Here is a 57037-nt window from a genome sequence, read left to right as displayed (position 1 = left end):
CGACAACGGCAACCGCGATATTCCCTCGAACCTGCAGACCTTCTTCGACAGCGGTCAACGGATCGAGAACCTTACCCCCGCCGAGGCCGGGCCGATTGCGGGACAGCTGTTCCCGACCAACCTTGTCACCCTGCAGAAGAACGACAACCTGCCGATCAACTTCAGCGCCAACATCACCGGCGGGATGTCGTTCGAGCTTGGCGGGGACACCTATCTCGGAATCGTCGCCACTGCGGGCATCAGCAATTCCTGGCGTAACCGTTCGGTGCTCAGCGAACAGGGCAATGCCGATCTCAGCCAGTTGTTCGGCACCAGCAACACCTTCATCACCGACAACAACGTGCTGGTGAACGGTCTGATCGGCGTCGGCCTCGACATCGGCGAGCACACCATCCGCTGGACCAATCTCTACATCCGCGACACGCTCAAGACCGCACGTCTGGGCGAACGGACCGACTTCCTGCTCGGCGTCGACGGGGTCGATTACCTTTCGCAGCAGACCGCGTGGTTCGAACGCCAGCTGATCGACACGCAACTGGTGGCCGAGTTCGAATTCGGCAAGCTCGATGTCGATGTGCGCGGCGGCTTTGCCCGCACCGACCGCGAGGCGCCGTTCAACGCGACCTTCGAATATGTCCGCACCAACAACCCGTCGAATATCTTCGGCGACCAGTTCCTGGTAAACATCGGCGGCACTCTGCCGGTGCAGGCGCAGCGCCCGATCGTCGAGTTCGACGATCTTCAGGAAGACCAGTATTTCGGCGGGATCGACCTGTCCTACGAGCTGCTGGACACGCTCAGCGTGACCTTCGGCTACGCCTATTCGGACACCGCACGCCGGTCTTCCAGCCGGGGCTTCGTGCCGCTCGTCTCGTGCGGACCGATCTGCGAATTCATCCCCAGTGAGCAGCAGGTTCCGGTAGTTGAGGCGCTGGGGCTGCGCAGGCCCGGCGACATCATCAACGGGGCAACGCTGGCCGGCTTCAACGTTGCCCTGTTCGAACGTTCGCCCTTCCCGGTGTTCGACGCCGCGCTGGAAGTCCATGCCGGCTACGGCCAGCTGCGCTGGGTTCCGACCGACACGCTCACCATCGAGGCGGGCGTGCGCTACGAGGACGGCCAGCAGAACGTCGCGCTTGACCAGTCGATCTTCACCACGCCGATCCCCGGCGCGATTCCGACCGACATCGCCAACGACTACTTCCTGCCCGGCGGCACGATCACCTGGGAGGCGACCCCCGACCTGCAGCTGCGGCTGTCGGCATCCAAGACCATCGCCCGCCCGCAGTTCCGCGAGCTGGTCGAACAGCTCTACTTCGATCCGGAATCCAACCGCCGCTTCATCGGTAACCCGTTCCTGCAGGACAGCGAGCTGATCAACCTCGAAGGCCGCGCCGAGTACTATCTCGGCGGACCGAACAAGATCAGCATCGCCGGCTTCTACAAGGAAATCGACAACCCGATCGAAAACTTCCTGATCTTCATCCCGGGCGAGCTGCGCACCAGCTTTGCCAACGCTCCTTCGGCCGAGCTCTACGGGGCGGAAATCGATGCAGCCTATGCCTTCGATCTTTACGACATGGGCGGCTTCTTTGAGACCAAGCAGCTGCTGCTGCAGGCCAATTACACCTGGGCGCAGTCGAGCATCTCGGTCGCGCCGGGCGACCTTGCCCCGATCCCCGGCAGCCCGCAGCAGGACGCCAGCCAGCTGTTCGACAACGGCGCGCCGCTGGTGGGTCAGTCGGACCATGTCGCCAACGTTTCGCTCAGCCTCGAGGATACCGAGAAGGTGCAGCAGCTCACCGTGCTGCTCAACTATGCGAGCGAGCGCGTGACCCTGCGTGGCGGCCCGCTGCCCGACGTGGTCGAGGATCCGGGCCTCACGGTCGACCTCGTCGCCCGCTCCGAGGTCAATCTCGGCGGGGTGCCGCTGGAGCTGAGCTTCGAGGTGCGCAACATCTTCGGTCGCGACAATTTCGAGTTCCAGGAATTCCAGGGCAACCGGATCGAGATCAACACCTTTCAGGTCGGCACGGCCTTCAGCTTCGGGCTCAAGGCGAGCTTCTGATCGCGCGCGCCCGGGCCGGATAGACAGAAAGGCCGCTCCCTGCCGGAGCGGCCTTTCTTGCATGGCGGGCATAGCGCCGCATTCGGCACGATCGGGCGTCCGATTGTCGCACCATCATGGTGTCACCCGGACGGGCGGGATCGGGTGGATTCCCGTCACTCCCACAAGCTGCGCGCCCGTCTTCCGGCAAACCCCAAAATGGGTACTCTGCCTGCTGAAAACCGCTCTCCGCCAGCCTAGCGTCCCTTCACCGCAATTTTGGAGGGGAACGGGAAATGAAGATCAACCATCTGCTGGCGACGACAGGTTGCTGCTTCCTCTTGCTGGCCGCACCTTCGATGGCTGCACAGGAAAATACCGCGTCATCCAGTGACGCAGAGGTCGCAGCCGAGGAGCAGCTCGATGAAGCGCTCAAGCGGTTTGGTTACCTTGCCGGCCTCGCACGCGGCTGCGTCGTGGACGATCAGCAGGGCGCGCTGGAGCGTGAAGTGCTTGATCTCAATGGTTCGATCACCCGCTTGTTCGGGATCGACCGGGCATTCCTGTTCTCCTCTGCCTTCGGCTACGGCACCTCGATCGAGGTGAGCACCGATGAATGCATCGAGGTGATGAAGAACTACGAGCTACGCGTGGCGAGGCACCGCGCGGCCGCGGGAGGAGTGAAGTGATGCGCCGCGCATTGCAGCTTCTCCCGCTTTTCGCCTGTGGCCTGACTGCCATGATCGCTTTCCCGTCGGCCGCCAATGCCCAGAGCTGGGAAATCCGGCGGGAAATCCGCGAGGCCAACCGCGAAGTCGCACGCGAGCGCGCCGAGGGTGCACGCGAGATCATGCGCTGCAAAACCAGAGCCTGTGCCGAGCGCGAGTATCGCGAAGCCAACCGCGAGGTCGCCCGCGAGCGCCGCGAAGCGCGGCGCGAGGTCAGCCGCGAAATCCGCGAGGCCTATCGCGACCGCTGGTATCGCGGAAACGACCGCTGGTATCGCGATGGCCGTTACTGGGGCCGGGACGAATACCAGCGCCGCTATTATGACCGGCGCGACAAGAACGGGAATGCGCTGACGGGCCTGTTGGTCGGCGCGGCGGTGGTCGGTGTGGTCGCAGCGATCGCGGACGACGACAATTGATCGCACTTCATTTGCTGGGCGCGACGGTGATGATCACCGCCCCCCTTCCCGCAGACGATACGGAAGCCCAAGGCGCGGTTACCCCCGGCGAGATCGAGACCCGGGAGCAAGAGGCGCCGCCCGCGTCCGATGCGCAGGACAAGCACTTCACTTTCGTCGTCAGCCCCTATGTCTGGGTGCCCACTGTCACCGGGAATATCGGCACGTCAGCCCAGGGCCTCGACTTCGCGCTTGATGCTGGCGATCTGCTCGAGGTGTTCGAGTTCGGCGGGCTGATCCATGGCGAGGTGCGGCACAAATCGGGCTGGGGGGTGTCGACCGACTACATCTTCGCCAATCTTGGCACCGGCGTCGACATCCTGATCGGCGATGTCGATGCCGATATCGATGCCGAGGTGATGGAACTGACGCTCGTCAGGCGCATCGACATGGATCGCCACTCGCTCGACCTGTACGGCGGCATCCGGCGCTGGGACGCGGATGTGGAGATCGCGATCACTACGGCCTTTTTCGACAGCACCATCGTCACCGGCGACGAATGGATCGATCCGATTGTCGGCGCACGCTATCAGCACCAGCTCTCGCGTCGCTGGCGGCTGCTGTTCCAGGGCGATATCGGCGGGTTCGGCGCGGGTTCGGACTTCACCTGGAACGCGGTTGCCGGGGCAAGCTATTCGCTATCGGACAAGGCGTCGTTTCAACTGGTGTTCAAGAGCCTGAGCGTGAACCGTAAAAGCCCCGCCATCGGCAATGGCGCGCCGATCGATCTCGATATCGCGATCACCGGCCCGCTGATCGGCTTTGCCTACCGCTTCTAGGCTGGAGGCAGCGCGCCTTTGATGTGCACCTCCTGCTGCGGGTAAGGCATGGTCAGTCCGCGCGCGTCGAATGCTTCCTTCACCTGCCGGGTCAGATCCCAGTAAACGGCAAGATAATCCTCTGCCTTGACCCATGGACGACACACATAATTGACCGCGCTTGCCGCAAGTTCGTTGGCAGCGACCTGAGCTTCGGGTTCACTGAGAATCTTGGGATGGGCGGCGACCACGGCATTGATCGTGTCGAGCACTTCCTGGATCGGATCGTCGTAAGAGGCACCAAAGACCAGATCGACCCGCCGGATATCGCTCGCCGATGCGTTGACGATGACATTGCCCCAGACATTGCGGTTGGGCACAACGATCACCTTGTTGTCGGCGGTTGCAATGGTGGTGGCGACGATGCTGACCTTCTGCACCGTCCCGCTGACCCCGCCGACATCGATGTAATCGCCTTCGTCGAAGGGCTGGTTGACGAGGATCATCAAGCCGCTCGCGAGATTGCCGAGCGTGTCCTGGAAGGCGAATGCGAGAATGAAACTCGCACCGCCGATCAGCGCGAACAAGGGCGTGATGTCGATGTCGATCGCTGCCAGCACGAACAGCAGGCCGACGATGATGAACAGCCAGAAGAACATCGTGGCGATGAAGTTCTGCAGCAGCCGCGACAGGCGCGAGAAGCGGCCCAGCCAGACATGCACGAAACCGCGCGCAAAGCGTGCCGCGAGCACGATTGCGCCGAGCGCCAACAAGGCGATGCCGATCCGCTTGAGCAGCGCGACGCCCCCGTCGGACCGTCCGAGCCAGGTGACCAGCGCACCTGCCAGCGCGCCGGTGCCGGCCTGTGCGGTCTCCTCATAGAGCACCGCCTCGCGATAGGCGCGAAGGTCCGCCACCCGTGCCGGATCTCCGCCCTTGCGCTCGAAAGAATCGACCGCCATCGAAAAGCGCCGGAGCAGCCCGGCGCGCTGTTCGACCATGCGCGCCAGACGGGCAAAGCGCGGGTCGCCCTCCTTTGCCGGATTGCGGCGGATATCGGCCTGAAGATCGGCAATCTGCTGCGTCGCGGCGCGGACATTGGCGAGCCACAGGTCGGTGGCATCGGCGAGTTCCAGCTTGGTCAGCGGTATCAGCAGGTGCGCGAGCTCATCGACGGGAACGGCGGGATCGGCGACACGCGACAAGGGAGCTTCGGCCTTGGCCCGAGGCGATGCCGCGGCATTCGGGGGTGACGAAGCCTCCTGCGCTGAAACCGGCACCGCCAGGACGGCAAGCAGCACCGCCAGAAATTGCGCAAGCAGCCTCGATATCCGCGTCACGCCGCGCTCCCGTCCGTCAGTCCTTTGCCATCAGGTATTCGGCCAGCGCTTGATAGGCGGGTAGCGAGGTCGGATCGATCCGCCCGTTCTGCGCCGTGGGGAAGGAGGCGAAGCGCACCAGCACCATCTCGGCGGTCGGATCGACATAGATCGTCTGTCCGTGAACCCCCCGCGCGGCATAGGCGCCGTGCTTGTTATGGAACACCCACCACTGGCTGGTGTAGCTTCCGCCCGGAATGGTCGGGAAGCCGGAGAACTTGGCCGGATCGCCGCCCTTGGCGATCCGTTCCGAGACTGCGGCGGGGAACAGCCGTTCGCCGTTGATCTCGCCCTTGTTCAGCATCAAGAGGCCGAGCCGGCCCAAATCGCGCAGGCCAGCCGAAATGCCCCCGCCGGCAAAGGGCACGCCCTTGCCATCGACCGTCTGGTAGGCGTCCTGTTCCGCGCCCATGCGCTGCCACAGACGCTCCGAGGCGAGTTCGGTGACCGACTTGCCGGTAACGCGAGAGATGATCCAGCCGAGCATGTCGGAGTTGATCGTCTTGTAATGGAAGGCATCGCCATGCCTGCCCTCGGGCGCGACCTGCTGGAGATATTCCCAGTAACCGTCAGGGCCGGTATAATCCTCAGGCTTGGGCAGCGGGCTTGCCGCCTTGGAATAGAGCCAGATATCGGCATTGGGATCGGAATAGTTTTCCGAATATTTGACCCCGGTGGTCATGTCCATCACCTGGCGGATGGTGGCGCTGGCGAAGGCGCTGTTGCCGATTTCCGGGATGATGTCGCGCACGCGCCTGGTCTCGTCGAGCTTGCCTTCGGCAACGAGGATCTGGGCGAGCAGACCGGTGACCGACTTGGTCATCGACATGGCTGCATGCTTTCCGCCTTCGTCCAGGCAACCGAAATAGCGTTCGTAGACGACCTTGCCCTTGTGCAGCACGAGGATGCCGTCGGTATAATTGGCGTAAAGCGATTGCTCCCAGGTCATCGGCGCGGAGCCGCCAATCGGCGTGAAGGTCAACGCGTCGATGGTGGCGCGTTCATCGGCAAAGGCGCTGGGCGAGAGGTAGGGCAGCGGCACGGGCGCGCCGGTGCCGCGGCTGATTTCCTCGGTAGGCAGGAATTCGCGCAGGTGGCACACCGACCAGCGCAGGCGCGGAAAGCTGAAATAGACCGAATCCGGCTGCGTGATGATCTTGTCGGCGGGCGGCGGGAAGCCCTGCATCCAGCCCATCACGCGCGGATCGGATTCCTGTGCCGACAGCGGAGCCTGCTGTGCCACACCGGCAGTGGGTAGCAGCGCGGCGGTCAATGCCAGCGTCGAAGCAAAGGCGAGCCTAGAAATTGAAGACAACATTGACGAATCCTCCGGTCCATGCGGGCACCCCGCCCGGTACGGTGTTCTCGATCCCCTCGCCCGGCTCGGAGATGCTCAGGCCGGCAGTGAGGAACAGGTTGCGGGTGATGATCCTGCTGTATTCGAGAAACAGGTCATCCGAGACGTGGGCATCGGTGACCCCGACCACAAGGTTGGCAAGATCGCCCCCGGTGCCGATGTCGATGCGCTCGGCCTGCCCGAATTGCAGCGGGCTGCGCAGCTCGTTCGCGCGGATGTGGTTGTAGCGCAGCGTCAGCGTGTCCTTGGGCGAGGGCTGCCCCCGCAAAGCCAAGCCGTGCGAGCGGACGTTGGAGTTGATGAACACCATCGACGACTTGGAACCGGTCGACCAGGCGCTGGGCGAACCCTCGTAGAACAGCGGATCGAAGCGTTCGAGCTCGGGCGTGTCGGGATCGTCGCCCGAGAAAGTCTGGTAACTGTAGGTGATCGAGGGGCGCCATTTGGCCTCGGCGAAAGTATAGCCGACCTGCACCCGTCCCGCCCAGGCTGTCATGTCGAGCCGATCATTCCACTGGTATGCCCCGTCGATCGCGAAGCGCCAGTTTTCCAGCACACCGTCCAGCTTGCCGGTAGCGGCATAAAAATTGACCGTGTTGGTGCCGTCGCGCCCGCCCGGCAGGAAGGTCGGTGCACCGACGCCACCGGGGGCGGCCTGGATATAGGGCGTGCCGCTCTGCGTGACCGCGATGAAGCTGCCGCCGACAAACCCGCCGCCGGCAAAGTCGTGGCGCAGATCCGCCCCGAAAAGCCGGTTCTCGTTGTCGATCACCGGGCGTTCGTTGGGGTTGAGAAAGAAGCCGGTGAGGGCAGTGCCGCCCTTGGTGACCCTTCCAATTACCGACATGTCCCACGCCTTGCGCGGTCCGAACTTGAGCGCGCCAAGCTCGAACCCGCTCGATCCGCCGCTCGCAATCAGCATCCCCGTGCCGAGCTTCAACTCGCGCGCACCGGCCGAAATGTCGAAGGTGAGATCGTCGGCGGCTGCGATGGTCAGGCCGACATAGGCTTCCTCGAGCGTGACAGCGCCCTGGTTGCGAAAATCGAACCCGTCGGTTCCTTCGGTATAGGAGGCAACGCCCGAAACCTTGCCATAGGCCTTGGCCGGGCCTTCGCCATTGGTAGTGAAACTGACCCCGGGCTTGAAATAGAACTCGAGCCACTGGGTATCGGGATCGAAGCCCTCCTGCGGCGCGAAGGCATCCGACAGGTTCCAGAAAAGGTTGGTCTCCGCCACGGCGTTGACCCCGCCCTGGAGATGGGTGCGCACCGTAAGATTGTCGTTATCGACGATCACCATCGGGTCGCCGTCCTGAGCCGCGGCGGCGCCGGCAGAAAGCAAACTCGCGCCGGTGATCGCAGCTGCGCTGGATCGCATGAAGATCGACCGGACATGTGCCGAGGGCCGTATCAATTCAGCCATTCTCATCTCGTCACCTCCCCTGGATCCGCGGAAAGGATCGGCGGTGTTCGAAAGGCAGACAAGTAGGGCATTGCCCATTTTGGGTTTGGGCGTAGAATCGTCAGTCGCAGGGAGGCAGGAAATGGGAATTCCGGATGAACATTTCGGCAAGGTCTGGCCGGTGCATGTCGATGGCCTGATTGCCTTGCTCACCCGCCTGCGCGTTGCCTTCGACGGGGATCTGGATGCTGCACTGATCATGGCGGTGATAGGCTCGGCGGCCTTGCCACGCGGGCGGTTACCGGATGACCTGTCATTCGAGGCGTTTCAGAAAATGGAAAGGCGCGACGCGTTCTACACGCCGCTCAACAGCCTTTCGATCGCACAAATCACCGGCATTCCGCGTGAAACAGCAAGACGCAAGCTTGCCGCGATGGCGAAACGAGGCTGGATCATGAAAGACGAGGCAGGCTTCTGGCACATCCATCCCGACGGCGCGCAGGAACTTGAGCCCATGACGCGCTATTCGATCGAATACCTCAACCGCCTTGCCAGTGCCCTTGGCTGACGCAAGGGTGCGAACACCACGACCCCAATCTGCCCTGCAATGCTTGCCCGGAGCGAAGGCTTTGCCGCGCGGCGAAATCCATCAAGGCACGTCAAACCTCCCATAGGCCGGTGTGCCGCCGGTGAGCTGATCAACCGCGAAGTCGATCGAAACCTGAAGCGCGGCTGCGGTCTGTGCCTGATTGGACGTGTCGAAACCGTGCCCCGCACCGAGCAGCGTGTAGAAACCGTAAGGAACGCCAACCTCATCGGCCCTTGCGGCAAGGTCAACGGATTCGCGATAGGGAACGACCTGGTCGTTTTCTCCGTGCAGGATGAGGAACGGTGCCTCGCCGGTTTCCAGATCCCCATCACGCAGCAGGACACCCCACCAGGCATTGACGAACCGTGGCTCGGGCCGCTCGATATTGAACTGGTTGAGCGCATAGGCGATCTGCAGGGTCACGAAGGTGCCGGCGGAAGACCCCCAGTAACCCAGCCGGTCCATGTCGAGGCAGTAGGTTGCGGCATTGTCCTCCATCCAGTTCAGCGCGGTAACGCCGTCTTCGAAGGATGCCATGATCGCCTCGTAAAGGTCGGAGCCGGGGGTAATGATCCCATCATCGATATAGGCCTGTCCGACCGCGGCGAACACGGGCGACAGTACCGGGTTGTCGCCCGCGAGACGGTAGTTGATCGATACGAAGTTGAAGCCCTCGGCCGTAATTCGCGGGGCCAGTGCCGACACGATGCTGTCGAGCTTGTCGCCCAGAATGAACCCGCCGCCGTGCACGTAGAAGATCGTCGGGCGCGGCGCGGTGCAGGTCGCTTCGGGCTGGTAGATGTCGAGCAGCAGATCGATGCTGCCGGTCGATGTCGCGCCTTCGCCATACTTGATGTCCGAAAGCAGCCTGGCGCCGCTCGGGCTCCCGGTTGGTGTTGGGGCCGGAGTGGGAGTGGGAGTGGGAGTAGGTGTGGGTGTAGGCGTGGGAGATGGCGCCGGTGCCGTCGAAACCGGCGGGGCGGTCTCGTCTCCCCCACAGGCTGACAGGGCAAGGGCGGCAATCATGCAAGGCAGGCTCCGTCTGCGAAGGATAGGGGTCATGCAGCTTCTCCAAGTTGTCTGGTGCGAGTTGTCACGTAAGAGCGGGCGCCTGCCGGCAGGCGGCATCGGGCGGCGCCCCGCGGGCGAGGTCCGAGGGGCGACCGAACAGAGCCCGCCACGCGCTGCGAGCCGATCGCACCTGCCCGAGATCGCGCCACAGGTTCGCCCATTCGTGGAAGGCGATCACAAAGGGATTGTTGCTGGTGACCGGCGTGGTCAGGCCATAGCGCACCGGCTCGTCGTCCCGCTCCTCGACGAAGGTGCCGAACAGGCGGTCGAAGACGATCAGAACGCCGCCGAAATTGGTGTCCAGATAGGCAGGGTTCGAGCCGTGATGCACCCGGTGGTGCGAGGGCGTGTTGAACACCCATTCGAGCACACCGAGTTTGCCCACTGCCTCGGTATGCAGGAAATACTGGTAGCGCAGGTTCACCGCGATCAGCGTCGCGATGACCACAGGGTGAAATCCCATCAGCGCCATCGGCAAGAGCACCACCCAGCCGCCCGAGATCGTGCCGGTCCAGCCGAGCCGGAAGGCGGCCGGCAAGGTGAATTCATTGGGTGAATGGTGCACCGCGTGGGACGTCCACAACCAGCGGATCGTGTGGCTGAAGCGGTGCTGCCAGTAATAGAAGAACTCCAGCACGAAGAAACCGGCCACCCAGGTGCGCCAGTCGCCCATCGCCCACTCGACGGGTGCGAAAGCAAACACCGCAAACATCGCGCCGGTCACGAGGCCTCCGGTGATGAACCTCGAAACGAATTGGCCCATCATCACGCCGAGATTGGCGCCAAGCGCACCGAGGCTGTAGCCTCGCCCCGATCGCCTGCGCCAAGCGAATTCGGCGAGCGCGAAGAGCGCAACGACAAGAAGGAAGGTCACAGGGGCCTGGTCGGTCAGCATGGGGGTTTCCAGTTGACGCAGAAACGGGGAGCCGACCGGGCTCACCTTGGCGAGGTGAGCGCGGCGAGCTCGTTCCGGCTGAGAATATTGTCGCCATTGGTGTCGCCAGCAACGAAGGCAGGGGCCTTTCCATTGACAAGTTCGCTGCGCGACACGCGCCTGTCGCCATTGCTGTCGAGCGATGCGAGCGTGCCGAAAGCCTGGTCGAAGCGTTCACCGAACATGCGCGGACGGTCCCTGCTGTCGACATGGCCATCACCGTTGCGATCCATGCGTTCGAACATGTCGCTGCGGACCCGGTCAAACTCGGCCCGGGAAATCTCGCCGTCGCCATTGGCATCGGCCCGTTCGAGCAGTTGACGCATCTGATCGCGCGATTGCGCACTTGCAGGGACGGCGAAGATCAGCGCGGGGCCGATCAGAACGCCGGCAGCCAAGGCGGGGAGGCGTTTGAGGGAACGGGTCATCGGGAATCTCCATCATCGCGTTGGAGGAAGAATGACCGCGCCGCCTTGCCCCCGTTTGCCCGCTGCGACACGATTTGTGACGAATTGTTGCCAGCCCAGGCGAGCCCGCCACAAATCGTTGCAAAACGGCGCTGGAGCGAAACCCGACGCCCGCCTATCCTGTCATCATGCACGAAGGCCCGACCATCCTCGTCGTCGATGACGATCGCGAACTTCTCGCCCTTGTTGTCGGGGTTCTGGAACGCAGCGGAATGCGCGCCATCATTGCACAATCCGTGGCCGAGGCCGAAACGCCGATTGCCGAGGGACGGGCGGATCTCGTGGTGCTCGACCTGATGATGCCGGGAGAGGATGGGCTCAGCTTCTGCCGCCGTTTGAGGGCGACCTCCAATCTCCCGGTGATCATGCTGACCGCCATGGCCGAGGACATCGACCGGATTATCGGGCTGGAAATCGGCGCGGACGATTACCTCGGCAAGCCCTTCAACCCGCGCGAACTTGTGGCCCGCATAAGGGCGGTCTTGCGCCGCCGTGAAACGGATGCGCTGCCCGCCGCTGCATCAAGGCTGCGCGCGCTGCGGTTCGCCGGCTTTGTCCTTATGCCGGACCAATTGTCGCTGATCGATGCGCATGGCAGCGAGGTCGCCCTTACCTCGGGAGAGTTCGCACTGCTGCTCGCGCTGGTCGAGCGCGCGCCCCGGGTGTTATCGCGTGACATGCTGCTCGATCTGTCGCGTGGGGTGAACAGCAACCCCTTCGACCGGAGCATCGATTCCCAGATCAGCCGCATCCGCCGCAAGATCGAACCCGATCCCAGACAACCGCAATTGATCAAGACCGTGCGCAATCTCGGCTATGCCTTCTCGGCGCCGGTTACGCGCGAAGGCTGCTAGGCGGCACATGGGCGGGGTGCTCAACTCGATCCTGGCGCGTGTGCTCGCGCTGACTTTCGGCCTTCTGGTTTTGACGCTCGCCGGAATGATTGCGATCATGCAGACGCCGCTGTCGGGCCGCATCTTCGACCGTGCTCTGGCTGAAAGCGCCAACGGCATCACCGAGCTGGTCTGGCTCATCGAAACCTCGCCGCCCGAGGTCGAAGGAGCGATCCTGTCGACCTATGCCAGCCGGTCGCGGGTTGCCTGGATAGCCGACGGGTTCGGCAGCGGACTTGCCCCCTATCGCGCAAGGCAGGCACTACTGACCGCGACCGAAAATGCTGTCGCCGACAGATTGCGCGAGCGGGACATCCGCTTCGAGGAAGTCGGCGCGCTCGAGCTTGCACGCAGGCGGGGGTCCCAGCCCGATCTGTTCTATAATGCGTCGAGCACGCTACACGTCGCAATCGGGCTTCAGGACGGCAGGGTGCTCAACATCTGGCTAGCGCCTTCGATCATCTACAGCGGGCCCCCTTACGCTCCCTATTTCCTCTTCGCCCTGGTGCTGGTGGTGGCCGTGCTGCTCGGCTTTGCCCTGCGCCAGGTCATCATGCGGCCGATCCGCGCGCTGGAACATGATGCCGAACGTGTCGGGCTGGCGGAGACCGCCGTGCCCGTCTCGGAGACCGGCCCGCGCGAATTGCGCCGCCTCGCCCGGGCGCTCAACCGGATGCGGCTGCGGCTCGACGGTCTCATCCGGGAGCGCGAGCAGATCATGGTTGCCATCGCCCACGATATCCGGACCGGGATCACCAAACTGCGCCTCAGGACCCACGGTAGCGACAATGTCACAGTCGCCGAGATCGAGCCCGATCTTGTCCAGATGGAGCGCCTGCTGTCGGACATGATGGCCTATGCCCGCGCCGAAAACCCTCTCGCGGAGCACGAATTGATCGAGCTCCGCTCTTTCGCTGTGACGCTCGCAGAGGCCTCGCCGCAGAACGTCGCTATTTCTCAGGACAACCCTTCGGACCCCTTCACGATCGCCGGAAACCGGCTTGCGCTGGCCCGCATGATGGAGAACCTGCTCGAAAACGCGCGGGCCTATGGCGGGGGTTGGGTCGGTCTGTGCATCTCGCGCGACGCCGTGGGGCTGGCGATTGCGGTGGAGGATAATGGCCCCGGCCTTCTCGAGAACCAGCTCGAGAGAGTGTTCGAGCCGTTCTTTCGCGGTGAGGGTTCACGCAACAAGGAGACCGGCGGTACCGGCCTCGGCCTCGGCATAGCCCGTGCCATCGCGCATACCCACGGAGCCCGGATCCGGCTTTCCAACCGCGCACAGGGCGGGCTGCGCGCTGCGGTGGTGTTTCCGGCGGCGATGGCCCTTTAAGAACCCGCAGTCCCGAAGCACGGGCCGGTCGGCTATCCGCGCACCCAGCGCGCCTCAATTGAGATCGAAGACATAGCCCATAGAGCGCACGGTGCGTAAGGGATTGCCCCCGCCCGCCACCTTGATCGCGCGGCGCAGGCGGCCGATCCAGACATCGACGGTGCGCTCGTCGATCGGAGGTTCGCGCTTGCCCAGGCCACCGATCAGGTCTTCGCGGGTAAGCACGCGGTTGGGGTTCTCGGCAAAATATCGCAGCAGGCGAAACTCGTTGGGCCGGAGCGGTATCGGCTCGCCGTTCCAGCGCGCCTGGAGCGCCGCCATGTCGATGGTCAGCGCGCCGGCCTCGAACCGGCGGGTGGCGTGGCGCTCGACCCCGCGCGATTGCAGTGCCAGCACCCGGTCGAGCACGGCAGTACGGGTCAGCGGGCCGACGACATAATCATCCGCCCCTGCCCTGAGCGCGCGGCGGCGGTCTTCGGGGTCGTCCTCCTCCAGCACCATGGTCACATGGGCATCGGCCGTGCGGGGATCGGCGCGCAGGCGGCGACACATCTCCAGCCCCGCCAGATCATCCATCACCCAGTCGACAAAGGCCCACATCGGCCCTTCCACCAGACGCCGCGGACCGTCGGGCCCGAGCTTGTCAAAGGTGAAGCGGCGCTGGTCATGAACGAAATCCTCAAGGCTTTCGCCCAGCTCGCCGGTCAGGAAGATATTGATGACGTCCACGACTGCCCCGCATGGTTGCAGCGCAGCACTGGCCCAGCCTTGTGACGCGTTTGTGACTGGATTTCAGTTGTATGTAACAATGTCACGCATTTGTGCGATAAAGGTGCCCGCAGCAGCTCGACGCGACCGCTAAAGCACGCTCACCTTGTCCATCGCAGGTATCGGCATACCCATGCCGGTCGGCCATTTGGGACGATAGGGCGCTTCGAGCGCGGAGACTTCGTCTGCGGACAATGCAATATCGAGTGCGCGCACGGCATCCTTGATATGGTGCGGCTTGGTCGCGCCGATAATCGGGGCAACGACCTGCGACCTAGTGAAGTGCCAGGCCAGGCCGAGGCTTGCCATCGCTTCACCGCGGGCATTGGCCAATTGCTCGAGCGTCGCGATGATCGCGCGGTCGGCTGTATCTTCGTCCTTGTAGAGCGCCCTGCCGACTCCATCGGTCTCGCTGCGCACCGTGGCCTGGCCCCAGGGCCGCGCCAGCCGTCCCCGCGCGAGCGGGCTCCACGGGATTACCCCCACCCCTTCCGCGCCGCACAGGGGCAGCATCTCGCGCTCCTCCTCGCGGTAGAGCAGATTGAGCTGGTTCTGCATGGAGATGAACCGCGTCCAGCCGTTGGCGCGGGCCACTTCCTGCGCGCGGGCGAACTGCCAAGCATACATCGAGGACGCGCCGATATGGCGCGCTTTGCCAGCCTTCACGATGTCGTGGAGCGCCTCCATCGTCTCCTCGATCGGGGTATGATCGTCCCAGCGGTGGATCTGGAACAGATCGACATGATCCATGCCGAGCCGGGCAAGGCTGTCGTCGATCGCCTGGAACAGCGCCTTCCTCGACAAGCCGCCGCAATTGGGGGCATTGCGCCACACGCCGAAGGCCTTGGTAGCGACCACGATCTCGTCGCGCCGCGCCATTTGCCTTAGCAGCTTGCCGGTGATTTCCTCCGAAGTGCCGCCCGAATAGATATTGGCGGTGTCGAAGAAATTGATCCCCGCCTCCAGCGCCTGAGCGAAAAAGGGCCGCGCCGCATCCTCGTCCAGCAACCAGTCGCCGTGCCATCCCTTGGAGGTATCGCCATAGGACATACAGCCGAGGCACAGCCGCGAAACGGTGAGGCCCGAACGGCCGAGACGGGTGAATTGCATGGGCCGGCTTCCCTTTACTTCGCTTGACAAACTTGACAGGGCGTCAAGCAAATCCAGCATCGACAACAATATGAAAAAACGCGATATTCTTGAAAAAACTCTGCTTGACGGACAGGGGCAGAGGGCCTTTGCCAGCGATACCCGCTTGCCCGATCTGCAATCTGGCCGATCAGACCCGCGTAGGAAAGCCCGCCCTCAGGACAGGGTCAACCCGCCATCCACCACCAGCGTCTGGCCGGTGACGTAGGCGCTCAAGGGCGAGGCGAGGAACAACGCGGCCCCGGCCATGTCCTCAGGGCTCCCCATGCGGCGCAGGGGGATCTTTTTCAGACTCGCTTCAAGACGTTCGGGATGCTCGGTGGTGACGGCGGTCAGCTTGGTCGGCACCAGCCCCGGCGCGATGCCGTTCACCCGGATGCCGTCGCGCGCCCAGGCCTCGCCCAGCGTCTTGGTAAGGCTCGCCGCACCCGCCTTGGACGCCGCATAGGCAGGCGTGCCGATGGTCGATTTGAAGGCCGCAACGCTGGAGACGATGATGATCTTGCCCTTGGCTTCGGCCAGCTTCGGGTGGAAGGCGCGGGCGGCGTCCATCACCGAATTGAGGTTGATGTCGACCACCTGATCCCAGCCCTCGCGGGTGAACTCGGCCCGGCCATAGCGCACGGTGCCCTGACACAGCACCAGCACATCAAGCGCCTCGAAATCTGCCGCCAGCCGGTCAGCCGCCTCGCGGTCGGTCAGGTCGAGCTGGCGGTAATCGAGGCCGGTGAAATCGGCATCCTCGGCTTCGAGATAATCGCCATAATCGGGCCTTGTGCCGGTGACGGTCACTTGAGCGCCGCGCTGGCGAAAGCCATGGGCGATGCCGTTGCCAATCCCGCTCGACCCGCCGATGACGAGCACGCGCTGGCCGGTGAAATCGAGCGGTTCGGTCATGTCAGGCCCCTCCCAAGGCGGCTTAGATCGAGCGCGAGATCACTTCCTTCATGATCTCGTTCGTGCCGCCAAAGATGCGGGTCACGCGCGCGTCGCGCCACAGCCGCGCGATGGCGTATTCGTTCATGTAGCCCGCCCCGCCGTGGAGTTGCAGCGCGGTGTCGCAGCATTCCCACTGGAGGTCGGTGTGCCACAGCTTGGCCGCGCTCGCCTCGTCGGTGGTGAGTTCGCCCGCGAGGTGCTTCCTGATCGCCCAGTCGAGATGCGCCCAGCCAACCTGCAGCTTGGCCTTCAAATCGGCGAGGGTGAACTTGGTGTTCTGGAATTCGAACACGGTCTTGCCAAAGGCCTTGCGGTCCTTGGTGAAGTTCACCGCCTCGTCAAACGCCCGCTGCGCCGCCGCCTGCGCGCCGACCGCAATGCCGAGGCGTTCCTGCGGCAGCTCCTCCATCAGGTGCACGAAGCCCATGCCCTCGCCGCCGAGGATATTGGTCATCGGCACGCGGCAATCATTGAAGAACAGTTCCGAGGTGTCGGCGGCGTGCTGGCCGATCTTGTCGAGATTGCGCCCGCGCTCGAAACCGGGGGTGTCGGCGTCCACCAGAACGAGGCTGATGCCCTTTGCGCCCTTCTCCGGATCGGTCTTGGCGACCACGATCACGCAATCGGCGTTCTGGCCGTTGGTGATGTAGGTTTTCGAGCCGTTGATGACGAGGTGATTGCCGTCCTTCTTCGCGGTGGTGCGGATGCCCTGAAGATCGGAGCCTGCGCCCGGTTCGGTCATGGCGATAGCGGTGATGATGTCGCCGCTGACCATGCCGGGCAGATACTTGGCGCGCTGTTCGGGGGTGCCGAGGCGCTCGAAATAATTCGCCGTGATGTCGTTCTGGAGCGTGAAACCGGCCGAGGAGCCGAGATAGGAGAGTTCCTCGGTCAGCACGCAGTTGAAGCCGAAATCGAGGCCGAGGCCGCCGTTTTCCTCCTTCACCGTCATGCACAGCATCCCGGCATCGCCCATCTTTTTCCAGACGTCGCGGGGCACGATGCCGTTGGCTTCGTGCTCGTCCATGTGCGGGGTCAGGTGTTCGGCAAAGACCTTGCGGACGGTGTCGCGGAAGGCTTCGTGGTCTTCATTATAGGCGGTGCGATAGGAGGTCGCGAGCATGGGGGTTCTCTCCGGGCAAAAGGGTTTCGTTTTGCCACGATAGAAGCCCGCCGCCGAGCGGGGGTCAAGCGCGAAAGTGGGGGTGCAGAGCACCCGCCCGTCGATCCCCTCCCCGACGGGAAGGGAAAGCGCTCAACCGACGAACGCCCGCTCGATCACGAACTGCCCCGGCTTGTTGTTCGCGCCTTCCTCGAATCCGCGCTGCTCCAGATCGGCGGCGTGGTCCTTGATCATCGCCATCGATCCGCACAGCATCACGCGGTCTTCTTCCGGCACGAAGTGCTTGGGGCCCTTGGACTGTTCGAACAGCCGCCCGTCGTCGATCAGCTGCTGGATGCGGCCGGTAGTGCGAAAATCCTCGCGGGTCACGGTCGGCACGTAGATCATACGCGCACGGTCTTCATCCTCGAGCAGCGGGTCGCCTTCGAGCTTCGATTCGAGCAGTTCGCGATAGGCCAGCTCCGCCACATGGCGCACCGAGTGGACGACGATCACTTCCTCGAACATCCCGTAGACCTCGGGATCGCGCACGAGGCTCATGAAGGGGGCAAGGCCGGTGCCGGTCGAGAGCATGAACAGCCGCTTGCCCGGCAGCAGCGCGTCGGTGACGAGGGTGCCGGTCGGCTTCTTGCCGAGATAGATCGGATCGCCCGGCTGGATATGTTGCAGGCGCGAGGTCAGCGGGCCGTCCTGCACCTTGATCGACAGGAATTCGAGCTCTTCCGCGTAAGACGGCGAGGCGACCGAATAGGCGCGCAGCAGCGGCTTGCCGTTGTCACCCGGCAGGCCGATCATCACGAACTCGCCCGAACGGAAGCGGAAGGACGCCGGGCGCGTCATCTTGAGGCTGAACAGCCCTTCGCACCAGTGGTGCACGTCGGTGATGGTCTCGATGCTGAGCGCCGCGCTTTCGGTGAACTGGTCGCGGTCGATGATGGGCTGGTTCAAAACGGGCCTCGGAATACTGGATCAGCGCCGCCCGGACGGGCAGCCGGTATGGGGGCGCACATGGCCGACATCCGCGCCCCCTTCAAGACAGTTTAGTGATAAGGGCTGAAAGCGCGCCTTGACCTGACGCAAATCAGTTCCACCCCGCACGGTCGAAAATCCTGACCGCTTCAGCCTGCCCCTTGCCGATTTCCGCCGCGTTGAGCGTGTCCGCCCTGAACCGGCCAAGCTGCTCGACCGCCGAATTGGCCTTGAGCCCGTCTGCCGCGGGATATTCGTTGTTGCCGTCTGCAAAATAGCGCTGGGCGCTTTCGGAGGTGAGATATTCGAGGAACTTCAAGGCATTGTCGCGATTGGGCGCGGTCTTGACCAACCCTGCCCCGCTGACATTGATGTGGGTGCCGGTGCCGTCCTGATCGGGGAAGATCACGCCCACGGCATCGAAGATCGCCTTGTCCTTGGCATCACCCCCCGCATAGCGCGCAAGATAATAGGTATTGACCACGGAGATGCGGCACTCGCCCGCGGCCACGGCCTCGATCTGCGAGGTGTCATTGCCCTGCGGCGGACGCTTGAAATTGGCAACGACACCCCTCGCCCATTTTTCCGCCTCGGCCGCGCCCTTGTGGGCGATGATGCTGGAGAGGAGCGAGATGTTGTAGATGTTTGACGATGAGCGCACGCAGATGTCGCCCTTGAACCTCGGATCGGCGAGGTCGGCATAGTCCTCAAGACCTTCCGGCTTTCCGTCGGCCTTGTTGTAAATGATGATGCGCGCACGGGTCGACAGGCCGAACCACAGCCCGTCCGGGTGACGCAGGTATGCCGGGATGCGTTCCTTGAGAAGCTCCGAATCGACCGGAGCGAACACGCCTGCCTCTTCGGCGCGCCACAGCCGCCCGGCGTCGACGGTAATCAGGATATCAGCCGGGCTGAATTCGCCTTCGGACTGGATCCGCTCGATCAGCGCGTCGGCATCGGCCTCGATACGGTTGACCTTGATCCCCGTCTGCTGCGTAAAGTCTTCATAAAGCGCCAGATCGGTATCGTAGTGGCGCGAGGAATAGAGGTTGACTTCGCCGGTAATCGGCACGGCGTCATCCTGGCCTTCAGGGGTTTCGGAGCAAGCGGCAAGGCCGGCAAGGCCCGCGCAAGCGACGAGGCCGAGAAGCAGTTTGTTCATCAGAGAGGGGTTCCCGTTACAAGTTGCAAATGACTTGCAATATTATGTCTGGGTCCGCAAGCCCTAGTTGCGCACAAAGGCTCTCAGGCTGCCCGGTCGCGGGACGATACGATAACGCCCGTCAGCGCGGACCGGGTCTTCGGTTTCGGCGGTGATTTCGCTGCCGTCAGCCGCGACCAGAACCACCCGCACGCCTTTGCCCTGCACATGGCAATCGCGCACGCGCAGGCCGTCGGGGTCCTGCGCCAGATCGAGCGCATCGGCATGCACCAGCAGGTCGAAAGCCGCCGCCTCGGGCACGGCAGCAAGCGCGCAATCGACCGGCCACAGACCGAAACTGGTCGCAAACCCGCCATCGCCGCGCGTCCCCGGAACGATCTGCGCACCGCCGAACATCGCCCCGACCGCCGCGGTGGCAGGCGCATCGTGCAATTCCTGCGGACTGGCGAACTGGACGATCCGTCCGGCCTCCATCACCGCAATCCTGTCCGCAATATCAAGCGCTTCTGCCGGATCGTGGGTCACCAGCACGGTGGTCGCACCTTGCTCGCGCAGAATGATGCGGCAATCGCGCCGCAGCTTTCGCCTGAGCACGATGTCGACGCTGGCGAAGGGTTCGTCCATCAGCAGCACCCGCGGTCCCGGCGCCATCGCCCGGGCGAGCGCGGCACGCTGCTGCTGCCCGCCAGACAATTGGTGAGGGTAGCGCTCGCCGAGCCCTGCCAGCCCGACCTGCACCAGCCAGCCTTCAACCTCGCCCCGTCGCGCCTTGGGCAGGCCGAAGGCGATATTGCCGGCGATGGTCATGTGGGGAAACAGCGCGCCGTCCTGGAATACGAGGCCCACGGGCCGCGCCTCTGGCGGAGGGCTGCGCCCCTCGTCGGCCAGCACCTCGCCATCCAGGATTATGCTTCCGTGTTGCAGGCGCAGCATCCCTGCGGCAAGGGCGAGCAGAGTTGACTTACCGCAACCCGAAGCGCCAAGCAGGCAGGTAATCTCCCCCGCAGGCGCGGCAAAGCTGACATCCTCCAGCGCCCGCACCGGGCCATAAGCATGGGCAATATGACGAAATTCGAGGCTCAACGCGTTGTCCCGCCCATGATCCGTGGGAGTGTCAGGTGAGCCGCCTTAGGCAATTTGCAGGCCCGCAGGCAAGCGCACCGGCATCAACGGGGGCAGGCTGGCGCCTTGCCGCGCTTGCCATTGCCGCGCTGGCGGGACTGCCGATCGCCGCCATTCTTGTCGCGGCAACCAGCGGCGGGATCGAGGCACTGGCTCACCTCGCGCGCACCGTGCTGGGCGAATATGTCCTGAACACCGGCCTCTTGATGCTGCTGGCGGGGAGCCTCGCGGCCGTTGTCGGCACCAGCTGTGCGTGGCTGGTCGCAGCCACCGATTTTCCGGGCCGCCGGCTGCTCGGCTGGGCGCTGGTGCTGCCGCTCGCGGTGCCGGCCTATATCGCGGCCTATATCTATGCCGACATGCTCGATTTCGCCGGGCCGGTGCAGAGCGGTTTGCGCGCACTCACGGGGTGGGGACCGGGCGATTATGCCTTTCCCGAAATCCGATCGCTCGGAGGAGGTGCGCTGGTGCTGGGGCTGGTGCTCTATCCTTACGTCTACCTGCTCGCGCGCACCGCCTTCGCCACCCAGAGCCTCACGCAATTCCGCGCCGCACGGAGCCTTGGCGCTTCGCCGTCGCGCGCCTTCTGGCGGATCGTCCTGCCTGCCGCGCGGCCGGCCATCGCAGGTGGCCTTGCGCTGGTGCTGATGGAGGTGCTCGCCGATTTCGGCGTCGCCGAATATTTCGCCATTCCCACATTTTCGACCGGCATTTTCCGCAGCTGGCTGGCGATGGGCGACAAGGCAGCGGCGCTCAAGCTGGCGGCGGTAATGCTGGCCTTCGTCATCGCGCTGGTGGCGCTCGAAGCTGCGACGCGCTCAGGGCGCAGCGACAGCCATGACGGTCTGGCGCTGCGCGAGGGGGAGACGCTGGTCACGCTTTCGTCGACCGGCAAGGCGCTGGCCCTGTGCGCCTGCCTTGCCCCGGTGCTGCTCGGCTTCGTGATTCCGGCGGGCTATCTGGGCATGATGGCGCTCACCGACGCGGCACAGGGCGCAGCAGGCGATCTGGCGAGCTATGCTCTCGACAGCATGTGGCTGGGGCTGGCGGCAAGCGGCGTTTGCCTTGTCGCAGCGCTGCTCCTGGCCTTTGCCCGCGCGCGCTCGGCCTCGCGGGTGACGGCGGGCGCGATCCGGCTCGGCACCCTGGGCTATGCCCTGCCCGGCGCGCTTCTGGCGGTGGGCCTGCTGGCCCCGCTCGGCAGCCTCGACCAGAGCCTGACGCGGCTGGCCCGCGACAATCTGGGATGGGGCGGCGGACTGCTGCTGACCGGCACCAGTGCAATCCTTGTCTATGCGCTGTCGGTGCGGTTTCTGACGGTGGCCTACAACTCCGTCAGCGGCGGCCTTGCGCGCATCCCGCCCGCGCTCGATTCGGCGGCCCGATCGCTCGGTGCGGGGCCGGCGCGGGTGCTGGCGCGGATCTATGCTCCGCTGCTCGCGCCCAGCCTTGCAGGCGCGGCTGCGCTGGTCTTCATCGACACCCTGCGCGAACTGCCCGCAACGCTCATCCTGCGACCCTTCAACCTCGAAACCCTCGCCACCCGAACCTACCGCCTCGCCAGCGACGAACGGCTGGTCGAAGCCTCGATCCCCGCCCTGATTCTGCTTGCGGCGGGGCTGCTGCCGGTGCTGCTCCTGAACCGTCTCGGCAAGCGCTGAGCCTGCCGGACGATACTGTAAAGTCAGATTGACGCGAGGGTGTCCAACTTCCTCTTGTCCCGCCTGATGCGGGCGTTACAAGGTCGCCCACTATGGCACGATTTCCTTTTTCCGCGATCGTCGGTCAGGACGAGATGAAGCAGGCGCTGCTGATTGCAGCGGTCGATCCCAGTGTCGGCGGGGTGATGGTGTTCGGCGACCGTGGCACGGGCAAGTCCACCGCCGCCCGCGCGCTCGCCAGCCTCATGCCGCCGCTCATGGCAGCCGATGGTTGCCCCTATGGCGCATCGAAAGAAGATCAGGCGCGCTATCCGGATGTCTGCGGTCAGGGCAAGCTGGTCAAGCGCCCGGTGCCCTTCGTCGACATGCCGTTGGGCGCGACCGAGGACAGGGTGATCGGCAGTCTCGACCTCGAACGCGCGCTGCGCAGCGGCGAAAAGGCGTTCGAACCCGGCCTGCTGGCCAAGGCGCATCGCGGCTTTCTCTACATCGACGAGATCAACCTGCTCGAAGATCACCTTGTCGACCTGCTGCTCGATGTTGCGGCCTCGGGCGAGAATGTGGTCGAGCGCGAGGGCCTCTCGGTGCGCCACCCGGCCAAGTTCGTGCTGATCGGCAGCGGCAACCCGGAAGAGGGCGAATTGCGCCCGCAGCTGCTCGACCGCTTCGGGCTGTCGGTGGAAGTGCGTACCCCCAAGGATATCGAGGTCCGCATCGAGATCATGCGGCTGGTCGCCGCCAACGAGGCCGATCCCAAGGGCTTTGCCGAGCGCTGGGCGGGCGAGGACGAGAAGATCCTCAAGAAGATCGCCCGCGGCAAGGCGAAACTGCCCAAGCTGGAACCCGGGCCCGAAGTGCTGCGCGATGCCGCCGAGCTGTGCCTTGCCGTGGGCGCGGACGGCCTGCGCGGCGAGCTCACCCTGATGCGCGCCGCCCGCGCGCTAGCGGCGCTGGAAGGCGCCAAGGCCGTGACCCGCAAGCATTTGATCGCGATCGCGCCTTCGGCGCTGCGCCACCGGCTGCGGCGCGACGTGCTTGACGAGACGGGTTCCACGGTGCGCATCACCCGCGCGATCGAAGAGCTGTTCGGATGAATTCAGCCGACGCTGCCGACCCGCTCGACGAGGCGGTGCGCGCGGCCCGCCTGTTCGCTCTTGCCCCGAAACTGTTCGGCGGGATGGTGCTGCGCGGCTCCAGCCCCGCGCGCGATGCGCTGGTTGCCGCTCTCGGCGAGGCGGTGACGCTGCGCCGCATGCCCGGCCATATCGACGATGAACGCCTGCTGGGGGGGATCGATCTCGCCGCCAGTCTCGCGGCGGGCAAGCCGATCCGGCAGAAGGGGTTGATCGAGGAGGCCGCCGAGGGCGTGCTGATCGCCGCCATGGCCGAGCGGATGGACGGCGCCATTGCGGGGCGGCTGGCGCAGGCGCGTGACGAAAGCCAGTCCGCGCTGGTGCTGCTCGACGATGCGCGCGAGGCCGACGAGGCCCCGCCGGTCAGCCTGACCGAGCGGCTCGCTTTCCCCTGCGATCTTTCCGCCTCGCGCCGCTGGGAGGAGGTGGAACTCGCGCCCGCGCACGGGAGCCTCGCCGCGGTCGCGCCGCTCGACGACAAGGCCCTGAAGGCCATCGCCGCCACCGCCGAGATGCTGGGGGTGGATTCGATCAGGGCGATGATCTTCGCCGGTGAAGCCGCGCGCGGACTTGCGGCGCTCGACGGGCGGGACGCTGTGACCGAAGCCGATCTTGCCGGAGCGGTGCGGCTGGTGCTCGCCCCGCGCGCGACCCGCCTGCCGCCCGAGGAAGCCGACGACACCGAGGAACCCGCGCCCGACGACCAGCAGGAACCCCCGCCCCCGCCGCCAGAAGGATCGGGCGACAATGCCGAGGAGCGCGACGACGAGCAGCAGGACCAGCAGCAACAGGAACCCGATCTGTCCGAACTGCTGGTCGATGCGGCCAAGGCGGCGATCCCGGCGGATCTCCTCGCCCAGCTCGCGCAAGGCAAGGCCCCGCGCCGTTCGGGTGCCAGCGGCACCGGGCAGAAGCGCAAGGCGGCGACCCGCGGCAAGCCGCTGGGCGCGCGGCCGGGCATGCCGCGCGGAGGGGCCAAGCTGGCGCTGATCGATTCCCTGCGCGCTGCCGTGCCATGGCAACAGGTGCGCCGGCGCGAGGTCGATGCCGGTGACGATTCGCCGATCCTGATGCGCCGCGAAGACCTGCGCATCCGCCGCTTCGAGGAACGCGCCGCAAGGGTCACGATCTTTGCGGTCGATGCCAGCGGCTCGGCCGCCGCGGCGCGCCTGTCCGAGGCCAAGGGCGCGGTCGAACTGATGCTGGCGCAGGCCTATGTCACCCGCTCCGAAGTCGCGCTGGTAGCGTTTCGCGGCAGCACAGCCGAACTGCTGCTGCCCCCCACCCGCTCGCTCACCCGCGCGCGCCGCAGCCTCACCGAACTGCCCGGCGGGGGCGGCACGCCGCTCGCCATGGGCCTCAACGCCGCGCGCGAATGTGCCGAGGCGGTGATCGCGCGCGGGCGCAGCGCGGCGCTGGTGATCCTGACCGATGGGCGCGCCAATATCGCCGCCGACGGCGCGCCCGGCCGCGCCCAGGCGCGCGAGGATGCCGAGGCGGCTGCTAGGGCGATCTACGCCTGCGGGATCGATGCGCTGGTGGTCGACATCTCGGCCCGCCCCGGCCCCGAAGGCGCGGCGCTCGCCAATGCGATGGGCGGACGGTTCCTCGCCCTGCCGCGCGCCGATGCGAAGATGCTGCAGGCGGCGATCAACGCCGCCCAGCCCGCGCGCGCCGCATGAGCCGCCTCGACTGGGAGCGCGAAGGGCTGATCTGGCCGCACCGCGAGGCGAGCGACTTCGTCACCCTCGGCAAGGCGCGCTGGCATGTGCAGCGGATGGGCTCCGGTCCGCCCTTGCTGCTGCTCCACGGCACCGGCGCCTCTGTCCATTCGTGGCGCGACCTGATGCCGCTGCTGGCGCGCGATTACACCGTGATCGCCCCCGATCTGCCGCGCCACGCCTTCACCACCGGTCACGACGCCTACGCGATGAGCCTGCCCGCGATGGCAGGCGAGGTCGCCGGTTTGCTGAAGACGCTGGAACTGGAACCCGCAGCGATCATCGGCCATTCGGCAGGCTCGGCCATCGCGCTGCAACTGGCGCTGGCGCACGGGTTTGGCGGGCCGATTGTCGGCCTGTCCGCCGCGCTGCGCCCGTTCCCGGGGCCGCTGGCGCAGATCTATCCCGCGATCGCCAAGGCGATGTTCGTCAACCCGCTGGTGCCGCGCCTGTTCTCCGGCACGATCGACTGGGCCGGCGGCGCGCGGCGCTTCCTGTGGCGCTCGACGGCCTCGCGGATCGATCCGGCTGGCTTCGAATGCTACCGCACCCTGTTCAAGAATGCCGAGCATGCGGGCGGAGGCCTGGCCATGATGGCCAACTGGGACTTGCCGAGCCTTCGTGCGCGGATGGACGAGGTGGCAAACCCCGTGCTGCTGGTCCACGGAGCCAAGGATCCCGCGATCCCCCTAGGCTGGGCAAAGGACGCAGCGGGCTGGCTGCCCGACGCGCGGCTTGAAGTGCTGCCCGGTCTGGGTCATCTTGCCCACGAGGAAGCCCCCGAAAAGGCCGCCGCGCTGATCGCGGATTTCCTTGTGGCCAAGCGATAGGAGAGGCGCCATGGCAAGCGGCAATTTCGGCTGGATCGAGATCGTGTTCTTCTATGGCATCGCGATCGGCTTTGGCGTGTGGCAATGGCTCAAGATGGACCGCATGCTGAAGAAAACCCGCGCCGAGAAGGCGGCGAAGGAAGCAGCGGAGAAAGACGGCAATCCGCCGACCGGCTAGGCGCAGCCGCCGGGCCCGCCCCCGGCGACTTCTCCGTTATGACCTTCAGCCTCGCTCGTGCGCTGCACAACGGCATCGGGCATCACACTGATGGCCCCGTCCCGCCGGTAGATGTCCGGCAAGATCGCAACGCCGCCCTCGCTCTCGCCATCGCTCACGGCAGTGAAGTAGGCGACATAGATCGGTACCGGACGGGCCAGCGGGATGGTCGTCGTCTTGCCCGAGGCGACAATTGCATCGACTTCGCTGCGGGTCTTTACGCCTTCGAGCAGCGTCGCCGCATAGCCAATCGCATCGCCGGTACGGATACAGCCGTGGCTGAAGGCGCGCACCTCCTCGTCGAACAATTGCTTCGATGGCGTGTCGTGCATGTAGACCGAGAACGGATTGGGCATCGCCAGCTTCATCTGGCCCAGCGCATTGCCCGGCCCCGGCCGCTGGCGATAGCGGCCGCCCGACCAGACATAGCCCCTCTGCCGCGCCAGCGCGGGATTGCGGCGCACCAGCGCGCCCACGCTTTCACGCACGATGCTGGCCGGAATCTCCCACCATGGGTTCAGGGTGACGCCTTCGATACGCGTGCCGAATACCGGCGTCGGCGTGGATGGCTTGCCGACGATCACGCGCCATGTGCCGGCCTGCTCTCCCGCCCGCCACAGGCCTGCCTCGAAGCGGGCGGCATTGACGAGCACATACTCCTCGCCGAGCGAGCGGGGCATCCAGCGCCAGCGCTCCATGTTGCGTGCGATGGCCAGCCGCCGCGACGGATCGCTCTCGCCCGCATAGGCCTGACGCAGCGCGCCATATTCGTGGTGAGCCGGACGCTGAAGCGCAAAGAAGGTGTCGAGCGTGTCGCTCGCCAGCGCCTGATCGAGCATGGGTACGAGTGCCGCCGCATCATCGGTGTCCACAATTCTCCATCCGGTGCGCTCGGAAGGAGAGGCCCGGCCCATCAGGTGCATGCGGGCAAGGCGCAGGGCCAGCCCTGTCGCCTGCGCGTCGATGCGCTGCGGCTCGCCCGATGCAATCGCCGCATCGAGCGCTGCGACCGAAAGCCGGGGCAATGCATCATCGGGCGCTGCCTCGATCCAGCGCACGAGGCTTGCCAGCTGTGCGGGACTCCATGCCGCTGCCTGCGGGCCGGATGCCTGTGCGGCCGCCGGCGCTGCCAGCAGCAAAGCAAGGATCGCCGCAATCAGGCCACGTCTCATCGACAATATCTCCCGTCCCGCTTGTATCCCTACACCAAGGCACGATGTGGAGGCAAAACACGAACCCTTCGGACCGCACATGACCCTCCATCGCCGCCAGGTACTGGGCGCCGCGCTGATCGCCGGCGCGGGCCTGATCGCCCCGACCACGCTTGCCAGCCCGGTGCTGCGCAACTCGCCTTCGCCCCCGCCACTGCCCGCCCGACCCGCACGGCCGGACATGCCGCCCGCGCTGCAAAGCGCGCTGGCCGCGCTTGACCGTAATAGTTCGAGAATCGTCCACCGCGACCGCATCGCCTTGGCGGACTATTCGCAGCACTCGAAGGAAATGCGCTTCATGCTGGTCGATGTCGCGGGGGGCCGGATCGAGAAGTCATACCTCGTCTCGCACGGCCGCGGTTCGGATCCGGCCAATAGCGGCTTTGCCCGACAATTTTCCAACCGCCCCGGCTCGAACGCGTCCTCGCGCGGCAGCTTCCTGACGGGGGAAACCTATGTCGGAAAGCATGGGCGCTCGCGCCGTCTGCACGGTCTCGACGCGGAAAACGACAAGGCTTTCGCCCGCGCGATCGTGATCCACGGCGCGGACTATGTCGATGGCGAGATGGCACGCCGGCATGGCCGGATCGGGCGCAGTCTCGGCTGCTTTGCCTTCGAGCGCGGCGAAATCGCGGACGTGCTGGAACGGCTCGGTCCGGGGCGACTGCTGTTCGCGGCTGCCTAGCCATCGCAACCGCGCCGGGCCCCAGGCAGAGGACCTGCGGCCTGGCCGCTTGGACTCACCGGGTCTTTCTGGGCATCCGGTAGGGCAGCATGAACTGGACAATGCCCGAGGAAAAGCGCCGCATGTCGAGGCTTTCCTGCACCGTCACCACCTCTTCGCCGGCAAAGCGCGAGGCCAGTTCGGAGCGGGCGTAGAAGGGCGTATCCTCCCAGGTCCGGCGCACCTGCGCCACGCCGATGTCGGAACGGGTGCGCCGGTCAATGCGCCACTTGCTGCGCGGCAGCTGGGCGATCGGCGGCAGGTCGACCGGCTCGGGCACGCCGTGCCGGTCGAACCTGAGCGCGCTGGCGAACAGCGATCCGTCGCCGCGCTCACCCTCGTAGCACACCAGCGCACCTTCCTTCAGATGGGCGCGCGACCAGTGCCAGGTGTTGAAGCCCGTCTCCAGCGGCTCGGCCCCGCGGTTGTGATCGAGATAGCCTTTGCCGCTCCACGAAACGCCGGGCGATTCCATCTCCACCTCGATCCGCGCGCGCGGGGCAAGGCAGTGCCAGATGTGGCTTTCCTTGCCGTCGAGCGCGAAGGCAACGCGGTTCAGGGCTTCGGGAAACACGCGCACCCTGCCTCTGACAGGGCGCTGCCAGGGCACGAACAGGCGGGTGTCGCCTTCATGGATCTCGATGGTGAGCGCGCCGTTTTCCCAGCGCACAGCGCTCGGCCCGATCACGAGATTGTTCGGGTCGCGGGTCAGCGCACCGGCGCTGCGCTCGGTCATCGCCCAGCGCGCCTGCGGGCCGTAAAGCGCCACGTTGAGCGAGACGTGGTTCAGCGGATCGCCGCGTCCGCTCTTCTTGTAGTAGGGCGAGAATACGGAGCCCAGAAAGGCAATGATCGTCAGCCCATGTTGCCCGTCGTCGCTGATGGCGTCGACATACCACCAGGAATAGCCGCCTGCCGGAACGTCTTCATCGAAGCGAGGTCCTTCGCGATCACCCTTGCTGCCAGCTGCCCGGACAAGGCTGCCATGGGCACCCCAGCCGCCGGATGGGTCGCCCCGCCCGCGCAATAGAGCCCGGGTAGCCGGGTCCTCGGGCCCTGCCGCTGGAAAGAAGCCGCCCAGCCGTGCGACGCTCTGCCATAAAGCGCGCCGCCCGTGGCCGGGAACAGTCCCTCCCAGTCCTCGGGCGTCATGAGCTGGTGTTCCAGCGGATCCTCCAGCGTGAGGCCGCAGCGCTTCAGCGTGGCCGTCATGGCGTGGGTGCATCGCTCTCTCTCCTCGGGTGAATAGTGGCGCAGATCGCCATTGGCGGGCGCGTTGACGATGATCTGGAGCCGCTCGCGACCACTTGGCGGCGGCGCCTTGTCGCCCGCGCCGCGGTCGATGGCGCAGACATAGACGGTCGGCTCCGAAGGGGGACGACCCTCGCCGATCTCGCGGAACTCGCGCGGGTAATCGGTCGAGAAGAACACGTTGTGGTGCGACAGGTCGAAACCCTGTGTGCGCGAGTGGACATACCACACCAGCGCCGAGAGCGAGCGCTTGGCCGGGGGGATCGAGGGCACCGCGCGCCGCACACCCTCGCCGAAACGCCCGGTGGCCAGCGCTGAAGGATCACCGTTGCAGATCACGATATCGGCGGGGATCACCTCGCCGCTCGCCAGCCGCACCCCGCTTGCGCGGCCCCCGGCGGTGAGCACCTCGGCCACGCCCGCATTGGTGCGCACCCGCGCGCCCTGCCGCTCGGCAATCGTGGCGAGCGCCCTGGCAAGCGCATGGATGCCGCCCTCGATCAGCCACACACCGCGCGCCTCCAGATGGGCGATCAGCATCAGCGTGGCGGGCGCGGCGAAGGGGGAAGAGCCGCAATAGGTGGCATAGCGGCCGAACAATTGCTGCAGGCGCGGATCCCTGAAGTGCTCGCCCAGCGCGTCCCACATCCGGTCGAACGGACGCATGGCGAGCATGTCTGCGATCTTCCACGGACCGATCTTCCACATCATCGGCAAGGGCGTGGAGGCCTTGTCACCGCGCAGGAAGGGGTCTTCGAGCACCTCGAAGATACGCTGTGCCTCGCGCATGAAGGCGCGCAGTCCGCGCGCAGCCTCGGCCCCGGCAAAGGCGCCGACCGCATCGGCGCTGCGTTCGGGATCGTCGTAAAGGTCGAGGCTCCCGCGCGCGTCCCAGGCATGGCGGGCGATAACCTCGGCACGGGCGACCTTCACATGGTCGTCAAGCCGCGCTCCGCAGGCGGCGAAGACCTCGTCGAACACTTCGCGATAGGTAAAGACCGTGGGGCCGCCGTCCACTTCGGCACCGTCGACCAGAACACGGCGCGCCTTGCCGCCGACCCAGGCCTCTTTCTCCAGCACGGTCACATCGCAGCCGCGGGCAGCGAGCAGCGCGGCGCTCGTCAACCCGCCGATACCGGCTCCGATCACGGCGACTCGCGCGCTCACCCGTCCTCCCGTATGGTCCACGTGACAATATCATTGACCTTGTCACGGCATCTGTCCAATTGTTTAGACATATGGTCTGCGAAATCTTCCGTCCGTGATCGATTGGACTGCCATCCGGACGGGCTGGATCGCGCGCCGCAATCGGGTTTTCGCCAGCCCCCGTTTCCAGCACTGGGCCGCGCGCCTGCCGCTGATCCGCCGGATAGCGCGCAGCCGCGCCGACGGTGCGTTCGATCTGCTTGCGGGGTTTGCCTATTCGCAGGTGCTGCGCGCCTTTGTCGAGGGCGGATTGTTCGACATTCTCGAGGATGGCCCGATCGGCGCAGCCGAGGTCGCTGCACGCATGGAAATGAGCGAGGATGGCGCACTGACCCTGCTGCGCGCAGGCCGTGCGCTGATGCTGTCGGAAGAGGCTGGTCCGGACCGCTGGATGCTGGGCGAACAGGGCGCGGTGTTCGCCGCCAACGCCGGCGTGCAGGCGATGGTCCGCCACCACCGGCTGCTCTATGCCGACCTTGAAGACCCGATCGCCCTGCTGCGCCGCGACCGGCGCGAACCGACCGCTCTCTCGCGTTTCTGGACCTATGCCGGCGCGCTCCACGGCGCGGGCGAGCGGGGCGCACAAACCTCTGAATATTCGAAGCTCATGGCTGCTTCACAGCATTTCGTCGCTGACGAGGTGCTGGCCTCGGTCAGTTTCGGCAAGGTCACCAGGCTACTCGATGTCGGCGGTGGGCATGGAGCCTTCCTAAAAGCGGTGGGAAGCGCCTGGCCGCACCTTCAACTGGGTCTGTTCGACCTGCCGGAAGTTGTGGAAACCGGCGGCGCTGTGCTCGCTGGCGCCCTGGGGGCCGAGCGCGTGACCACCCATCCCGGCAATTTCTTCAAGGATTCTATACCCGAAGGCTATGACATGGTCTCTCTGGTGCGGATTCTCCACGATCATGACGATGCGCCCGCGCAAGGTCTGTTGGACAATATCCGCGCCAGCCTCGCCCCCGGCGCGCGCCTGCTGATCGCCGAACCAATGGCCCGGATTTCCGGGACGGAGCCGATGGGCGAGGCGTTCTTCGGGCTTTACCTGTGGGCGATGGGTTCGGGCCGTCCGCGCAGCCCCGCCGAGATCATCGCGATGCTGAAAAAAGCGGGCTTTTCCAGCGCTCGGTCCATCGCAACTGCGCAACCGGTCAACGCAAGTGTGGTCATCGCACGGGCCTGAGGGAAACTTGTCCAAAAAATTTGACAGTGTTTGGCGTAAAGCGTAGCAAACAGTCGGGAGAACGTTTCAGCGGACTTTTCGAGTCGACGTTTTCGGCTTCGGAAATCCCGGGCGGAGAGCGAAACCGATGAACACACTGGCTGTCATTCTCGAAGCTCCGGAGCGCCTTGCGCTCAGGTCGCTTGAGATGAAGCCGGTCGAAGCGGGCGATGTCGTGGTCGAAATCGCCTGGAGCGGAATCAGCACCGGCACCGAAAAGCTGCTCTGGACCGGCAAGATGCCGCCCTTCCCCGGGCTCGGCTATCCGCTGGTTCCCGGCTACGAATCGGTCGGCCGGATCGTCGATGCCGGCCCTGAAGCACGAGAGCGGATCGGCGACTGGGTATTTGTCCCCGGAGCCAATTGTTATCAGGATGCCCGCGGGCTTTTCGGCGGCACCGCGCGCCGCGTGATCGTGCCCTCGGCGCGCGCCATTCCCATTCCCGAACATCTTGGCGAGGCCGGCGTGCTGTGTGCGCTGGCGGCCACCGCGCTGCACGCGATCAATGGCGGCGGCTATGACGGCAATCCCGACAATCGCTGCGCGCTGCCCGATCTCGTGATCGGCCACGGCGTGCTCGGCCGCCTCATCGCCCGGCTGGCAATTGCGCTCGGCGCCCCGCCGCCCACCGTGTGGGAAACCAACGCCGCCCGCCGCGAAGGCGCGACCGGCTACATGGTCATGGCCCCCGACGAGGACGAGCGCCGCGATTACCGCGCCATCTATGATGCCAGCGGCGATTCCAACATCATCGACAGTCTCGTGATGCGCATGGCCAAGGGCGGCGAGATCGTGCTGGCGGGCTTCTATTCCGACCGGCTCAATTTCTCCTTCCCGCCTGCCTTCCTGAAAGAGGCAACCCTGCGCGTGGCCGCCGAATGGCAGCCCGTCGACCTCGCCGAAACACGCGCCCTGATCGAAGACGGACGTCTCGATCTTGCCGGGCTAGTCACTAACCGCCGCCCTGCGGCGGAAGCCACCGAGGCCTACCCCCAGGCCTTTTCTGACCCCGACTGTCTCAAGATGGTTCTCGATTGGAGCGATTGCTAAATGTCGATACTCGAAACCCGAACCTTGGAAGATCAAGCCGCTGCCCTGCGTGACGAAGCGGCCCAGGAACCCGATCCGGTTCACACCGGCGAGGTGACGAAGGAAACGCAGATCATCGCGATCTACGGCAAGGGCGGTTCTGGCAAGAGCTTCGCGCTCGCCAACCTTTCCTACATGATGGCGCAACAGGGCAAGCGCGTGCTGCTGATCGGCTGCGACCCCAAGTCGGACACCACCAGCCTGCTGTTCGGCGGCAAGGCCACCCCGTCGATCATCGAAACCTCCTCGAAGAAGAAACTCGCCGGCGAGGAAGTGCGCATCGAAGACGTTTGCTTCCAGCGTGACGGCGTGTTCGCGATGGAACTGGGCGGTCCCGAGGTCGGCCGCGGCTGCGGTGGTCGCGGTATCATCCACGGCTTCGAAACCCTCGAGAAGCTGGGCTTCCACGACTGGGGCTTCGATTACGTCCTGCTCGACTTCCTGGGTGACGTGGTTTGCGGCGGCTTCGGCCTGCCGATCGCGCGCGACATGTGCCAGAAGGTGATCGTGGTCGGCTCGAACGACCTCCAGTCGCTCTACGTCGCCAACAACGTGTGTCACGCAGTCGAATATTTCCGCAAGATGGGCGGGAACGTCGGCGTGGCCGGCATGATCGTCAACAAGGATGACGGCACGGGCGAGGCGCAGGCCTTCGCCGAGGCCGTGGGCATTCCGGTTCTGACCGCGATCCCCGCGCACGAGGACATCCGCCGCAAGAGCGCCAATTACCAGATCATCGGCTATCCCGGCGGCGAATGGGGCAGCCTGTTCGAGGAACTGGCGAGCAACGTCGCCACTGCCCCGCCGCTGCGTCCGACACCGCTGGACCAGGACGGGTTGCTCGGCCTGTTCAGCCCCGACGAGACCGGCGGCAATGTCGAACTCGTCCCGGCCACCCAGGCCGACATGCGCGGCGGTGTGTTCGAGCAGCGCCCCAGCCTCGAAGTCATCTACGACGAGGCATAAGGCGATGGACGATCTCACCCCCACCGGCGATACCCGCGCCCCGGACCGGATCGATCTCGGATCTGAACCGGCACCTGCCGCCGTTGCCGAAGGCGGCGGTTGCTCCAGCAAGGCCACCATGCTCGAAGCCGCGCGTGCGGCCGGCAAGAGCGACATTCTCGATCGCTATGCCGCCGATTATCCGGTCGATCCCGAGCGCGGCCCGCATGACCAGCCGCAATCCATGTGTCCTGCCTTCGGGAGCTTGCGCGTCGGATTGCGCATGAAGCGCACCGCGACCGTGCTCTCCGGTTCGGCCTGCTGCGTCTATGGCCTGACCTTCACCTCGCACTTCTACGGCGCGCGGCGGACGGTCGGCTATGTTCCGTTCAACTCGGAAACGCTGGTGACAGGCAAGCTGTTCGAGGACATCAAGGAAGCCGTCGAAGGGATGGCGGACCCCGAACTCTATGATGCCATCGTCGTCACCAACCTGTGCGTCCCCACCGCGAGCGGCGTGCCCCTGCGCCTGCTGAAGAAGCAGATCAACGGTGTGCGCATCATCGGCATCGACGTGCCGGGTTTCGGCGTGCCGACCCATGCCGAGGCCAAGGACATTCTGGCGGGCGCGATGCTGCAATATGCCCGCGAGGAAGTGATGGCAGGCCCTGTCGCCGCTCCGCGTGAACGCAGCGACAAGCCCACCGTGACCCTGCTGGGCGAAATGTTCCCAGCTGATCCGGTGGTGATCGGGCAGATGCTCGAACCGCTCGGCCTTGCTGCCGGGCCGGTCGTGCCGACCCGCGAATGGCGCGAACTTTATGCCGCGCTCGATGGCGCAGTCGTTGCCGCGATCCATCCGTTTTACACCGCCTCGATCCGCGAATTCGAAGCCGCAGGCCGCCCGATCATCGGATCGGCTCCGGTCGGCGCGGACGGGACGGCGGCCTGGCTGCAGTCGCTTGGCGATACACTCGGCCTGCCGCAGGCGAAGGTCGACGCCGTCAAGAACGCGATGATCGGTGCCTGCAAGGGCGCGCTCTCGAAGATGCCGATCAAGGGCCGCATCACGGTTTCGGGCTATGAAGGCTCCGAGCTGCTGGTTGCCCGCCTGCTGGTCGAAAGCGGCGCGGACGTGGTCTATGTCGGGAGCGCCTGCCCCAAGACCCGCTGGTCCGATCCCGACCGCGAATGGCTCGAAGCGCGCGGCGTCAAGGTGCAGTTCCGCTCCAGTCTCGAACAGGACATCGCGGCGGTGGACGAATACCGTCCCGATCTGGCGATCGGCACCACCCCGGTCGTGCAACACGCCAAGAGCAAGGCGATCCCGTCGCTCTACTTCACCAACCTCATCTCGGCCCGGCCGCTGATGGGACCGGCGGGCGCAGGCAGCCTCGCCACGGTGATCAATGCGGCGATGGCCAACAAGACCCGCTTCGATTCGATGCGCGACTTCTTCGAAGGCGTCGGCACCGAACATGCGGCCGGCGTGTGGGAGGATGTGCCGGTGGACCGGCCCAAGTTCCGCAAGAAATACGCAGCCCTCAACGAAGCGGCGCGCAAGGCATCGGAGGCGATCGGCACATGACCCTTGTTCTCGATCACGACCGCGCCGGCGGCTATTGGGGTGCGACCTACGTCTTCACTGCGGTGAAGGGTCTGCAGGTGATCATCGACGGGCCGGTGGGTTGCGAAAACCTGCCTGTCACCTCGGTGCTGCACTATACCGACGCCCTGCCCCCGCATGAGCTGCCGATCGTCGTCACCGGCCTTGCCGAGGAAGAGCTTGGCAAGACAGGCACCGAAGGCGCGATGAAGCGCGCATGGGAAACGCTCGATGCGGAACTGCCCTGCGTCGTCGTCACCGGCTCGATCGCTGAGATGATCGGCGGCGGGGTGACGCCCGAGGGCACCAACATCAAGCGCTTCCTGCCGCGCACCATCGACGAGGACCAATGGCAGTCGGCCGACCGCGCGCTGACCTGGCTGTGGACCGAATTCGGGCCGAAGAAGATCCCCGAACGGCGTCGCAAGGAAGGCGAAAAGCCCCGCGTCAACATCATCGGCCCTGCTTACGGCATGTTCAACATGCCCTCCGATCTGGCCGAAATCCGCCGGCTGATTGAAGGCATTGGCGCGGAAGTGGGCATGGTCTTCCCGCTCGGCAGCCACCTGGCCGACATCCGCGACCTCGCCAATTCCGATGCCAATGTGTGTCTGTACCGCGAATACGGGCGCAACCTGTGCGAGACGCTGGAGCGGCCCTATTTCCAGGCGCCCATCGGGCTCAACCAGACGACCAAGTTCCTGCGCGCGCTGGGTGAGGCGCTGGGCCTTGATCCGGAACCCTTTATCGAGCGCGAAAAGCACACCACGATCAAGCCCCTGTGGGACCTGTGGCGTTCGGTGACGCAGGATTTCTTTGCGACCGCCAGCTTCGGCATCGTCGCCAACGAAACCTATGCCCGCGGCATCCGTGCCTATCTCGAAGACGATCTGGGCATGCCCTGCAACTTCGCCTTCTCGCGCTGTGCCGGGGTCAAACCCAAGAACGAGGATGTGCGGGCGGCGATCTATGCCAACCCGCCGCTGGTGCTATTCGGCAGCTATAACGAACGCATGTACATGACCGAGTGCGGCGGGCGGGGGATGTATATCCCGGCCAGCTTCCCGGGCGCGGCGATCCGGCGGCATACCGGCACGCCCTTCATGGGCTATTCGGGCGCCAGCTACCTGTTGCAGGAAGTGTGCAATGCGCTGTTCGATGCGCTGTTCCACATCCTCCCGCTCGGAACCGAGATGGACAAGGTCGACAAGACCCCGGCCCGCTCGCTCGCCGAAGTTTCGTGGGATGTCGAAGCCAAGGCGCGGCTCGACGAGCTGGTCGAGGCCCAGCCGGTGCTGATCCGCATTTCCGCTGCCAAGCGGCTGCGCGACGCGGCCGAACGGACCGCCCGCCAGCGCGGTGCCAGCATCGTCACGGCAGACTGCCTCGAAGAGGCACTGCTGGAAGGGGCGACTGCATGATGGGGCGCACGCCCTTGACCGGAAATTTGCCGCTGCGGCCTCGCGCCGCAGCGGCCTTTGCCTTTGCTCCGGATGCGGAGCTCATGAAATCCACGTGGGGGATCACGCGAGGATGCCGACGGGGGCCTTCGGGCGCCCATTACCACCCAACTGAACGGAGACATACTTATGGCTGATCCGACTCCCGGAGAACGCGTCGGGACTTACCTGACGCCCGAAGAGGCACAGGAAATCCACAAGGGCTTCATGGGGACCTTCGTCCTCTATGTGGCGATCGCTGTGGTCGCTCATGCCCTGTTGTGGGCCTACAAGCCCTGGCTCTAATTCCGTGACGAACAGGCGCGGTCCGAAGCCCGGACAACGCCAAGATCTGAACGGTTCAAGAAAGGAATTTTCCCATGTGGAGAATCTGGTTCTACTTTGACATCCGCCGCGCTCTGGTGGCCCTGCATGTGGGTCTCGCAGTGCTGGCCTTCACCATCCACTTCCTCCTGCTCAGCACTGACAAGTACAACTGGCTGGACAAGCGGCTTGGTGAATCCATGCCCGCGCAGGCCGCTATCGAATCGTCGGAAGCTCCGGCGGCGGGATAGTCCTGCTCGAAATGTGAGGAGGCAGGTTAGCCTGCCTGCCTCCAAACACTTGTCGAACAACCTACAGTGCCCGCCCTTGCGGCGGGGAGGATGGACCTATGGCGCTCCTTAGTTTCGAGCGGAAATACCGCGTACGCGGTGGCACATTAATCGGCGGCGACCTTTTCGACTTCTGGGTCGGGCCGTTTTATGTCGGATTCTTCGGGGTGACGACGGCAATCAGTGCGCTGCTTGGCACCGCGCTGATCTTCGCCGCCGCGACCCAGGGTCCGACTCTCAACCCCTGGCTGATCTCGATCAATCCGCCGCCGGTCGAGTACGGCCTTGCCTTCGCACCTCTGAAGGAGGGCGGGTACTGGCAGATCATCACGATCTGCGCAGTGGTCGCGTTCTCGTCGTGGGTGATGCGGCAGGCGGAAATCTCCCGCAAGCTCGGCATGAGCTATCACGTGCCCTTCGCCTTCAGCGTGGCCGTGTTCGCCTATGTCACTCTCAACGTGTTCCGTCCCTTCCTGATGGGCGCGTGGGGCCATGGCTTTCCGTACGGGATCTGGACCCACCTCGAATGGGTCTCGAACGTGGGCTATGCCTTTGGCAACTTCCACTACAACCCCGTGCACATGCTCGCGATCACGTTCTTCTTCACGAACTGCCTCGCGCTCGCACTGCATGGCGGTCTGGTGCTTTCGGCGGTCAACCCGACCGGCGGAACCGACGTGAAGACGCCGGAATACGAAGACACCTACTTCCGTGACTTCATCGGCTATTCGGTCGGGACGCTCGGCATCCACCGGGTGGGGCTCTTCCTCGCGCTCAACGCGGGTTTCTGGAGCGCCATCTGCATCGTCATCTCCGGCACTCTGTATGTCGGCAGCTGGATCGAATTCTGGGATTTCTGGAAGAAGATCCCGATCTGGTCGTAAGGAGCACCTGAACCATGGCGACATACCAAAACATCTTCACGCAGGTGCAAGTCCAGGGGCCGCCCGAAATGGGCGTCCCGCACCTCGACGGAAGCGAACCGCGGATCGCGCTGTTCGGTCACAGCTACTGGATGGGCAAGATCGGACAGGCACAGCTTGGCCCGATCTATCTCGGCTGGCTTGGCGTTATCAGCCTCGCCTTCGGCTTCATGGCGCTGTTCATCATCGGCATGAACTTTGCCGCGCAAGTCAACTGGAGCCCGCAGGCCTTCATGCGCGAGTTCTTCTGGCTCTCGCTCGATCCTCCGGGCCCGGAATACGGCTTCAGCCCGTTCGTTCCGCTGGACAAGGGTGGCTGGTTCATCATGACCGGCGCCTTCCTGACGATCTCTGTGCTGACCTGGTGGGCGCGGACCTATTACCGCGCCAAGGCGCTGGGCATGGGGATGCACATTCCCTGGGCCTTCGCCTCGGCTATCTGGCTGTTCCTGGTCTTGGGCTTCATCCGTCCGTTGCTGATGGGCGAATGGGCGCAGGCGGTGCCTTACGGCATTTTCAGCCACCTCGACTGGACCAACAACTTCTCGCTGCTTTACGGGAACCTGTTCTACAACCCGTTCCACGCGCTCTCGATCGTCTTCCTTTACGGGTCGGCGCTCCTGTTCGCGATGCACGGGGCGACCATTCTGGCGCTGGGACGCTATGGCGGCGAGCGCGAGATCGAGCAGATTACCGACCGCGGGACTGCTGCGGAACGCGGCGCGCTGTTCTGGCGCTGGGTGATGGGCTTCAACGCAAGCTTCGAATCGATCCACCGCTGGGCGTGGTGGTTCGCGGTGCTGACCACGCTGACCGGCGGGATCGGGATCCTGATTACCGGTACAGTGGTCGACAACTGGCGCCTGTGGGCCGAAGAGCACTATTACGCTCCGAGCACGATCCACTACGATCCGAGCGGGGCTGCCAATATCAGCTGAAGGTCTGCCGGGCGGTGACGCCCGGCCACCCCTCAAGGCAAACAGAAACCCGGTCAGGCTACGCGCCCGGCCGGGTTTCTCTTTGTCCTGACGGCCGCGCGCAAGCGGACCCGACCCGACCCTTCAGCTGCCCTTGCCCTGGCCCTTCATCCGGCTTGCCAGATCGAGCAGGTGAAGCGGCAGCGAAAGAGCCAGCGGGAGTGCGATCCACCACCACGCGGCGCCCACCAGCGCTGCCCGCAGCCCGAGCACGATCAGCGCCGCCGTGCCGAGCAGCGCAGCCAGCGCCCGCAAGCTCCATCCATGGCGCAGCCGCAACCACGCGGCTTCGATAGCCAGAACGACAAGGATCAGATCGGCCGCATGGCCCGACGAAAACAGACCTTCCACGCCACCTCCCTCGCCCGCTGCCGGGCCCGCATCAGCCGAACGGCGCGTTGAGATCGACCACCGCCCAGTTGAGAGCGCCTGCGAAAGTCACCCATGCCAGATAGGGCACCAGCAACGCCGCCGCGCTGCGCGAGAACCGCCCGCAATAGATCATCAGCAAAATGATCGAGAGCCATAGCAAGGTCAGTTCCATAAACGCCCAGTCAGGGCGCTGCATGCGGAAGAAAATGAGGCTCCAGGTGATGTTGAGAAAGCCGTTGAGTGCAAACAGACCGATCACCCATTCCGAACTCGCCGCCGTGGGCGCCTGGCGCCATGCGGTAATGCCCGAAATGGTGATGCAGGCATAGATCACCGTCCAGCCGATCGGGAACACCACATCGGGCGGGTTCCACGCGGGCTTTTCCAGCGTCTGATACCACGGCCCGAGATCGGTGATCGTCGCCCCCAGCGCCGCAACGCACAGCGCCGCGACCGTGGCGACGGACACCGGCAGGATCATCATCCGGTTCATACAGGAACCGGCTTAGCGCGTTGCGGCCCTCAAGCCTAGCAGGTGTGCAGTGTCCTTCAGGAAGATCCTGACATGGGCCATCGGCTTCGCGCGCACCAGCTTCTTGTGCATGTAGGCCTGCCAGGTCAGCTCCTGCACGTCCTTGTCGTCGCAGATGGTGACGAAACGCTCGCGACGCTTGTCCGAGGAATACCAGAAATACTGCATGATCCCGAGGATCCGGAAGACCATGCCATGCTCGCGCATGAACTTCTTGCGCGCGCTGCGCAGGTGCTTGGCCTCGCCCGTCTTGAGGAACATCGCCGCCGCCTCGGCCACCAGCCGCCCGCCGACCATGGCGTAGTAGATCCCCTCTCCCGATGCCGGAGCGACCACGCCCGCGGCGTCACCCGCCACGATCACATCGGCACCATTATCCCACCGCTTGAGCGGCTTGAGCGGGATCGGCGCGCCCTCGCGGCGCACGGTCTCGCAGCGGGCAAGTCCGAGTTCCTCGCGCATGGTCCCGATCGCGCCGCGCAGCGAGAAACCCTTGTTGGCGCTGCCAACCCCGATGCTGGCGGTTTCGCCGTGCGGGAACACCCAGGCATAGAAATCGGGCGACAGCTTGCCCTGGTAGAACACATCGCAGCGCGTCGCGTCGAAGGCCTCGGTGTTTTCCTCGGGCGACTTGATGATCTCGTGATAGGCGAAGACGCAGGGCACGCGTTCGGCGCCGGGCAGGCACTGCTTGGCCACCGCCGAGCGCGCGCCGTCGGCACCGATGACCACGCGCGCACGCACGCTCTCGATCGGGCCGCCACGGGTGCGGCGGAAGGTGACGATGGGATGCGGCTCGTCGTCGCGCTCGATCTTCTCGAAGGTCGCGGTGATCCGTTCGGCACCCGACTGGCGGGCACGCTCGCGCAGCCATTCGTCATACTCGTCGCGGTCGACCATGCCGACATAGCCGATCTCGCCCACCGGCATGTCGACCGCGCGGCCCGAAGGCGCGATCATGCGGGCCGAGCGCGCCTTGGCGACCAGAAGGCTCTGGGGAATGTCGAAATCGGCAAGCAGCCGGGGCGGAATCGCACCGCCGCAGGGCTTGATCCGGCCGCCGCGTTCGATCAGCAGCACCGAAAAGCCGGCCTGTGCAAGATCGTTCGCGGCGGTAGATCCCGAGGGGCCGCCGCCGACGATGACGGCATCATAGATAGTCTGGTTCATGCGTAGACCTCCCTCTTTCCCTCTACCGCAACCGCGCGCATCGCCGGAGCGCCGGTCGCCTTGATTGCGAGCACGGCGGCGAGCACGAAAGCTGCCGCCTCGATGGCGAACACCAGCTGGAACGCAGCGCCATCATCACCCAGCGCGCTGCGCGCCAGATCGACGCCGACCGCGCCGGTCAGCCCGCCAAGCCCGAAAGCGATAGCCTGGCTTGCTCCCCACACGCCCATGCGCACGCCCTCGCGGGTTTTCTCGCCCGCGCCGGCCAGCCCCATCATCGCGCCGATCGCAGCCACCGCGAACACGCCATTGCCAAGGCCGAGCACAAAGACATTGATCCCGAGCGGCCAGGGCGGGCCATTGACCGCCGCAAGGCCAAGCGCGCCCAGGCCGACAGCCGACAGCAGGCAACCGCCGATGACCCACAGGCGCAATCCGTCAGGCCGCTTGCCCGAAAAGGCGCTGCCGCCGATGCCGGTGACGATCATGCCGATCAGGATACCTCCCTGATGCTGGCCGCCCAGCTGGGTCGATTCGCCCGGCGCAAGGCCGAAAACCAGCCCGGCAAAGGGTTCGAGGATCAGGTCCTGCATCGAGAAGGCGATCATCGACACGAAGATGAAGATGGTGAAACGGCGCGCCGCCGTCTCGTTCCAGATCTCGCGGATTGCGGCGCCGAAATCGGGGGCTTCGTCATCCTCGGCAGCATGGCCGAACCGGCCCGCCTGCCGCTCCAGCCGGAAGGTAGCGAGCGCTGTCAGCCCGACGGTTGCCAGCGCAAGGCCACCGGCCACCGCCAGCAGCCGCTCGGGCGAGAAGGGCTGGATCAGCTTGCCGACCGTGATGGCCGAGACCACAATTCCCGCCACCATCATGATCCAGGTGAGCGCCGCGGCCGCTGCACGCCGCTGCGGCGCTACTCCTGAGGCCAGCAGGGCAAGCGCCGACGTGCCGCCCGCGCCGACTCCCGCACCGATAAGGGTGTAGGCGATGACGGCAAGGGTGAAACCGAGCGCGGGCGATGAGCCCAGCATTAGCGTCGCCTGCGTTGCCATGAGCGAGGCGGCGCCCAGCAGCGCCACGCCGCCGATAATCCACAAGGTGCGGTTGCCGCCCTTGTCCGATCCGTGCCCCCACAGGGGCCGGCCCAGCTGGACTGCATAATGCCATGCCACCAGGCCCGCCGGGATCGCCGCGGCCAGCGCGAATTCGACCACCATCAGCCGGTTGAGGACCGTTGTCGCCATCATCACCAAGGCGCCGATCGAGGCTTGCACCATCCCGATCCGGGCGATTGCGAACCAGCCGAAACCGGCGCTCGCATCCTCGGACCGGGGAGAGGCGAGCGGGGCGTGCATCAGATATAGCCTCCCAGACCCAGCGCCGAGGCGAGCATCCCCAGCACATAAAGGGTCACGCCCACGCCGTTGTACCACGGAGCATATTTGGCCGGATCGCCAATCAGCCTGGGCATGGCTGCAATCTGCGCCGCAAGTCCGGCGGTGACGATCAGCGCCGAGAGGCCATAGCCCCAGATCGCGAGCAGCATGATTACCACGATCTGCGCCACCGCCATCGTGATGCAGGCAAAACGCGCCGCGACCTCGACCCCCATCACCACCGGCAAGGAGGTGAGCCCGGCCTGCCGATCGCCTTCGACCGCCTTGAAGTCGTTGAGCACCATGATGCCGTGCGCGCCCAGCGAATACATGAACAGGATGATGCAGACCTCGACCGAGGGCAGCGCGCCCAGCATCACGGTGGCGCCGGTGAACCAGCTCAAGCCTTCATAGGTTAGCCCGCAGACCAGCGGACCGAGCATGCCGCTCGCCTTGAAGCGGAACGGGGGTGCGGAGTAAGCCCAGGCAAAGGCGAGGCCGACCAGCGCGGCCACGAACACGATAGGCCCCAGCAGCCAGCCCACGCCGGCCGAAATGAGGCTGGCGATAATGGCGATGTAGAGCCCCCAGCGCCCCCCGATACGGCCCGAGGGGATCGGGCGGTCCGGTTCGTTGATGGCGTCGACATGGCGATCGAACCAGTCGTTGACCGCCTGGCTGGTGCCGCACACCAGCGGGCCTGCCAGCAGCACCCCGCCCGCAACGAACCACCAGCGCCCTTCGAGCCCGGCGCCGGAGGATACCGCACCGCACATGAAGGCCCACATCGGGGGGAACCATGTGATGGGTTTGAGAAGTTGCAGCACATCGCGCGCCGCCGGAACGGGCACGGAGCGAGTCGTGGGCACCGAATGTTCCATGACTTGAGGCTATGCATGACAAAGCATAGCGTCAATTTATTTTGACACTACGTCATCGCCGGATCGCATTTTCACCCCGATTTTTTCTCTGGAGATGCCGCTGCGTGTCCAGTCGCGGCCATCGCGATCGCTTGACAGCAGGAAATTCGCGGGCTTGGAAGCGCCGTCCGGCACATGCCCCCCTTAAGGCCCTTTCAGGCCCGGTTTGCCCGCAGCCTGAAGCGGCTCGACCGCTGCCCGGGCCAGCTTGGAACGGCGATTGCGCAGGCCTGTGCCGCGCAACCGGAAAGCCTACAGGGCGGGCAGGCTGTCAGTCGTTGTCGCCGGCGAGGTTGCCGAGGCCATAGCGATGCAGCTTGGAATAGAGGCTCTGGCGCGAGAGGCCGAGAATTTCGGCCGCCGAGGCACGGTTGTCCGAGGTATAGGACAGCGCCGCCTCGATGCACAGACGCTCGATCAGGTCGGTGCTTTCGCGCACGATGTCCTTGAGGCTCATGCGGCCGACCAGTTCGGTGAGCTGCTCGACAGAACGCGGGAGATCCTGCGAGCCCGGCGGCAGGTCGCGCAGGCGGCGACCGATCGGGCGGATCACGAAGGCATAGTAAGGGTCTTCCCCGCCCGTCCGAACCGCTGACAATTCAACCGGTTCACCCTCCACATCGCCACCGGTGCGCAGGACGGTGCTGACATTGCGTGCCGATCCGTGCTGATCGATCTGGCCTTCGATCAGGTCGAGATCGATGCCCGGACGGCCAATCGAATCCGACAGATGGCGGCCGCGCAGCTGATCGACGCTGGCCGCCTGAAGCAGCTCGACAAAGGCAGCGTTGGCGGTGACAATCTCGAGGTTGGCATCGGCCACGACAAAGGCGTCCGGCATCTGGTCGACGAGATCAAGCACCGGCGATGAAGGAGCGATGATCTTGTCGCTCGCAGGCACCAGCCGCACCAGCAGGAACTGGCCGCGATCCTGCGTGAAACCGGTAACCGTCACCATCACGTCGCGTGCGCCACGGGAAAGCCGGATTCGTGCGGGGCTTACCGTGTCCGACACCAGAGCCGCGCCGACCAACCCCTGCAACGCCTCGTGCGAGCCTTTGTCGAGCACGCTCGGCAGCTTCTTGCCCGGCAGGCTGCCAGTACGAGCGCCAACCAGCGTATGCGCGGCCGGATTGGCCTCGCGAATGCGCAAGGAAGCCGCCTCGATGATCAGCACAGCCTCTGTGGAACGCTCGAACAGCATACGGTAGCGCGCCTCGAGCTGGCGCATTCTCAGGTAATCGCGCTCGAGCGACTGCTGCACCTGCAAAAGCCGTTGCTGCAGCTTGCCCGCCTCGCGCAAATCGCGCCCGAAGGCGATCCGGTTGGCACCGCCATTGATGCTCAGCACGGCATAGCGGATCGGCACCTCGCCATCGCGCGAAGGATGGTTGACCTGCCGCCAGTGCTGGACCTCGCCGCGCCGGGCAGCGGCCAGCATCTCCATGATTTTAGGACGGCTTTCATCGGTTACCGTCTCGATCCAGTTACTCCCGATCCAGCCCGAAAAGCTCGGGAATTCACGCGGATCGAAGGAAGCATCGAGGATAGTCCCGGTATCGTCGAGCACGAGAGTCACGTCGCCCGCCATCATCGCCAGCTTCATCGCAGCCTCGGCATCAAGCGAACGGAACAGCTCCGCCGCATTAGCGAAAGGCTCCTTGCCATCGATGCTGTGCTTGCGGGTGAGCATGGGCGTACGAACCTATCGCAGGTTCTGTGTGCTGCGGGGGGTGGCCTTCACCAGGGCTTCGGCGACTTGCAGCGCCGAGAGCGCATCAGCCCCTGTGCCGTCGGCCCCGACTTCTTCGACCATTCCCGGATTGTCGTTGATCATTCGTCCGCCGATTAGCACGGCAATTCTGGGGTTGGCCGATGCGTTGCGCATCGCCTTGATGATGTTGGCGAGCGCGGCGCCAGGACAATCGCGGGCAAGGGTCAATCCCACCACATCGAAGGGCTTTTGCGATAGCCGGTCGAGCAGTTCGCGGCGTTCGGGCTTGACCAGCGCCTCGCTGTGCCAGCCGGCACGCGAGAAAACCTCCTCGATCATCATCGTGCCGAAGGTGTGCACGTCGCCTGGCATCGGCGAGAACAGCGCGCTGCGCGGAACCTTGAGCGACGGGAGATCTGCGGGCGAGCGCGCGGCGATCTCGCGCATCACTTCCTGAAGGCGCCACAGCCCCATCGTAACATCGATGAAGTCGCATTCGTCGCGATCCCACATCTCGCCAAGCATCCGCGCCGCAGGGGCCAGCAGATCGAGACAAATGGTCTCGACACTCGCGCCATCGGCAATGAATGCATCGACCTCGTCGAGCAGGCTCGCTGCCTCGAGCCGCAGCGGGAGCATGGCGAAACGGGATGCGTCAGCGGGATCGATCGGCCTGCCGCGCTTGTTCTTGGAATGGCTCTGCGCTGCCTCGTGAGCCATGAGCAGGCGGGGAATGATCTCGCCCTGTATCATGGCGTTTACCGAATCGTGCGACTCCTCGCGCGCTCCCGAAGCCCGCCTGCGGACCCGTTCGAGCGGGGCAGAAATGACCCCCCTCAGGACCGCCGAACCGGCGCCGAACATGCCTGAAGCCTTCGATTCTCCCATTCGCCAGACCTCCCCAGGTCGTGCGGATCCTGTCCGCCGGAGGAAACGGGCGCACCCGCGCGGCACACCCCTACAACCCTGATCCCGAAAGCGCGCGAATCCTGCTTACGCCGTTTCGGGAAAGGGCGCAAACAACGTTACCGCATGATGGCAAATCGTCAACAAAACTAAACGTCCAATCTAGTTGACACTTGTGTTGGAACGGGCGTACTCTCCGAGTCACATAGCAAAGGCTAACGCGACCAAATGACTCGGAAGGATCAGGCATCCCCGGTCGACCCTGAAGCCTCGGCGAAGGGTGCGGGCCAAGGGAGAGAGAAAAGCCGGGCGCTCTACACCCCCGAACAGCGGGTGCGGCGCGATCAATCGGTCTGGACCGTGATCCAGGGCGTTCTCGCACCCATGCAGTTTCTGGTATTCATGATCAGCCTCGCGCTGGTGATCCGCACGTTGAATACCGGCGAAGGCGCCTATGCCGCCGACGTCATGTTCGTCCTGAAGACGCTGTTTCTTTACACGATCATGGTGACAGGCGCGATCTGGGAGAAGGTTGTCTTCGGCAAGTATCTGTTCGCCAAGGCATTCTTCTGGGAAGACGTCTTCTCCATGCTCGTCATTGCGCTGCACACCCTTTATCTGGTGATGCTGTTCGGCGCTTACGGCACCATCCAGGAACGGCTCGTTGTCGCGCTTGCTGCCTATGGTGCCTACGTTATCAACGCCGGGCAGTTCATCTGGAAGCTGCGCATGGCACGGCTCGAGGGTGAGCGCGAGGCGCGCAGCAAGGCGGCGGAAAGTGTCGCCGAAAGCGTCGATCGTCCGCAGGACATGGCGATCGCTGCATGAGCGAGGCCATTCTTCTCGATGGCTGCAGCGCCCCCGCCTCCGCCGCTTCAGCGGAGGTGTCGGCACGCGATGCGCGGCCCGTCCTGCGGGAGCGCGGCCAGAGAGAAGTCTTCTGCGGTCTCACCGGCATTATCTGGCTGCATCGCAAGATGCAGGATGCCTTTTTCCTCGTCGTCGGATCGCGCACCTGCGCGCACCTGCTCCAGAGCGCGGCGGGGGTGATGATCTTCGCCGAGCCGCGCTTTGCCACCGCGATCATGGAAGAGCGCGATCTTGCCGGCATGGTCGACGCGCAGGACGAACTTGACCGCGTGGTGAACCGCCTGCTCGAACGCCGGCCCGACATCAAGACGCTGTTTCTGGTCGGTTCGTGCCCGTCCGAGGTGATCAAGCTCGATCTGGCCAAGGCGGCCCAGCGGCTGGGTGCGGTGCATATGCCGCGGGTGCGCATCCTGAATTATTCGGGCAGCGGGATCGAAACCACCTTCACGCAGGGCGAGGACGCATGCCTTGCCGCGCTTGTGCCGGTCATGCCCGCGCTCCCCGCCGGTGCCCCCAAGGAACTGCTGATCGTCGGCAGCCTGCCCGACATCGTCGAGGACCAGTTCCTGCGCCTGTTCGCGCAGATGGGGATCGACAAGGTCGGCTGCCTGCCCGCGCGCAATGCCCGCGATCTGCCCGCCGTCGGCCCCAATACCCGCTATCTGCTGGCCCAGCCCTTCCTTGGCGAGACCGCGATGGCGCTCGAAGGGCGCGGGGCGCAGCGGCTCGACGCGCTGTTCCCGTTCGGGGCGGAAGGCACCACCAGCTGGCTGCGCGCGGCGGCGAGCGAATTCGGCGTCGACGATGCCCTGTTCGAAAGCGTGATCGGCCCGGGGCGCGAGCGTGCCCGGCTGGCGCTGGCCAAGCTGCGCACGCAGCTTGAAGGCAAGCGCATCAGCTTCCTGCCGGATTCGCAGCTCGAAATTCCGCTTGCCCGCTTCCTGCAGGACGAGCTTGGCATGGAGATGGTGGAGATCGGCACGCCCTATCTCCACCGCGCGCATCTTGCCCGCGAGCTGGAGCGGTTCGGTCCGCAGGTGCGCCTCTCCGAAGGCCAGCATGTCGAGCGCCAGCTTGACCGGGTGCGCGAGGACCGGCCCGACATCACGGTGTGCGGCCTTGGCCTTGCCAATCCTCTCGAGATGGAGGGCTTGACTACCAAGTGGGCCATCGAACTCGTCTTCTCGCCGATCCATGGCTTCGAACAGGCCGCGGATCTCGCCGAACTCTTTGCCCGGCCGCTGCGGCGCCGGGATATGCTGGAGGTCTGAGGCGATGCAGCTGGCTGTCTGGACCTATGAAGGGCCGCCCCACGTGGGGGCCATGCGGGTCGCGACGGCGATGGAGAAGCTGCATTATGTCCTTCACGCGCCCCAGGGCGATACCTATGCCGACCTGCTGTTCACGATGATCGAACGGCGCGGCAAGCGCCCGCCGGTCACCTACACCACCTTCGAAGCGCGCGATCTGGGCAAGGACACCGCGCAGATTTTCCAGGACGCCGCGCGCGAGGCGGTGACCCGCTTCGACCCGCAGGCGATTATCGTCGGCGCATCCTGCACGGCCGAGCTGATCCAGGACGATCCCGCCGGGCTTGCCGAAGCTATGGGCCTGCCGGTTCCGGCGATTCCGCTCGAACTGCCGAGCTACCAGCGCAAGGAAAACTGGGGCGCGGCCGAAACCTTCTACCAGATCGTGCGCACGCTGGCGGACAAGTCGCTGGTGCGCGAGCCGCGCGAAGGTCGGCCTGCGCGCGCCAACATCCTCGGTCCGACCGCATTGGGCTTCCGCCACCGCGATGATCTGGTCGAAATCCGCAAGATTCTCGATGCCCTCGGCGTCGAGGTCAATCTGGTTGCCCCGCTGGGCGCCACCCCTCAGGACATTACCCGGATCGGCGCTGCCGACTTCAACATCGTCCTCTACCCCGAAATCGCAGATGAGGCCGCCCGCTGGCTCGAGCGCACTTTCGCTCAACCCGCGGTGCGGACCGTCCCTATCGGCGTGGGAGCAACCCGCTCCTTCATCGCCGACGTCGCCGAGCTGGCAGGTGCAGATCCCACGCCTGCCCTCGGCGACACCTCTTCCCGGATGCCCTGGTGGTCACGCTCGGTCGATTCGACCTACCTGACCGGCAAGCGCGTTTTCATCTTCGGCGATGCCACGCACGCCGTCGCCGCTGCTCGCATCGCCCGCGAGGAACTGGGCTTCGAGGTCTGCGGCCTTGGCTGCTACAACCGCGAATTCGCCCGCGAGATCCGCAAGGCAGCCGCCGAATGCGGCGTGGAACCGCTGATCACCGACGATCATCTCGCGGTGGAAGACGCGATAGCTGCGGCCTGCCCCGAACTGGTGCTGGGCACGCAGATGGAGCGCCACATCGCCAAGCGCCTCGGCCTGCCCTGCGCGGTCATCTCTGCGCCCGTCCACGTGCAGGATTTCCCCGCGCGCCACTCGCCCCAGATGGGCTTTGAAGGCGCCAACGTGATCTTCGATACCTGGGTGCATCCGCTGGTGATGGGACTGGAGGAGCACCTGCTCACCATGTTCCGCGAGGATTTCGAATTCGCCGACGAACACGGGCCGAGCCACCTTGCCGCCCATTCGCCGCGCGCCACCGCGCGTCCGGTGATGGAGCCCGAAGTCGCCGCCGCGCCTGCCATGACCGCAGCCGATGCGGCGGCATCCGACATGCCCTCGCCCGCTGGCGACGAGACCCACCCCGCAGCGCAGGACGCCACCCTCGCATGGAGCGACGAGGCGCAGCGCGAACTCAAGAAAATCCCCTTCTTCGTCCGCGGCAAGGCACGCCGCAATACCGAAGCCTATGCCGCCGCCGAAGGGCTGGCGCGAATTGAACTGGAAACTCTCTACGACGCGAAGGCTCATTATGCACGGTAGCATCCCCTCTGCTTCTGTTGTTGATCCGCGCGCTATGGTGCGCGTGGTGATCGTCACTCTCGACAATCACCTCAAAGGGGCCGTTGGCCGTGCCGAGGCGGAACTGGCCGCCGACAATATCCTGCTTTCGCTCCACGCCGCGTCCGAATGGGGCAGCGATCCGGCCGAATTGGCCAAGGTCAATGCCGCGATTGCCGAAGCCGATATCGTCATCACCACGATGATCTTCCTCGACGAGCAGATCCGCATGATCCTGCCCGCGCTCGAAGCCCGGCGAGAGGCCTGCGACGCGATGGTCTGCCTGATGTCGGCAAGCGAGATCGTGAAGCTCACCAAGATGGGCAGCTACCGGATGGATGCGCCGGCCAAGGGCCCGCTCGCCCTGCTCAAGAAACTGCGCGGCAGCGCGGGCAAGGATGGCAAGCCCGGGGGCAATTCGGCCGAAGGCCAGCTCAAGCTGCTGCGCCGCCTGCCCAAGATCCTCAAATTCATTCCCGGCACCGCGCAGGACGTGCGCGCCTACTTCCTCACGCTGCAATACTGGCTGGCCGGTTCCGACGAGAACGTGGTCGCGATGGTGCGCGCGCTGATTGACCGCTATGCCTCCGGCGAGCGCGCCTATCGCCGGGGTATCACCAAGGCAGAAGCGCCGATCGAATATCCCGAAGTGGGCGTCTATCACCCGCGCACCCAGCAGCGCATCTCGGAAAGCCTGCGCCTCCTTCCGCCTGCCAAGGGCAAGGAAGGCACAGTCGGTCTGGTGCTGCTGCGCTCTTACCTGCTCGGGCGCGATGCGGCGCATTACGACGGTGCCATCGCAGCTTTCGAGGCGGCCGGGCTGAACGTCGTTCCGGTCTTTGCCAGCGGGCTCGATGCGCGCCCGGCAATCGACAAGTTCTTCGTCGACCGCAACGGCAAGCCGACGGTCGATGCGATCGTGAACCTCACCGGCTTCTCTCTGGTCGGCGGCCCGGCCTATAGCGATGCGGCGGCGGCACGCGAAGTGCTGGCCAGGATGGACCTGCCCTATCTCGCGGCCCATGCTGTCGAGTTCCAGACCATCGAGGACTGGGCGCTCAGCGAGCGCGGCCTGCTGCCGCTCGAAGCGACGCTTATGGTCGCTCTGCCCGAGCTCGACGGGTCGACCGTGCCGAGCGTGTTCGGCGGCCGTGCCAGCGCCTCGGGCCCGAATTGCCAGGGCTGCGAGCGCCATTGCCCCTCGCAGGCAAGCGACAAGCTGCGTCCGATGCAGGGCTGCCCTGAACGGGCCGAGGCTCTCGCCGCGCGCACCGTCAAGCTGATCCGCCTGCGCAAGAGCGAGCGGGCGCAGCGCAAGTTGGCGATTGTGCTGTTCAACTTCCCGCCCAATGCCGGGGCGACCGGCACCGCCGCCTTCATGGCGGTGCACGAATCGCTTTATGAAACGCTCAAGCGGCTCAAGGCAGAAGGCTATGATGTCGAGGTGCCCGAAAGCCTCGATGCAATGCGCGAGGCGATCCTCAAGGGTAATGCCGATCTCTACGGCACCGATGCCAATATCGCCCACCGTATCCCGGCGGATGACCATGTACGGCGGGAGAAACATCTCAAGGAAATCGAGGCCCAGTGGGGTCCGGCGCCGGGCAAGCAGCTTGCCGACAGCGGCCATATCCAGATCATGGGCGCGCATTTCGGCAATGTCTTCGTCGGCGTGCAGCCCGCCTTCGGCTTCGAGGGCGATCCGATGCGCCTGCTGTTCGAGGGCCGCTTCTCGCCGACCCACGCCTTCAGCGCCTTCTACCGCTATATCAACGAGGATTTCGGCGCCCATGCGGTGCTGCATTTCGGCACCCATGGCGCGCTCGAATTCATGCCCGGCAAGCAGGCCGGCATGTCGGGCTCGTGCTGGCCGGAGCGGCTGATTTCGGACCTGCCGAACTTCTATCTCTATGCCGCCAACAACCCGACCGAAGGCATGCTGGCCAAGCGCCGCTCGGCGGCGACGCTGATCAGCTATCTCACCCCGCCGCTGGCGCAGGCCGGGCTCTACAAGGGGCTGTCGGAACTCAAGAGCAGCGTCGAACGCTGGCGCCTGACCCAGGACGATCCCGATCATGCCGAGGAACGCGCCGATCTCGAAGCGCTGATCGCCGACCAGTGCGCCGCGCTCGACATCGAATACAGCGAAATCGGCGAGCTTTCGGCCAAGCTCTACGAGCTGGAAGAAGCGCTGATCCCCTACGGCCTGCACATCTTCGGCAAGAATCCCGAAGGCCAAGAGCTCGAGGACATGCTCGATGCCATGGTCGAGGCAGCCGGAGGCCCGGACAAGGCCGACCGTGCGAAGCTGGCGGAAATGATCGCATCGTCGGACGAACTCGGCTCGCTGATCCGGGCGCTCGATGGCGGTTATGTCCTGCCCGCGCCCGGCGGCGATGTGGTGGCGAACCCCGAAATCCTGCCGACGGGCCGCAACATCCACGGTTTCGACCCCTTCCTTCTTCCCTCCGCCTTTGCCTGCAAGCTGGGCAGCGACCAGGCCGAGCGCCTGATCGAGCGCCATGTCGAGAGCGGCCAGCCCTTCCCCGAAAGCATCGCCATGGTGCTATGGGGCACGGACAACATGAAGTCCGAAGGCGTGCAGATCGCACAGGCGATGACGCTGATGGGCGCTCGCCCGCGGCGCGATTCCTACGGCCGGCTTTGCGGGGCAGAACTGATCCCGCTGGAAGAACTCGGTCGTCCGCGGATCGACGTGGTCATGACCCTGTCGGGCATTTTCCGCGACCTGCTGCCGATGCAGATCCGCATGCTGGCCGAAGCCGCGCTGCTGGCCAGCGCCGCCGAAGAACCGGTCGAGGCGAACTTCATCCGCAAGCACACGCTGGCGCAGATGGAAAAGCACGGCTGCGACCTCGAAACGGCCGCGCTGCGGGTCTTTTCCAATGCGGAAGGTGCCTATGGCGCCAACGTCAACCAGATGATCGACGGCGGCACCTGGGCCGATCCTGACGAACTGGCCAATGCCTTCGAGACCCAGAAGGGCTTCGGCTACGGCATTTCGGGCCGCCCGGTGCAACAGCGCGAAATCCTGCAGAGTGCGCTCTCGACGGTCGATTTCACCTACCAGAACCTCGAAAGCATCGAGCTGGGCATCAACGATGTCGATCAGTATGTTGATGGTCTTGGCGGGGTCGCCCGCTCGGTGGCCAAGGCCAAGGGGGCCGAAGCCCCGGTCTACATCCTCGATGCCACCCGCGGGAAGCCCAAGGTGCGCACGCTGGCCGAGCAGATCGACCTTGAAGCGCGCACCCGCACGCTCAATCCCAAGTGGTACGAAGGCCTGCTCGAACATGGCTATGAAGGCGTGCGCCAGATCGAAGGCCATGTGAACGCGACCTTCGGGTGGTCGGCCACGACCGGACAGGTCGCCCCGTGGGTCTACCAGAAGATCTCGGAGACCTTCGTGCTCGATGCCGACATGCGCCGCCGGATGAGCGAGCTCAACCCCAAGAGTTCGGCCAAGCTTGCCGGTCGCCTGCTCGAAGCCTGCGACCGCAATCTGTGGGAGCCGGACGAAGCAACGCTTGCAGCGCTGCGCGAAGCGAATGATGAACTCGAAGACCGCCTCGAAGGCGTGTTTGCCGAATGACAAGAAAACAGAGGATCGCCTGATGAACCTGCACACCCCCAAGTCGCGTTTTGCTCCGCCTGATGGCGAGGGGTCGGTGCAGGTCCAACTCGACCCGAGCGACGCGATCAAGGGGGCCAAGGTCTTCGCGGTCTACGGAAAGGGCGGGATCGGCAAATCGACCACCTCTTCGAACCTGTCTGCGGCGTTCTCGAAACTCGGCCACCGGGTGCTGCAGATCGGTTGCGATCCCAAGCATGACAGCACCTTCACGCTGACCAAGAAGCTGATGCCGACGGTCATCGACGTGCTGGAAACGGTTGAATTCCACGCCGAGGAACTGCGGCCTGAAGACTACATGTTCGAAGGGTATAACGGAGTCATGTGCGTCGAGGCCGGCGGGCCGCCGGCAGGCACGGGCTGCGGCGGTTATGTCGTAGGCCAGACGGTCAAGTTGCTGAAACAGCACCACCTTCTCGAAGAGACCGACGTTGTCATCTTCGACGTGCTGGGCGACGTCGTGTGCGGCGGTTTTGCGGCCCCCTTGCAGCATGCCGAACGCGCGATCGTGGTCGCGGCCAACGACTTCGACAGCATCTTCGCGATGAACCGGATCGTGGCGGCGATCGGCGCCAAGTCGAAGAACTACGACGTCCGTCTGGCCGGCGTGGTCGCCAACCGCAGCCGCGAAACCGACGAAATCGACCGCTTCTGTGACCGGATAGGGATGCAGCGGCTCGCGCATTTCCGCGATGTCGATGCCATCCGCCGCTCGCGTCTGAAGAAGTGCACCTTGTTCGAAATGGGCGATGATCCCGAAGTGATCCAGGCTCAGAACGAATACCTGCGCCTGGCGCAGATGCTGTGGGACGGGGTAGAACCCTCCGCAGCGCAACCGATGAAGGACCGCGATATCTTTGATTTCCTGGGATTTGAATGATGGCTACCCGACTGAACTCTCGTTATGACAACCAGCGCGAGGCGCTGGCGACCTATTTCGACAGCACGGCCCGGCAGGCGTGGATCGATCTCACGTCCGATGCCAAGGTGAGCGGTATCCGCGCCACGGTACGCGCGGGCCGCGAAGAGATGCGTGCAACGCTGCTGTCCTGGCTGCCCGATGATCTGCGTCGCACGCGCGTGCTCGATGCAGGTTGCGGAACCGGTGCCTTCTCGATCGCAGCGGCTTGCCGCGGGGCGGAAGTGACCGGCATCGACGTGGCTGCAGGGCTGGTCGAAGTAGCGCGCGAGCGCACTCCCTCCTTCATCGGCCATGGGCGCATCCACTGGAAGAGCGGCGACATGCTCGATCCGGATCTTGGCAGCTTCGATCATGTGGTCGCAATGGACTCGCTGATCCACTACCAGCCCGCTGACCTGGCCAATGCGCTGGCCGAACTGGCCGAGCGCACGACGCACTCGATCCTGTTCACCTTTGCTCCGCGTACCGCACTGCTGCAGACGATGTACACGGTGGGCAAGCTTTTCCCGCGCTCGGATCGCTCGCCCGCTATCGTGCCGACGCTGGAATGGGAGATCCGCCACCGGCTCGGACAACTGCCCGGCTGGAAGATCGGCCGCACCAAGCGCATCTCCAGCGGGTTCTACACTTCGCAGGCGCTCGAGCTGGTGAGGCACTGATGAAGAAGGCCGCCCGCCCTCAGGCACCGCGCTGGACGGAGGTGGCGTTCCGCTACCTCCCGTTCGCCGATGCTGCGAGTGCGGATTTGCCGCTCGGGCGGTTGCTGCGCCTGTCACTGTTCCAGGTGACGGTCGGCATGGCGACGGTGCTGCTCAATGGCACACTGAACCGGGTGATGGTGGTCGAACTGGGCACGCCGACCTGGCTGGTAGCGCTGCTGATCGCGGTGCCACTGGTGGTCGCGCCGTTCCGCGCGCTGATCGGCCATAAGTCCGACACCCACCGCTCGGTGCTCGGCTGGCGACGGGTGCCCTATATCTGGTTCGGCACGCTGATGCAGTTCGGTGGCCTTGCGATCATGCCTTTCGCGCTGCTGCTGCTGAGCGTACCGGAGCGCTTCGAGGTCGGGCTGATCGCGGCGACTGCAGCCTTCCTTCTGACCGGAACCGGTTTCCATGTGACGCAGACCGCAGGCCTCGCGCTCGCGACCGATCTGGCGCCCGAGGACAAGCGCCCGCGTGCAGTGGCGCTGCTCTACGTGATGCTGCTGGTGGGCATGATGTTTGCCGCCTTTGTGATCGGCGGCGTATTGCTGGAATATTCACCGACCAAGCTGGTGCAGGTGATCCAGGGCTCCGCCATTCTGACCGTCATTCTCAACACCACGGCCCTGTGGAAGCAGGAGGCGCGCAACCCCAAGGTGACCGCGCCGGACCGCGACACGCCGACATTCTCGGAACTCTGGCAGGCTTTCGTGAAAGACGGGCGCAATGGCCGGCTGCTGACCGCGATTGGCATCGGTGCGATGGGCTTTGCGATGCAGGATGCCCTGCTTGAACCATATGGCGGCGAGATTCTTGATCTTTCAGTCGGTGCGACAACGGGCCTGACGGGTGCCTGGGCGCTGGGTTCGCTGCTCGGCTTCATGCTTTCGGGTCGTTGTCTCGCGCGGGGCTGGGACCAGTTGCGACTGGCCGGAGCCGGACTGGTGATCGGGATCAACGCCTTCCTGCTGGTGTTGTTTGCAGGGCCATTCTCGGCCCCGGCGATGCTCTATTTCGGCGCGCTGGGCATCGGACTGGGACTCGGGCTTTTCTCGGTCGGAACCCTGATGGAGGCGATGACGATCGCCAAATCCGAGACGGCAGGCCTTGCCCTCGGGGCCTGGGGCGCGGTGCAGGCAACCTGCGCCGGCGCCGGCATCGCAATCGGCGGTTTGCTGCGCGACCTTGTCGCGCTGTTGCTGCAGAACGGCGAGAATGCCGCCAGCATCGCTACCCGCGCCACCGGCTATTCCACTGTCTACATCCTCGAGATTGCCCTGCTGCTGGCCGGGCTTGCCGCGCTGGGGCCGCTGGTCGGTCCGCGGCGCAACCGCTTTCCCGACGAGGCCGACCCGGAGGCCAAGCCTTTCGGTCTGAGGGAGTTTCCGACATGATTACCTGTGCCTGCCTCTGCCCCATCCTGCCCGGCTCCGCCTCAGCCGCCAAAATCCATGAGAGGAACGTGAAATGAACCACGCCTATATTGTCGGCACCTTCGATGTTGCCGAACTCGCCTTTTTCCTGTTCCTGTTCTTCTTCATCGCGCTGGTGTTCTACCTGAA

Annotated in this window: 53 protein-coding genes (2 of these 53 cut by a window edge); 30 read left to right on the top strand and 23 right to left on the bottom strand. The window is 65.1% G+C overall.

The features are described 5' to 3' along the window. The 4 genes from I603_RS11995 to I603_RS11980 all read left to right on the top strand — a co-directional run. Positions 1–2068, top strand: partial view of a TonB-dependent receptor domain-containing protein gene (locus I603_RS11995; protein ID WP_068865360.1) — the 3' portion only. 650 nt of this gene lie to the left of the window's left edge; only the last 2068 of its 2718 coding nucleotides appear in the window; its start codon lies off the left edge, out of view; it ends in the stop codon at positions 2066–2068. Positions 2069–2343: 275 nt separating this feature from the next. Continuing rightward, positions 2344–2736: a hypothetical protein gene (locus I603_RS11990; RefSeq protein WP_068865358.1), complete on the top strand. Its 393-nt coding sequence runs from the start codon at positions 2344–2346 to the stop codon at positions 2734–2736. Positions 2737–2786: 50 nt separating this feature from the next. After that, on the top strand, positions 2787–3194 hold the full coding sequence (locus I603_RS11985; protein WP_086621808.1) for a hypothetical protein: 408 nt from the start codon (positions 2787–2789) through the stop codon (positions 3192–3194). Next, a complete protein-coding gene (locus tag I603_RS11980) occupies positions 3191–4012 on the top strand; it encodes a hypothetical protein (RefSeq protein ID WP_157090871.1) in 822 nt (273 codons plus the stop codon). The genes I603_RS11985 and I603_RS11980 overlap by 4 nt, the downstream gene beginning before the upstream one ends. On the opposite strand, the gene I603_RS11975 is transcribed toward I603_RS11980, so the two are convergent. The 3 genes from I603_RS11975 to I603_RS11965 are packed head-to-tail and all read right to left on the bottom strand — an operon-like array spanning position 4009 to position 8105. After that, positions 4009–5331, bottom strand: coding sequence for a mechanosensitive ion channel family protein (locus tag I603_RS11975; RefSeq protein ID WP_143736715.1), 1323 nt, complete (start codon positions 5329–5331; stop codon positions 4009–4011). The two genes, I603_RS11980 and I603_RS11975, sit on opposite strands and share 4 nt — an antisense overlap. 16 nt (positions 5332–5347) lie before the next feature. Then, the gene (locus I603_RS11970; RefSeq protein ID WP_068865352.1) at positions 5348–6688 is read right to left on the bottom strand and encodes a serine hydrolase domain-containing protein; all 1341 of its coding nucleotides are present in this window, start codon (positions 6686–6688) and stop codon (positions 5348–5350) included. After that, complete coding sequence (locus I603_RS11965) at positions 6669–8105, bottom strand: alginate export family protein (protein WP_068865515.1); 1437 nt, start codon at positions 8103–8105, stop codon at positions 6669–6671. The genes I603_RS11970 and I603_RS11965 overlap by 20 nt, the downstream gene beginning before the upstream one ends. Here I603_RS11965 and I603_RS11960 point away from each other — a divergent pair. Further along, positions 8104–8697 (top strand): hypothetical protein, encoded by a 594-nt coding sequence (locus I603_RS11960; protein ID WP_143736714.1) that lies wholly within the window; start codon positions 8104–8106, stop codon positions 8695–8697. The genes I603_RS11965 and I603_RS11960 overlap by 2 nt on opposite strands. A gap of 81 nt (positions 8698–8778) precedes the next feature. Here the strand turns inward: I603_RS11960 and I603_RS11955 are convergent, their stop codons facing one another. The 3 genes from I603_RS11955 to I603_RS11945 all read right to left on the bottom strand — a co-directional run bounded on the left by I603_RS11955 (position 8779) and on the right by I603_RS11945 (position 11151). Continuing rightward, positions 8779–9744 (bottom strand): alpha/beta hydrolase, encoded by a 966-nt coding sequence (locus I603_RS11955; RefSeq protein WP_068865349.1) that lies wholly within the window; start codon positions 9742–9744, stop codon positions 8779–8781. A 67-nt stretch (positions 9745–9811) separates the two neighbouring features. Then, entirely contained in the window at positions 9812–10684 is an 873-nt protein-coding gene (locus I603_RS11950; RefSeq protein WP_068865347.1) for a sterol desaturase family protein, read from the bottom strand. A gap of 41 nt (positions 10685–10725) precedes the next feature. Then, positions 10726–11151 carry a CREC-EF hand family protein gene (locus tag I603_RS11945; RefSeq protein ID WP_068865344.1) on the bottom strand — a complete coding sequence of 142 codons (426 nt, stop codon included), beginning with the start codon at positions 11149–11151 and terminating at the stop codon, positions 10726–10728. Between the two features lie 167 nt (positions 11152–11318). On the opposite strand from I603_RS11945, the gene I603_RS11940 reads away from it, so the two are divergent. Continuing rightward, positions 11319–12044, top strand: a complete 726-nt coding sequence (locus tag I603_RS11940; RefSeq protein WP_068865342.1) for a response regulator — start codon at positions 11319–11321, stop codon at positions 12042–12044. A 7-nt stretch (positions 12045–12051) separates the two neighbouring features. After that, positions 12052–13416, top strand: a complete 1365-nt coding sequence (locus tag I603_RS11935; RefSeq protein WP_068865341.1) for an ATP-binding protein — start codon at positions 12052–12054, stop codon at positions 13414–13416. A 54-nt stretch (positions 13417–13470) separates the two neighbouring features. On the opposite strand, the gene I603_RS11930 is transcribed toward I603_RS11935, so the two are convergent. The 7 genes from I603_RS11930 to I603_RS11900 all read right to left on the bottom strand — a co-directional run bounded on the left by I603_RS11930 (position 13471) and on the right by I603_RS11900 (position 20609). Continuing rightward, positions 13471–14145 carry a response regulator transcription factor gene (locus tag I603_RS11930; RefSeq protein WP_068865339.1) on the bottom strand — a complete coding sequence of 225 codons (675 nt, stop codon included), beginning with the start codon at positions 14143–14145 and terminating at the stop codon, positions 13471–13473. A 129-nt stretch (positions 14146–14274) separates the two neighbouring features. Further along, positions 14275–15294: an aldo/keto reductase gene (locus tag I603_RS11925; RefSeq protein WP_068865513.1), complete on the bottom strand. Its 1020-nt coding sequence runs from the start codon at positions 15292–15294 to the stop codon at positions 14275–14277. A gap of 195 nt (positions 15295–15489) precedes the next feature. Then, positions 15490–16230, bottom strand: a complete 741-nt coding sequence (locus I603_RS11920; protein WP_068865337.1) for an SDR family NAD(P)-dependent oxidoreductase — start codon at positions 16228–16230, stop codon at positions 15490–15492. Positions 16231–16252: 22 nt separating this feature from the next. Continuing rightward, the gene (locus I603_RS11915) at positions 16253–17395 is read right to left on the bottom strand and encodes an acyl-CoA dehydrogenase family protein (RefSeq protein ID WP_068865335.1); all 1143 of its coding nucleotides are present in this window, start codon (positions 17393–17395) and stop codon (positions 16253–16255) included. 132 nt (positions 17396–17527) lie between these two features. Continuing rightward, positions 17528–18343: a ferredoxin--NADP reductase gene (locus I603_RS11910; protein ID WP_068865333.1), complete on the bottom strand. Its 816-nt coding sequence runs from the start codon at positions 18341–18343 to the stop codon at positions 17528–17530. 133 nt (positions 18344–18476) lie between these two features. Next, complete coding sequence (locus I603_RS11905; RefSeq protein ID WP_068865331.1) at positions 18477–19526, bottom strand: Fe(3+) ABC transporter substrate-binding protein; 1050 nt, start codon at positions 19524–19526, stop codon at positions 18477–18479. Positions 19527–19589: 63 nt separating this feature from the next. Beyond that, positions 19590–20609: an ABC transporter ATP-binding protein gene (locus I603_RS11900; RefSeq protein ID WP_068865329.1), complete on the bottom strand. Its 1020-nt coding sequence runs from the start codon at positions 20607–20609 to the stop codon at positions 19590–19592. Positions 20610–20644: 35 nt separating this feature from the next. On the opposite strand from I603_RS11900, the gene I603_RS11895 reads away from it, so the two are divergent. From I603_RS11895 to I603_RS14590, 5 genes are all read left to right on the top strand, one after another. Then, complete coding sequence (locus I603_RS11895) at positions 20645–22309, top strand: ABC transporter permease (RefSeq protein ID WP_084440079.1); 1665 nt, start codon at positions 20645–20647, stop codon at positions 22307–22309. A 92-nt stretch (positions 22310–22401) separates the two neighbouring features. Further along, on the top strand, positions 22402–23403 hold the full coding sequence (gene bchI / locus I603_RS11890) for a magnesium chelatase ATPase subunit I (RefSeq protein WP_068865327.1): 1002 nt from the start codon (positions 22402–22404) through the stop codon (positions 23401–23403). Further along, positions 23400–25124 carry a magnesium chelatase subunit D gene (locus I603_RS11885; protein ID WP_068865326.1) on the top strand — a complete coding sequence of 575 codons (1725 nt, stop codon included), beginning with the start codon at positions 23400–23402 and terminating at the stop codon, positions 25122–25124. Before bchI ends, I603_RS11885 begins: the two co-directional genes overlap by 4 nt. Beyond that, positions 25121–25993, top strand: coding sequence for an alpha/beta fold hydrolase BchO (gene bchO / locus I603_RS11880; protein ID WP_068865324.1), 873 nt, complete (start codon positions 25121–25123; stop codon positions 25991–25993). The genes I603_RS11885 and bchO overlap by 4 nt, the downstream gene beginning before the upstream one ends. 10 nt (positions 25994–26003) lie before the next feature. Then, positions 26004–26171 carry a hypothetical protein gene (locus I603_RS14590; protein WP_157090870.1) on the top strand — a complete coding sequence of 56 codons (168 nt, stop codon included), beginning with the start codon at positions 26004–26006 and terminating at the stop codon, positions 26169–26171. On the opposite strand, the gene I603_RS11875 is transcribed toward I603_RS14590, so the two are convergent. Continuing rightward, entirely contained in the window at positions 26168–27382 is a 1215-nt protein-coding gene (locus tag I603_RS11875) for a L,D-transpeptidase family protein (RefSeq protein ID WP_068865322.1), read from the bottom strand. The two genes, I603_RS14590 and I603_RS11875, sit on opposite strands and share 4 nt — an antisense overlap. Before the next feature lie 79 nt (positions 27383–27461). On the opposite strand from I603_RS11875, the gene I603_RS11870 reads away from it, so the two are divergent. Continuing rightward, positions 27462–28106 (top strand): murein L,D-transpeptidase catalytic domain family protein, encoded by a 645-nt coding sequence (locus I603_RS11870; RefSeq protein WP_068865320.1) that lies wholly within the window; start codon positions 27462–27464, stop codon positions 28104–28106. Positions 28107–28161: 55 nt separating this feature from the next. Here I603_RS11870 and I603_RS11865 read toward each other — a convergent pair whose 3' ends face one another. Continuing rightward, positions 28162–28881 carry a hydroxyneurosporene dehydrogenase gene (locus tag I603_RS11865; protein ID WP_169711373.1) on the bottom strand — a complete coding sequence of 240 codons (720 nt, stop codon included), beginning with the start codon at positions 28879–28881 and terminating at the stop codon, positions 28162–28164. A gap of 119 nt (positions 28882–29000) precedes the next feature. Further along, positions 29001–30584 carry a 1-hydroxycarotenoid 3,4-desaturase CrtD gene (crtD, locus tag I603_RS11860; RefSeq protein WP_232305372.1) on the bottom strand — a complete coding sequence of 528 codons (1584 nt, stop codon included), beginning with the start codon at positions 30582–30584 and terminating at the stop codon, positions 29001–29003. A 73-nt stretch (positions 30585–30657) separates the two neighbouring features. On the opposite strand from crtD, the gene I603_RS11855 reads away from it, so the two are divergent. The 9 genes from I603_RS11855 to pufM all read left to right on the top strand — a co-directional run bounded on the left by I603_RS11855 (position 30658) and on the right by pufM (position 39376). Further along, positions 30658–31782 (top strand): methyltransferase, encoded by a 1125-nt coding sequence (locus tag I603_RS11855; RefSeq protein ID WP_086621800.1) that lies wholly within the window; start codon positions 30658–30660, stop codon positions 31780–31782. 127 nt (positions 31783–31909) lie between these two features. After that, positions 31910–32872, top strand: coding sequence for a chlorophyll synthesis pathway protein BchC (gene bchC / locus I603_RS11850; protein WP_068865313.1), 963 nt, complete (start codon positions 31910–31912; stop codon positions 32870–32872). Beyond that, positions 32873–33877 (top strand): chlorophyllide a reductase iron protein subunit X, encoded by a 1005-nt coding sequence (locus I603_RS11845; RefSeq protein ID WP_068865311.1) that lies wholly within the window; start codon positions 32873–32875, stop codon positions 33875–33877. A 4-nt stretch (positions 33878–33881) separates the two neighbouring features. Next, on the top strand, positions 33882–35444 hold the full coding sequence (bchY, locus tag I603_RS11840) for a chlorophyllide a reductase subunit Y (RefSeq protein WP_232305371.1): 1563 nt from the start codon (positions 33882–33884) through the stop codon (positions 35442–35444). Next, positions 35441–36883: a chlorophyllide a reductase subunit Z gene (gene bchZ / locus I603_RS11835; protein ID WP_068865309.1), complete on the top strand. Its 1443-nt coding sequence runs from the start codon at positions 35441–35443 to the stop codon at positions 36881–36883. The genes bchY and bchZ overlap by 4 nt, the downstream gene beginning before the upstream one ends. Before the next feature lie 168 nt (positions 36884–37051). Further along, on the top strand, positions 37052–37207 hold the full coding sequence (gene pufB, locus I603_RS14330; RefSeq protein ID WP_084440078.1) for a light-harvesting antenna LH1, beta subunit: 156 nt from the start codon (positions 37052–37054) through the stop codon (positions 37205–37207). A 74-nt stretch (positions 37208–37281) separates the two neighbouring features. After that, a complete protein-coding gene (gene pufA, locus I603_RS11830; protein WP_068865307.1) occupies positions 37282–37476 on the top strand; it encodes a light-harvesting antenna LH1, alpha subunit in 195 nt (64 codons plus the stop codon). Positions 37477–37574: 98 nt separating this feature from the next. Then, on the top strand, positions 37575–38399 hold the full coding sequence (gene pufL, locus I603_RS11825) for a photosynthetic reaction center subunit L (protein ID WP_068865305.1): 825 nt from the start codon (positions 37575–37577) through the stop codon (positions 38397–38399). A 14-nt stretch (positions 38400–38413) separates the two neighbouring features. Then, the gene (gene pufM / locus I603_RS11820; protein WP_068865304.1) at positions 38414–39376 is read left to right on the top strand and encodes a photosynthetic reaction center subunit M; all 963 of its coding nucleotides are present in this window, start codon (positions 38414–38416) and stop codon (positions 39374–39376) included. A 123-nt stretch (positions 39377–39499) separates the two neighbouring features. On the opposite strand, the gene I603_RS11815 is transcribed toward pufM, so the two are convergent. The 7 genes from I603_RS11815 to I603_RS11785 all read right to left on the bottom strand — a co-directional run bounded on the left by I603_RS11815 (position 39500) and on the right by I603_RS11785 (position 46390). Then, a complete protein-coding gene (locus I603_RS11815; RefSeq protein WP_068865301.1) occupies positions 39500–39766 on the bottom strand; it encodes a hypothetical protein in 267 nt (88 codons plus the stop codon). A 31-nt stretch (positions 39767–39797) separates the two neighbouring features. After that, positions 39798–40280 (bottom strand): TspO/MBR family protein, encoded by a 483-nt coding sequence (locus I603_RS11810; protein WP_068865299.1) that lies wholly within the window; start codon positions 40278–40280, stop codon positions 39798–39800. A gap of 12 nt (positions 40281–40292) precedes the next feature. Next, the gene (locus I603_RS11805) at positions 40293–41489 is read right to left on the bottom strand and encodes a geranylgeranyl diphosphate reductase (RefSeq protein WP_068865297.1); all 1197 of its coding nucleotides are present in this window, start codon (positions 41487–41489) and stop codon (positions 40293–40295) included. Beyond that, on the bottom strand, positions 41486–42847 hold the full coding sequence (locus tag I603_RS11800; RefSeq protein ID WP_068865295.1) for a BCD family MFS transporter: 1362 nt from the start codon (positions 42845–42847) through the stop codon (positions 41486–41488). Before I603_RS11800 ends, I603_RS11805 begins: the two co-directional genes overlap by 4 nt. Further along, on the bottom strand, positions 42847–43749 hold the full coding sequence (gene chlG / locus I603_RS11795) for a chlorophyll synthase ChlG (protein WP_068865293.1): 903 nt from the start codon (positions 43747–43749) through the stop codon (positions 42847–42849). Before chlG ends, I603_RS11800 begins: the two co-directional genes overlap by 1 nt. 310 nt (positions 43750–44059) lie before the next feature. Next, a complete protein-coding gene (ppsR, locus tag I603_RS11790) occupies positions 44060–45481 on the bottom strand; it encodes a transcriptional regulator PpsR (protein ID WP_068865291.1) in 1422 nt (473 codons plus the stop codon). Positions 45482–45493: 12 nt separating this feature from the next. Beyond that, positions 45494–46390, bottom strand: a complete 897-nt coding sequence (locus I603_RS11785; protein ID WP_232305370.1) for a cobalamin B12-binding domain-containing protein — start codon at positions 46388–46390, stop codon at positions 45494–45496. A gap of 246 nt (positions 46391–46636) precedes the next feature. Here I603_RS11785 and bchF point away from each other — a divergent pair, with 246 nt between their 5' ends. From bchF to puhA, 8 genes are all read left to right on the top strand, one after another. Beyond that, positions 46637–47236 carry a 2-vinyl bacteriochlorophyllide hydratase gene (gene bchF, locus I603_RS11780; RefSeq protein ID WP_084440077.1) on the top strand — a complete coding sequence of 200 codons (600 nt, stop codon included), beginning with the start codon at positions 46637–46639 and terminating at the stop codon, positions 47234–47236. Further along, positions 47233–48549, top strand: a complete 1317-nt coding sequence (locus I603_RS11775; protein ID WP_068865288.1) for a ferredoxin:protochlorophyllide reductase (ATP-dependent) subunit N — start codon at positions 47233–47235, stop codon at positions 48547–48549. The genes bchF and I603_RS11775 overlap by 4 nt, the downstream gene beginning before the upstream one ends. A gap of 4 nt (positions 48550–48553) precedes the next feature. Beyond that, on the top strand, positions 48554–50179 hold the full coding sequence (bchB, locus tag I603_RS11770) for a ferredoxin:protochlorophyllide reductase (ATP-dependent) subunit B (RefSeq protein ID WP_068865286.1): 1626 nt from the start codon (positions 48554–48556) through the stop codon (positions 50177–50179). Then, complete coding sequence (locus tag I603_RS11765; RefSeq protein ID WP_068865284.1) at positions 50169–53810, top strand: magnesium chelatase subunit H; 3642 nt, start codon at positions 50169–50171, stop codon at positions 53808–53810. The genes bchB and I603_RS11765 overlap by 11 nt, the downstream gene beginning before the upstream one ends. 22 nt (positions 53811–53832) lie before the next feature. After that, the gene (gene bchL / locus I603_RS11760) at positions 53833–54729 is read left to right on the top strand and encodes a ferredoxin:protochlorophyllide reductase (ATP-dependent) iron-sulfur ATP-binding protein (RefSeq protein ID WP_068865504.1); all 897 of its coding nucleotides are present in this window, start codon (positions 53833–53835) and stop codon (positions 54727–54729) included. Then, positions 54729–55430 (top strand): magnesium protoporphyrin IX methyltransferase, encoded by a 702-nt coding sequence (gene bchM, locus I603_RS11755; RefSeq protein ID WP_068865281.1) that lies wholly within the window; start codon positions 54729–54731, stop codon positions 55428–55430. The genes bchL and bchM overlap by 1 nt, the downstream gene beginning before the upstream one ends. After that, the gene (locus tag I603_RS11750; protein WP_068865279.1) at positions 55430–56869 is read left to right on the top strand and encodes a BCD family MFS transporter; all 1440 of its coding nucleotides are present in this window, start codon (positions 55430–55432) and stop codon (positions 56867–56869) included. The genes bchM and I603_RS11750 overlap by 1 nt, the downstream gene beginning before the upstream one ends. Positions 56870–56942: 73 nt before the next feature. Then, positions 56943–57037, top strand: partial view of a photosynthetic reaction center subunit H gene (gene puhA, locus I603_RS11745; RefSeq protein ID WP_068865277.1) — the 5' end (the start) only. It continues 712 nt past the right edge of the window; 95 of the gene's 807 nt are visible here — the first part of the coding sequence; it begins with the start codon at positions 56943–56945; its stop codon lies beyond the right edge, outside the window.

Source organism: Erythrobacter dokdonensis DSW-74 (assembly GCF_001677335.1).
Taxonomy (GTDB): Bacteria; Pseudomonadota; Alphaproteobacteria; order Sphingomonadales; family Sphingomonadaceae; genus Erythrobacter; species Erythrobacter dokdonensis.
The sequence above is the reverse complement of the archived record's forward strand: the minus strand, read 5'-3'. Positions and strand labels throughout refer to the sequence as shown.

What these genes read in the sequence shown, in the direction of transcription:
- pufM (WP_068865304.1), top strand. Translation starts at nt 38,414, where the DNA reads ATGGCGACATACCAAAACATCTTCACGCAGGTGCAAGTCCAGGGGCCG.
- I603_RS11785 (WP_232305370.1), bottom strand. Translation starts at nt 46,390, where the DNA reads ATGGGAGAATCGAAGGCTTCAGGCATGTTCGGCGCCGGTTCGGCGGTC.
- I603_RS11765 (WP_068865284.1), top strand. Translation starts at nt 50,169, where the DNA reads ATGCACGGTAGCATCCCCTCTGCTTCTGTTGTTGATCCGCGCGCTATG.
- I603_RS11810 (WP_068865299.1), bottom strand. Translation starts at nt 40,280, where the DNA reads ATGAACCGGATGATGATCCTGCCGGTGTCCGTCGCCACGGTCGCGGCG.
- I603_RS11920 (WP_068865337.1), bottom strand. Translation starts at nt 16,230, where the DNA reads ATGACCGAACCGCTCGATTTCACCGGCCAGCGCGTGCTCGTCATCGGC.
- I603_RS11925 (WP_068865513.1), bottom strand. Translation starts at nt 15,294, where the DNA reads ATGCAATTCACCCGTCTCGGCCGTTCGGGCCTCACCGTTTCGCGGCTG.
- pufB (WP_084440078.1), top strand. Translation starts at nt 37,052, where the DNA reads ATGGCTGATCCGACTCCCGGAGAACGCGTCGGGACTTACCTGACGCCC.
- I603_RS11870 (WP_068865320.1), top strand. Translation starts at nt 27,462, where the DNA reads ATGACCCTCCATCGCCGCCAGGTACTGGGCGCCGCGCTGATCGCCGGC.
- I603_RS11800 (WP_068865295.1), bottom strand. Translation starts at nt 42,847, where the DNA reads ATGCACGCCCCGCTCGCCTCTCCCCGGTCCGAGGATGCGAGCGCCGGT.
- bchB (WP_068865286.1), top strand. Translation starts at nt 48,554, where the DNA reads ATGCAGCTGGCTGTCTGGACCTATGAAGGGCCGCCCCACGTGGGGGCC.
- I603_RS11885 (WP_068865326.1), top strand. Translation starts at nt 23,400, where the DNA reads ATGAATTCAGCCGACGCTGCCGACCCGCTCGACGAGGCGGTGCGCGCG.
- bchM (WP_068865281.1), top strand. Translation starts at nt 54,729, where the DNA reads ATGGCTACCCGACTGAACTCTCGTTATGACAACCAGCGCGAGGCGCTG.
- I603_RS11985 (WP_086621808.1), top strand. Translation starts at nt 2,787, where the DNA reads ATGATCGCTTTCCCGTCGGCCGCCAATGCCCAGAGCTGGGAAATCCGG.
- bchF (WP_084440077.1), top strand. Translation starts at nt 46,637, where the DNA reads ATGACTCGGAAGGATCAGGCATCCCCGGTCGACCCTGAAGCCTCGGCG.
- I603_RS11950 (WP_068865347.1), bottom strand. Translation starts at nt 10,684, where the DNA reads ATGCTGACCGACCAGGCCCCTGTGACCTTCCTTCTTGTCGTTGCGCTC.
- I603_RS11990 (WP_068865358.1), top strand. Translation starts at nt 2,344, where the DNA reads ATGAAGATCAACCATCTGCTGGCGACGACAGGTTGCTGCTTCCTCTTG.
- I603_RS11845 (WP_068865311.1), top strand. Translation starts at nt 32,873, where the DNA reads ATGTCGATACTCGAAACCCGAACCTTGGAAGATCAAGCCGCTGCCCTG.
- I603_RS11970 (WP_068865352.1), bottom strand. Translation starts at nt 6,688, where the DNA reads ATGTTGTCTTCAATTTCTAGGCTCGCCTTTGCTTCGACGCTGGCATTG.
- pufA (WP_068865307.1), top strand. Translation starts at nt 37,282, where the DNA reads ATGTGGAGAATCTGGTTCTACTTTGACATCCGCCGCGCTCTGGTGGCC.
- I603_RS11945 (WP_068865344.1), bottom strand. Translation starts at nt 11,151, where the DNA reads ATGACCCGTTCCCTCAAACGCCTCCCCGCCTTGGCTGCCGGCGTTCTG.
- I603_RS11960 (WP_143736714.1), top strand. Translation starts at nt 8,104, where the DNA reads ATGAAGATCGACCGGACATGTGCCGAGGGCCGTATCAATTCAGCCATT.
- bchC (WP_068865313.1), top strand. Translation starts at nt 31,910, where the DNA reads ATGAACACACTGGCTGTCATTCTCGAAGCTCCGGAGCGCCTTGCGCTC.
- bchI (WP_068865327.1), top strand. Translation starts at nt 22,402, where the DNA reads ATGGCACGATTTCCTTTTTCCGCGATCGTCGGTCAGGACGAGATGAAG.
- ppsR (WP_068865291.1), bottom strand. Translation starts at nt 45,481, where the DNA reads ATGCTCACCCGCAAGCACAGCATCGATGGCAAGGAGCCTTTCGCTAAT.
- I603_RS11805 (WP_068865297.1), bottom strand. Translation starts at nt 41,489, where the DNA reads ATGAACCAGACTATCTATGATGCCGTCATCGTCGGCGGCGGCCCCTCG.
- bchL (WP_068865504.1), top strand. Translation starts at nt 53,833, where the DNA reads ATGAACCTGCACACCCCCAAGTCGCGTTTTGCTCCGCCTGATGGCGAG.
- I603_RS11915 (WP_068865335.1), bottom strand. Translation starts at nt 17,395, where the DNA reads ATGCTCGCGACCTCCTATCGCACCGCCTATAATGAAGACCACGAAGCC.
- I603_RS14590 (WP_157090870.1), top strand. Translation starts at nt 26,004, where the DNA reads ATGGCAAGCGGCAATTTCGGCTGGATCGAGATCGTGTTCTTCTATGGC.
- I603_RS11905 (WP_068865331.1), bottom strand. Translation starts at nt 19,526, where the DNA reads ATGAACAAACTGCTTCTCGGCCTCGTCGCTTGCGCGGGCCTTGCCGGC.
- I603_RS11775 (WP_068865288.1), top strand. Translation starts at nt 47,233, where the DNA reads ATGAGCGAGGCCATTCTTCTCGATGGCTGCAGCGCCCCCGCCTCCGCC.
- bchZ (WP_068865309.1), top strand. Translation starts at nt 35,441, where the DNA reads ATGACCCTTGTTCTCGATCACGACCGCGCCGGCGGCTATTGGGGTGCG.
- pufL (WP_068865305.1), top strand. Translation starts at nt 37,575, where the DNA reads ATGGCGCTCCTTAGTTTCGAGCGGAAATACCGCGTACGCGGTGGCACA.
- chlG (WP_068865293.1), bottom strand. Translation starts at nt 43,749, where the DNA reads ATGGAACATTCGGTGCCCACGACTCGCTCCGTGCCCGTTCCGGCGGCG.
- I603_RS11965 (WP_068865515.1), bottom strand. Translation starts at nt 8,105, where the DNA reads ATGCGATCCAGCGCAGCTGCGATCACCGGCGCGAGTTTGCTTTCTGCC.
- bchO (WP_068865324.1), top strand. Translation starts at nt 25,121, where the DNA reads ATGAGCCGCCTCGACTGGGAGCGCGAAGGGCTGATCTGGCCGCACCGC.
- I603_RS11935 (WP_068865341.1), top strand. Translation starts at nt 12,052, where the DNA reads ATGGGCGGGGTGCTCAACTCGATCCTGGCGCGTGTGCTCGCGCTGACT.
- I603_RS11875 (WP_068865322.1), bottom strand. Translation starts at nt 27,382, where the DNA reads ATGAGACGTGGCCTGATTGCGGCGATCCTTGCTTTGCTGCTGGCAGCG.
- I603_RS11940 (WP_068865342.1), top strand. Translation starts at nt 11,319, where the DNA reads ATGCACGAAGGCCCGACCATCCTCGTCGTCGATGACGATCGCGAACTT.
- I603_RS11750 (WP_068865279.1), top strand. Translation starts at nt 55,430, where the DNA reads ATGAAGAAGGCCGCCCGCCCTCAGGCACCGCGCTGGACGGAGGTGGCG.
- I603_RS11865 (WP_169711373.1), bottom strand. Translation starts at nt 28,881, where the DNA reads ATGACCGAGCGCAGCGCCGGTGCGCTGACCCGCGACCCGAACAATCTC.
- I603_RS11955 (WP_068865349.1), bottom strand. Translation starts at nt 9,744, where the DNA reads ATGATTGCCGCCCTTGCCCTGTCAGCCTGTGGGGGAGACGAGACCGCC.
- bchY (WP_232305371.1), top strand. Translation starts at nt 33,882, where the DNA reads ATGGACGATCTCACCCCCACCGGCGATACCCGCGCCCCGGACCGGATC.